This window comes from Acetobacter sp. DmW_125128 (assembly GCF_008704325.1).
Lineage (GTDB): Bacteria > Pseudomonadota > Alphaproteobacteria > Acetobacterales > Acetobacteraceae > Acetobacter > Acetobacter oryzifermentans.
Map to the genome: position 1 here is coordinate 1 of NZ_VHOP01000035.1, position 57671 is coordinate 57671.

The 57671-nt window shown below is 49.1% G+C and carries 45 protein-coding genes and 2 pseudogenes (1 of these 47 running past the window's edge); 18 read left to right on the plus strand and 29 right to left on the minus strand.

The genetic code is table 11. The annotated features are described in order from the left end of the window. Positions 1 to 31: 31 nt before the first annotated feature. From FKW19_RS10770 to FKW19_RS10790, 5 genes are all read right to left on the minus strand, one after another. A complete protein-coding gene (locus tag FKW19_RS10770) occupies positions 32 to 724 on the minus strand; it encodes an efflux RND transporter permease subunit (RefSeq protein ID WP_238331281.1) in 693 nt (230 codons plus the stop codon). Further along, the gene (locus tag FKW19_RS10775; protein ID WP_089179017.1) at positions 721 to 1815 is read right to left on the minus strand and encodes an efflux RND transporter periplasmic adaptor subunit; all 1095 of its coding nucleotides are present in this window, start codon (positions 1813 to 1815) and stop codon (positions 721 to 723) included. Before FKW19_RS10775 ends, FKW19_RS10770 begins: the two co-directional genes overlap by 4 nt. A 47-nt stretch (positions 1816 to 1862) precedes the next feature. Then, complete coding sequence (locus tag FKW19_RS10780) at positions 1863 to 2192, minus strand: multidrug efflux SMR transporter (RefSeq protein ID WP_006115494.1); 330 nt, start codon at positions 2190 to 2192, stop codon at positions 1863 to 1865. Beyond that, complete coding sequence (locus tag FKW19_RS10785) at positions 2189 to 2770, minus strand: TetR/AcrR family transcriptional regulator (protein WP_089179018.1); 582 nt, start codon at positions 2768 to 2770, stop codon at positions 2189 to 2191. The genes FKW19_RS10780 and FKW19_RS10785 overlap by 4 nt, the downstream gene beginning before the upstream one ends. Before the next feature lie 175 nt (positions 2771 to 2945). Beyond that, positions 2946 to 4388, minus strand: coding sequence for a DUF2252 domain-containing protein (locus FKW19_RS10790; protein ID WP_089179019.1), 1443 nt, complete (start codon positions 4386 to 4388; stop codon positions 2946 to 2948). 303 nt (positions 4389 to 4691) lie between these two features. Between FKW19_RS10790 and FKW19_RS10795 the strand changes: the two genes are divergently transcribed. Next, positions 4692 to 6839, plus strand: a complete 2148-nt coding sequence (locus tag FKW19_RS10795; RefSeq protein WP_089179020.1) for an AsmA family protein — start codon at positions 4692 to 4694, stop codon at positions 6837 to 6839. 271 nt (positions 6840 to 7110) lie between these two features. Here the strand turns inward: FKW19_RS10795 and FKW19_RS10800 are convergent, their stop codons facing one another. Then, complete coding sequence (locus tag FKW19_RS10800) at positions 7111 to 7416, minus strand: nuclear transport factor 2 family protein (protein WP_089179021.1); 306 nt, start codon at positions 7414 to 7416, stop codon at positions 7111 to 7113. On the opposite strand from FKW19_RS10800, the pseudogene FKW19_RS10805 reads away from it, so the two are divergent. The 13 genes and pseudogenes from FKW19_RS10805 to FKW19_RS10865 all read left to right on the plus strand — a co-directional run. Next, positions 7370 to 7579: pseudogene (locus FKW19_RS10805) on the plus strand (helix-turn-helix domain-containing protein); the annotation flags it as partial. The gene FKW19_RS10800 and the pseudogene FKW19_RS10805 overlap by 47 nt on opposite strands. A gap of 244 nt (positions 7580 to 7823) precedes the next feature. Continuing rightward, a complete protein-coding gene (locus FKW19_RS10810; RefSeq protein ID WP_089179022.1) occupies positions 7824 to 9008 on the plus strand; it encodes an MFS transporter in 1185 nt (394 codons plus the stop codon). Positions 9009 to 9172: 164 nt separating this feature from the next. Further along, a complete protein-coding gene (locus FKW19_RS10815) occupies positions 9173 to 11062 on the plus strand; it encodes an amidohydrolase family protein (RefSeq protein WP_089179023.1) in 1890 nt (629 codons plus the stop codon). A 223-nt stretch (positions 11063 to 11285) separates the two neighbouring features. After that, positions 11286 to 12275, plus strand: a complete 990-nt coding sequence (locus tag FKW19_RS10820) for an ABC transporter substrate-binding protein (RefSeq protein WP_089179024.1) — start codon at positions 11286 to 11288, stop codon at positions 12273 to 12275. A 20-nt stretch (positions 12276 to 12295) separates the two neighbouring features. Continuing rightward, on the plus strand, positions 12296 to 13258 hold the full coding sequence (locus FKW19_RS10825) for an ABC transporter permease (RefSeq protein WP_006115502.1): 963 nt from the start codon (positions 12296 to 12298) through the stop codon (positions 13256 to 13258). Next, positions 13258 to 14172 (plus strand): ABC transporter ATP-binding protein, encoded by a 915-nt coding sequence (locus FKW19_RS10830; protein ID WP_089179025.1) that lies wholly within the window; start codon positions 13258 to 13260, stop codon positions 14170 to 14172. The genes FKW19_RS10825 and FKW19_RS10830 overlap by 1 nt, the downstream gene beginning before the upstream one ends. A gap of 11 nt (positions 14173 to 14183) precedes the next feature. Then, on the plus strand, positions 14184 to 14663 hold the full coding sequence (locus FKW19_RS10835) for a CopG family ribbon-helix-helix protein (protein ID WP_006115504.1): 480 nt from the start codon (positions 14184 to 14186) through the stop codon (positions 14661 to 14663). Positions 14664 to 14709: 46 nt separating this feature from the next. Further along, positions 14710 to 15513 carry an urea amidolyase associated protein UAAP1 gene (locus FKW19_RS10840; RefSeq protein WP_089179026.1) on the plus strand — a complete coding sequence of 268 codons (804 nt, stop codon included), beginning with the start codon at positions 14710 to 14712 and terminating at the stop codon, positions 15511 to 15513. 16 nt (positions 15514 to 15529) lie between these two features. Then, complete coding sequence (locus FKW19_RS10845; protein WP_063354085.1) at positions 15530 to 16174, plus strand: urea amidolyase associated protein UAAP2; 645 nt, start codon at positions 15530 to 15532, stop codon at positions 16172 to 16174. Between the two features lie 18 nt (positions 16175 to 16192). Next, positions 16193 to 19732 carry a 5-oxoprolinase/urea amidolyase family protein gene (locus FKW19_RS10850; RefSeq protein WP_089179027.1) on the plus strand — a complete coding sequence of 1180 codons (3540 nt, stop codon included), beginning with the start codon at positions 16193 to 16195 and terminating at the stop codon, positions 19730 to 19732. Positions 19733 to 19772: 40 nt separating this feature from the next. Continuing rightward, positions 19773 to 21575, plus strand: coding sequence for an allophanate hydrolase (gene atzF / locus FKW19_RS10855; RefSeq protein WP_089179028.1), 1803 nt, complete (start codon positions 19773 to 19775; stop codon positions 21573 to 21575). Positions 21576 to 21752: 177 nt separating this feature from the next. After that, positions 21753 to 22697: an alpha/beta hydrolase gene (locus FKW19_RS10860; RefSeq protein ID WP_089179029.1), complete on the plus strand. Its 945-nt coding sequence runs from the start codon at positions 21753 to 21755 to the stop codon at positions 22695 to 22697. A 190-nt stretch (positions 22698 to 22887) separates the two neighbouring features. Beyond that, on the plus strand, positions 22888 to 28890 hold the full coding sequence (locus FKW19_RS10865) for a DUF4011 domain-containing protein (protein ID WP_089179030.1): 6003 nt from the start codon (positions 22888 to 22890) through the stop codon (positions 28888 to 28890). Positions 28891 to 28921: 31 nt separating this feature from the next. Here the strand turns inward: FKW19_RS10865 and ssuD are convergent, their stop codons facing one another. Together ssuD and FKW19_RS10875 are read right to left on the minus strand one after the other, a co-directional pair. Further along, positions 28922 to 30085 (minus strand): FMNH2-dependent alkanesulfonate monooxygenase, encoded by a 1164-nt coding sequence (ssuD, locus tag FKW19_RS10870; protein ID WP_089179031.1) that lies wholly within the window; start codon positions 30083 to 30085, stop codon positions 28922 to 28924. Between the two features lie 2 nt (positions 30086 to 30087). Then, positions 30088 to 30255, minus strand: a pseudogene (locus FKW19_RS10875) (LLM class flavin-dependent oxidoreductase); the annotation flags it as partial. Between the two features lie 472 nt (positions 30256 to 30727). On the opposite strand from FKW19_RS10875, the gene FKW19_RS10880 reads away from it, so the two are divergent. Then, complete coding sequence (locus FKW19_RS10880) at positions 30728 to 31879, plus strand: acyl-CoA dehydrogenase family protein (protein ID WP_089179033.1); 1152 nt, start codon at positions 30728 to 30730, stop codon at positions 31877 to 31879. Positions 31880 to 31911: 32 nt separating this feature from the next. Beyond that, complete coding sequence (locus FKW19_RS10885; protein ID WP_089179034.1) at positions 31912 to 32532, plus strand: nitroreductase family protein; 621 nt, start codon at positions 31912 to 31914, stop codon at positions 32530 to 32532. A 132-nt stretch (positions 32533 to 32664) separates the two neighbouring features. Here the strand turns inward: FKW19_RS10885 and FKW19_RS10890 are convergent, their stop codons facing one another. Continuing rightward, positions 32665 to 34986, minus strand: coding sequence for a TonB-dependent hemoglobin/transferrin/lactoferrin family receptor (locus FKW19_RS10890; protein WP_089179035.1), 2322 nt, complete (start codon positions 34984 to 34986; stop codon positions 32665 to 32667). Positions 34987 to 35144: 158 nt separating this feature from the next. Here FKW19_RS10890 and FKW19_RS10895 point away from each other — a divergent pair, with 158 nt between their 5' ends. After that, positions 35145 to 35732: a biliverdin-producing heme oxygenase gene (locus FKW19_RS10895; RefSeq protein WP_089179036.1), complete on the plus strand. Its 588-nt coding sequence runs from the start codon at positions 35145 to 35147 to the stop codon at positions 35730 to 35732. Between the two features lie 81 nt (positions 35733 to 35813). Here FKW19_RS10895 and FKW19_RS10900 read toward each other — a convergent pair whose 3' ends face one another. From FKW19_RS10900 to mntR, 5 genes are all read right to left on the minus strand, one after another. Beyond that, on the minus strand, positions 35814 to 36134 hold the full coding sequence (locus tag FKW19_RS10900) for an antibiotic biosynthesis monooxygenase (protein ID WP_089179037.1): 321 nt from the start codon (positions 36132 to 36134) through the stop codon (positions 35814 to 35816). Positions 36135 to 36157: 23 nt separating this feature from the next. Continuing rightward, complete coding sequence (locus tag FKW19_RS10905; protein ID WP_089179038.1) at positions 36158 to 36967, minus strand: ATP-binding cassette domain-containing protein; 810 nt, start codon at positions 36965 to 36967, stop codon at positions 36158 to 36160. Then, positions 36964 to 38013 (minus strand): iron ABC transporter permease, encoded by a 1050-nt coding sequence (locus FKW19_RS10910; RefSeq protein ID WP_089179039.1) that lies wholly within the window; start codon positions 38011 to 38013, stop codon positions 36964 to 36966. The genes FKW19_RS10905 and FKW19_RS10910 overlap by 4 nt, the downstream gene beginning before the upstream one ends. Beyond that, complete coding sequence (locus tag FKW19_RS10915; RefSeq protein WP_089179921.1) at positions 38010 to 38915, minus strand: hemin ABC transporter substrate-binding protein; 906 nt, start codon at positions 38913 to 38915, stop codon at positions 38010 to 38012. The genes FKW19_RS10910 and FKW19_RS10915 overlap by 4 nt, the downstream gene beginning before the upstream one ends. 668 nt (positions 38916 to 39583) lie before the next feature. Continuing rightward, entirely contained in the window at positions 39584 to 40060 is a 477-nt protein-coding gene (gene mntR / locus FKW19_RS10925; protein ID WP_035353249.1) for a manganese-binding transcriptional regulator MntR, read from the minus strand. Positions 40061 to 40250: 190 nt separating this feature from the next. Here mntR and FKW19_RS10930 point away from each other — a divergent pair, with 190 nt between their 5' ends. Next, positions 40251 to 41624: an Nramp family divalent metal transporter gene (locus FKW19_RS10930; protein WP_089179040.1), complete on the plus strand. Its 1374-nt coding sequence runs from the start codon at positions 40251 to 40253 to the stop codon at positions 41622 to 41624. A gap of 148 nt (positions 41625 to 41772) precedes the next feature. Here FKW19_RS10930 and FKW19_RS10935 read toward each other — a convergent pair whose 3' ends face one another. The 15 genes from FKW19_RS10935 to FKW19_RS11005 all read right to left on the minus strand — a co-directional run. Beyond that, a complete protein-coding gene (locus tag FKW19_RS10935) occupies positions 41773 to 42288 on the minus strand; it encodes a Fur family transcriptional regulator (protein WP_006115521.1) in 516 nt (171 codons plus the stop codon). A 44-nt stretch (positions 42289 to 42332) separates the two neighbouring features. Continuing rightward, positions 42333 to 43190: an energy transducer TonB gene (locus FKW19_RS10940; protein WP_089179041.1), complete on the minus strand. Its 858-nt coding sequence runs from the start codon at positions 43188 to 43190 to the stop codon at positions 42333 to 42335. Beyond that, positions 43187 to 43669 carry a TonB system transport protein ExbD gene (gene exbD, locus FKW19_RS10945; RefSeq protein ID WP_006115523.1) on the minus strand — a complete coding sequence of 161 codons (483 nt, stop codon included), beginning with the start codon at positions 43667 to 43669 and terminating at the stop codon, positions 43187 to 43189. Before exbD ends, FKW19_RS10940 begins: the two co-directional genes overlap by 4 nt. Before the next feature lie 5 nt (positions 43670 to 43674). After that, positions 43675 to 44424, minus strand: a complete 750-nt coding sequence (gene exbB / locus FKW19_RS10950) for a tonB-system energizer ExbB (protein ID WP_006115524.1) — start codon at positions 44422 to 44424, stop codon at positions 43675 to 43677. Further along, positions 44421 to 44672, minus strand: a complete 252-nt coding sequence (locus FKW19_RS10955; RefSeq protein ID WP_089179042.1) for a hypothetical protein — start codon at positions 44670 to 44672, stop codon at positions 44421 to 44423. Before FKW19_RS10955 ends, exbB begins: the two co-directional genes overlap by 4 nt. Continuing rightward, positions 44672 to 45907 carry a PepSY domain-containing protein gene (locus FKW19_RS10960; RefSeq protein WP_089179043.1) on the minus strand — a complete coding sequence of 412 codons (1236 nt, stop codon included), beginning with the start codon at positions 45905 to 45907 and terminating at the stop codon, positions 44672 to 44674. The genes FKW19_RS10955 and FKW19_RS10960 overlap by 1 nt, the downstream gene beginning before the upstream one ends. A 401-nt stretch (positions 45908 to 46308) precedes the next feature. Further along, positions 46309 to 48888 (minus strand): TonB-dependent siderophore receptor, encoded by a 2580-nt coding sequence (locus FKW19_RS10965; RefSeq protein WP_089179044.1) that lies wholly within the window; start codon positions 48886 to 48888, stop codon positions 46309 to 46311. 213 nt (positions 48889 to 49101) lie between these two features. After that, complete coding sequence (locus tag FKW19_RS10970) at positions 49102 to 50076, minus strand: FecR domain-containing protein (RefSeq protein WP_089179045.1); 975 nt, start codon at positions 50074 to 50076, stop codon at positions 49102 to 49104. Between the two features lie 120 nt (positions 50077 to 50196). After that, positions 50197 to 50742 (minus strand): RNA polymerase sigma factor, encoded by a 546-nt coding sequence (locus FKW19_RS10975; RefSeq protein ID WP_089179046.1) that lies wholly within the window; start codon positions 50740 to 50742, stop codon positions 50197 to 50199. A 219-nt stretch (positions 50743 to 50961) separates the two neighbouring features. Continuing rightward, the gene (locus FKW19_RS10980; RefSeq protein ID WP_089179047.1) at positions 50962 to 53421 is read right to left on the minus strand and encodes a TonB-dependent siderophore receptor; all 2460 of its coding nucleotides are present in this window, start codon (positions 53419 to 53421) and stop codon (positions 50962 to 50964) included. Between the two features lie 125 nt (positions 53422 to 53546). Beyond that, a complete protein-coding gene (locus FKW19_RS10985; protein WP_089179048.1) occupies positions 53547 to 54527 on the minus strand; it encodes a FecR domain-containing protein in 981 nt (326 codons plus the stop codon). Positions 54528 to 54661: 134 nt separating this feature from the next. Further along, entirely contained in the window at positions 54662 to 55168 is a 507-nt protein-coding gene (locus FKW19_RS10990) for an RNA polymerase sigma factor (RefSeq protein WP_238331277.1), read from the minus strand. 174 nt (positions 55169 to 55342) lie between these two features. Then, the gene (locus FKW19_RS10995; RefSeq protein WP_089179049.1) at positions 55343 to 56293 is read right to left on the minus strand and encodes an aliphatic sulfonate ABC transporter substrate-binding protein; all 951 of its coding nucleotides are present in this window, start codon (positions 56291 to 56293) and stop codon (positions 55343 to 55345) included. Positions 56294 to 56344: 51 nt separating this feature from the next. Next, on the minus strand, positions 56345 to 57091 hold the full coding sequence (locus FKW19_RS11000; RefSeq protein WP_116100281.1) for an ABC transporter ATP-binding protein: 747 nt from the start codon (positions 57089 to 57091) through the stop codon (positions 56345 to 56347). Beyond that, positions 57088 to 57671 carry the 3' portion of an ABC transporter permease gene (locus FKW19_RS11005; protein WP_063354109.1) on the minus strand. The gene runs 193 nt beyond the window's last position, so the window shows 584 of its 777 coding nt (coding positions 194-777); the start codon falls outside the window, past its right edge — the gene reads right to left on this strand; it ends in the stop codon at positions 57088 to 57090. Before FKW19_RS11005 ends, FKW19_RS11000 begins: the two co-directional genes overlap by 4 nt.

The following is a 57671-nucleotide window of genomic DNA, read 5'->3' on the forward strand; positions in this document are numbered from 1 at the left end:
CATCACCCTCTCCATCAGGAAAAACGGTGAATCACAAGACGCCTTCAGTGTCACCTCTCGATTCAGGATTCAGTGGAACTGCTCTATGTTGCTGTATGGTCTCAGAAAACTGCGCCAGGCCCATACCTACATTTTTTAGCCGAACAGGATCTATATCTATATTAAATGTTGCTGGAATTTCCCCAATAATTTGCACCTTTGCAACATCGGGAATTCTCTGAAAACCAGTTTTTATTTTCTTGGCGATCGGAGAAAGACTGGAGACTTCTGGCCCTGTTAGCGCAAAGGTATAACCATAAACATCTGCAAAATCATCATTTACAGATAATGTTCCTCCTTCTGGTAAAGTAGGAGAAACGTCAGCTACTTTGTTACGAACTTTTTGCCAGATTTGTGGAACCTGCTCTTTGGGCGCATTATCATTTAAAGAAACCTGCGTAACACAAAAAGACTGATTACAGTATGTGGAAAGAGTATCTAAAAAATCTATACCACGTAATTCTTGTTCCAATGGATTTATTATTTGTGCCTGCAATGCATCGGGGCTTGCCCCAGCCCATTGGGCCGAAATTGTCATACTCTTTAATGTAAAATTAGGATCTTCAGCACGCCCCAGATTGATAAACTGCCATCCCCCGGCAATGACGGAGATAATCATCAGAAAACCAATAAGTTGAGGATGTTCCACAGCCCAACGAGATGGATTGAATTTTTGAGACATCATGAATGCTCATCCATCTGCACAATTTTTACGAGGTCTTCATGCTGAAGAAGGTCTGGGCCACTTGAAACCACAAGTTGTTCGGGTAAAAGGCCTGTTACAATAGCATCTTGCCCTTTCAAGCTTACAATTGTGATGTTTTGCTCCTCAATATGCTGTTTATTTTTACTCACCACCCAAACAAGGGGCGTATTTTTTGTGTAAAAAATTGCAGTAAGAGGCACACGAACAAAATTTTTTACTTGTTCTGATAAGAGTATAACAAAAACAGAAGTGTTCAATGGTATTGGTAACGGATTTTTTAATGCTAGCCGTGCATGTCTTACTTTTGTATCAGGATCAAAATATGGGCTGATACGCACAACCTCCCCTTTCACAACAATGGGGTGTGTATCTCCTATAATCGTAATTTTGGCTTGCTCACCAATGTTTACGGACTTTGAATCATATAACTCTACGTCAATTTCGGGGTTGCCTGCTGCCATTACAATAATCTCGCTTCCAACCCCGGCTAATGCACCGGGTTGGGCTGAAACTTTTATGATAATTCCATCCTCTGGAGCCCGCACCATGCTTTGTTGTTCTTGGCTTTCAGCTAGTTTTTCGGCTTCTTTTGCAATTTTTTCCTTTGCACGGGCCATAGAAAGAGCTGATTGTCGATCTTTTATTGTGCTTGTAGATAAAGCGCCAATAGTATCCAAACCGTTACTACGTTTTACAAGATCAGAAAGCTGAAGCGTATTGGCATGCGCTGCTTCAAACTCACTCTGCGCTTGTGCCAGAAGAAGTTTTGAATCTGTATTGTGCATAATAGCTAAAATATCATTTTTATGTACAAATTCTCCTTCGCTGACAGAAATACTTTTAATTTTTCCTTCTCGTAGCGTAGAGACAGATATTATATGCTGAGCAGTATAAAAACCTACATATTGTGATAAATTATTATCAGCAGGGACAACCTGAACGGCCTCAACTGGTTTTGGTTGTGGCGCCACAGGTTTACTGTATTTCTCTTTACAAGCACTCATAGATATAAGAGTGGTAATTAAGAAAGCCTTATAGAGCACTTTTGTTTTTTTGATCTGATACCACATAATACTTACAACTATGCACTTGCGCTATTTTGAGAGTTTCAGAGATTTTACGTATTGTGAACATTGGTGCCGTTTGACAACAAGACGCCAAAAAATATAAGAATAATACCTAATATTTGTGAGTAATCTAAACTTTGATTGAAATAGAACCGGCTAATAAGGCACGAAAAAATAATACCCAACCCAGAAGATACACTATAAACAACACTCATAGGCGTAACTTTTAAGGCAAGGGATAGAAAGAGAAACGATAGCACATACCCAACACTCATTACGCAAATTGGGAGAGGTTTTGTAAAATTCTGTGCTTCTTTAAGTGCAGCCGTGCCTATTACTTCGGAAACCACCGTAAAGAATATGTACAAAAACCCCTTCATTGGTCTATCCGTTTAGAATATGTAATTTTTTCAATAATGCTCTGAATATCTTCGTAATTAATGCCATTCAGTTTGTCAGCACCTAATATTTCCCATAATGACAACCCATCTGCTGCTAAGCAGCATAAAATCATTAACGGCGAACTTTCTTCAAAAAGTCCGGTAGATTTTATTGTTTGCCAATAAATGCGCGTCCATTCTTGAGACAATGTATTGTCTGACAGCATGATAGATAGCAACTGGCGCAGAATAATATAGCTTTTATCCTGCGGGTTAGATGCATTACCCAAGCCAATATAGGCACGCGCTGCCCGCCCTGTTGCAACAGGATCTTTTTCCATAGCAGCCTGTATTTCATCCCGAAAAAAATTGAGTTCTCGATGGAACAACCCATCAAGAAGTTTCTCCTTAGAGGGAAAATGATGGAGCAAGCCGCCTTTGCTAACACCCGCCTTTTGCGCAACCAAATTTAGTGTCAGTTTTTGTGCGCTTTCATGAATCAGTATTTCAGCAGCAGCATCCAAAAGATTGCTTTTTACAGATTCCGGATTGTTTGTACGTGTCTTATGGCTTGTCATGAACAAAACATACCGTCCGGACGGTATCTTGTAAAGCCCAAACCTATGGCCCTAAAAAATGGCTAAAAAGTCGGACTTATGATGTGTTGGGTAAAAGGCGCTCCTATTTAATGTGCTCTTCTTGGTAAGAGATGCACATAAGTCCTACACCCTCTCACCAGAAAACATTGTGAAATTAAGATTTCTTCTTTGAAGATACGTTTTCTTTGGATGATAAGGCAGAAGGGAGAGTAGAAATTCGCCCAGCTTTAATTGCTGCACAGAAGGTTTTCCAATCAGCTTTTGTCTGATCTGCATAAGCAACAGAAAAACCCGCAATGGCATCTGCAAAAGCACGTCCTCCACCCAGATAGCCCGCCAAAGTGGCAACATCACCAGAACGCGCATGAGCGCGTGCAAGCGTGCGACCACATAAAAGCGCATAATCTGGCAGACCAATCTGTGCAAATTCTGCCCCAATTGCAGCCAAACGCTGATCTTTCAGCCGGCGCACATAAAACTGACGCTGCCCAACAGGAAGGCTTCCCGTTTCGCCATCTACTTCATCTGTGCCGCTACTATGCGTCCAGCCTAAAAATGCGTCAGATGCTGTTTGCATAATACGTTGCCCTACCACAACGCGTTCACCCTGATTGTGGAATGTCGAGGGTGGAAGATATGGAGCTAGAACAGAAACCTGAGCTTCCTTGATTTGAAGCAGTAAAACTTCATTATCTGGTGTCGAAAATAGGCCTATGGCGCAAAACGTGCCCACACTGCCTACGCCTACAACCTTAAAAATAACATCCTGCAACGTGTAGCGAGAAAGCAGAATGGCACGTTCAGGCGGTTGTGTTGCAATATATCGGGTAAAGGCTGCGCGTATTGCCTCATCCTGTTCTGGCAGACGCACCACCAAGGGCGGTTTTTCTGTTAGGCGTGGTGTACCGTAATCTTCTGCCACAAGGCCAAAATGTGTACGCGCACTTTCCAGGCGTGCATCTAGCAGGTTCTGGACTTTTTTGCGGGCTTGTTTGTCCTGAAAACCCGCAATGGCGGCCGAAAGATCAATGCGTTCTGCCCAGATTTCCAAAGGGCTCATAGGGGCTAGGCGCACCATTTCCTGCGCATAGCATTGCGCCATGCTACGTGCCAGATTACGTGCAGATGCCTCGGAAAACCCAGATTCTCGCCCCGCCAGCACCAAAGAGGTGCCTAAACGTTTGATGTCCCATTCAAATGGAGCGGAAAGCGTTTCATCAAAATCATTGATATCAAAAACTGCACTTCCTTCCGCAGAGGCATAACTGCCAAAGTTGGCCAGGTGGCAATCTCCACAGCTTTGCACTTTTAGACCAGCGGAAAGTGTTCCGGCCAAATCTGCTGCCATAACAGCAGCCGCGCCGCGTAAAAAGGCAAAGGGAGAAACGGCCATGCGTGCATAACGCACTGCTAATAATGCGCTGATTCGATGCTCCCCTTGCGTAACAAGGATAGACACCGGATCTATCCTTGTTTTTGGGGGATGCCATTCTGCCTGTTGGGTACGTGGCGCAATCTTGCGCAATTTTATGCCATTGGCATGGCGAAGGGCGCGAGGAATAAGGCTGGTGGTCTGTGCTGGAAGAGCTGAGATCATAGAACATTTTTAGGCATAGCTCTTAGAGTAAACCAACAACTCAAACGAAAAGCGTTGCAGGTATGCAGTATTCTCGTATCTCTGGCCATATTTAGAGCCAGTGTCTTTTTTAGGAACATACCTTCTCTTTCTGCCGTTCTCTGACAGGCGCATTGTGCCAGACTGGCAACTGGTAGGAACTTCGCAACCAAACATAACGTTTGCCTTGTTATATAAATGCAATACCGGGATAACCCTTTCTATCCCTGATATATTTTAAGTTTTTATCTGTTTGTGGCCTTATGCCTTCAAGGAGCACGCTTTATGACTGAAACACCCCCTCAGACACCCGCAAAATCGCACCCGGTGCTGATAGGGTTAGGTTGTTTTCTGCTGGCCATTATCCTGTTGATTGTATTCTGGTCATGGGATTGGTTTGTACCTTTGGTCAATTCCCGTGCCACGGCAATACTTCACCGCAAGACCACTATTGAGCATCTGCACGTTGCGCTTGGGCGTGTGACAACTATTCGGGTGGAAAACCTTAGGATAGAACAGCCCAAGACCTTTGATCAGGAAAAAGATCTGTTTGCTCAATCTAAGGAGCTAACCGTTTCAGTTGATGTCTGGTCTTACCTATGGCATCACGCGCTTCATATCCCGCTGATAGCGCTTACTGAGCCCAAAGCAGACATTCTTGCTCGCAAGAATGGTGAAAATAATTACACCTTTACGGAAGACGGAAAACCCGCACCAGCAAATAAGAACAAGACGGAGCAGGCCAGCAGCCTTCCTGATATTGGAGAACTGCGTATTACCAATGGTGCACTGCATGTCCGGCATGATCCGCTACAGGCTGATATGCAGATGGGAGTGGAAACCACGCCTCCGCAAGGCAACAACCGCGGATCTTTGCGTCTTACAGCTAAAGGACGTTATGCGCAGCAACCTATTACAGCCCGCTTTGTAGGGGGCACTGTTCTCTCCTTTGTTGCTGATAAGGAGCCTTATCCGGTTGATTTGTTCGTGCAAAATGGCCCTACCACAGCCACGCTGAAAGGGGATGTTGTGCATCCGCTCACACTCAGTGGGGCGCATCTCAAACTGCACTTTGCCGGGCCTGATATGTCTTTGCTGTATCCGCTTACCGGTGTACCCATTCCACGCACACCTGCGTACAGCGTTACGGGAGCCCTAAACTATACGCGCGAACATGTTGTTTTTAAAGATTTTGAAGGCAAAATGGGCACCAGTGATATTGGTGGCACCATTGAAATCAACCCACATGAAAAGCCCATATTCGTACAGGCAGACCTCCATTCCAAACAAGTAAACCTTGTTGATCTGGGAGGTTTTATTGGTGCAAAACCTGACAAGACAAAGGCAGAAGAAAAAGCGGAAGCCAAAAGCAACACGGTGCTGCCAGATACCCCTATCAACATTCCCAAACTGAATGCTGTAAATGCACATGTTACGTATCATGGTGCGCACATCGAAAATCAGAAAGTACCGCTTGATAATATTGACGCCGAATTTTTTGTGACCGATGGCGCCATTGATCTGAAACGCCTGAATTTTGCAGTGGGGAATGGTACTCTGGCCAGCTCTGCTACCCTCAAGCCAGACGGCAAGTTATTTGATACAACCGCGCGTATCGATTTTGCCCGCATTGACCTTTCACGCATTATGCAGGCTACCGCAAATTCAAAAGCCCAAGGTATTATTGGCGGGCATATGACACTCAAGGCGAAAGGTAATTCCATTGCCTCTCTGATGGCCGCAGGTAATGGGGGTCTTACGCTGGTTCTGGATCAAGGGGGGGATATTACAGCCATCTTGCCGAGTGTATTGGGTCTGCAACTGGCTAATGCTGTTCTCAGTGCGATTGGTCTCCCATCCCATACAGATATTCGCTGCTTTATTGCGGATATGCCGCTCAAGAATGGTATTGTCTCAACCAATACCTTGCTGCTTGAAACGGGCGAAGCCCGCACATTGGGTAAAGGCACTATCAATTTCCGCACAAACAAGCTGGATTATGAACTCACCACGCGTTCACAACATCCCACAATTGCTTCGCTACCAGGTGCATTCCATATTACCGGGCCTATCAAATCCCCCATGGTTCTTCCCGGTGCCGAAATTATTGGCCGCGCAGCCGCAGCTACCGGGCTTGGATTTGTTTTTCCGCCGCTTGCCTTGCTTCCAACCATTCAGTTCGGTGTAGGTGACAAATCTCTGTGCAGCCGCGCTGTTCAGGAAGTGAACAGCAATCCTGCCGCCGGGATTGCACCCGGAGCACTCTCTCATGCACGCGGTTCAGTAGGAAAACAAAAGCCTTCCTCCAAGCAAGCCCGCACAACAAACGGCAAGAAACCTGCGCCTGCTGAAAGGCCAAAAAAGGGACAACAAAAGCAAATGACACCTGCCGAAGTGCGGGCCGCATGGGAGGCAAAACTTAAGAACAAGTAATAGGAAACCGCTGTTGATGCAGGGCTCTTCTTCCTGTAAGAGCAAGCCTTATTGATTTTTATTAGTGGCTACGGATCCAAGCAAGCAGCTTGCCCGTAGCCATCGGCAGCACAATCTGTCTTGCGTTCAAAAATTTTGCAAAATTTTACCTTTTGTTTCTGGTAAGCAAAATACAATCAGTAATGCCGAACCATAAGTAAACCCCTGCCCGTTTGCCCGTAATGCCTTAAGTTCTGTCGGCGATGAAGGCTGTACGAATAGAGCTTGTTTTTCATTGTAATGCTCCAAGGTTTTGGTCTTTCTCGTTGCCTTTCAAAAGATGGGTTAGTTCATCAACAAGACAGATGCGGCCTTCTCTGAACTGATAAAAGGCAACAACTTTGATCAGACTTTCCTCACCAGAGGGGTGTGTAATACGTGCTACGTGCACTGTGGCCGCTTTATTACCCTCACACACTATGTGCTGGATATCGATTTCTAGCCGACTAAGGTTGGCACGCAAAGCACGTGTGTGAGTTTGAAAGGCGCTTACGGGAATGCAGTTTTCAGCATGGCGCCAGCGCTTACGTATTCTCAATGCTCAGGAAAAACTGGCACGAGGTGATCATGTTACCCATGTTGCCGCTGCTGTGGGTTACGAAAGCCTGGGGGCATTTGCCGCAGCCTTTAAAAAGAACACAGGATATAGCCCCAGTGCCTATGCACAACGCTGCCGTGCTAAAGCTACTCCCCCAATGTGAATAGAAGCTGCATGAGATGAAGCACGTCTGGATCTCATTATAGCCCCACCATCATGTTTACAAAACAGTTTGCGTGCGTTCATCACAATATCGCGCAAGGGAAACCGGCTCTTGCGTTTACTCTTTAATTCATAAATCTGTTGTACTGAATAATAGCAATGACACGTCTTAGAACGTGCGCCCAAGGCCCTGTCTGCATGGATATTTTTACGAGGTCGATCATGAACTGTTCCGGGGGCATGTAATGAGGAATGAAACGGGCGCAACCACACAGATTCCTCTTCGTAAAATAATAGCTCTTTTTGCTTTAGGTAGTTGTGCGCTTCTGAATATTTATGCCACTCAGCCTATCCTGCCCGATATTGCACGGCAATTTGGCGTGAGCCTGGGGGCCAGCACCTGGACAATCAGTGCCTCCACGCTAGGCGTTGCAGTTGCTGCCCCGCTGGCGGGTGCTATCTCGGATCGCTTCGGGCGCAAACACATTATGGTAATTGCGCTTATCGGGCTGATTGTCACAACCGCTAGCTGCGCTCTGGCATGGAGCTTTGCTGCTCTTTTTTCCCTACGGTTTGCACAAGGGTTACTGGTTCCGTTTATCTTTACCGCCGCCCTTGCTTACATTGCCGAGGAATGGTCGGGGCGTGCCGCAACCACCATAAACGGTGTGTATGTTGCGGGTACGGCGTTCGGTGGGTTCTGTGGCCGATTTCTTGCAGGTGCAGCCGCTGCATTAACGGGATGGCTTTCTACATTTCTTGTCTTTGCTGTTTTGCTTTCTTTCGTGCTTGCTCTTGCCGTGTTTTGTTTACCTACGGAGCGCCATTTCAAACCCAGCCCTTCCCTTTCTGAAAGTTTAAAAAGTGTCATAAAAGGCACGCAGGACTGGCGGCTACTAGCCACCTGTTTTATCGGCGCCAGCTTGCTGTTTCAGCAGGTCACCTCCTTCACCTATCTGAGCCTACGTTTGGGGGCGCCACCGTTCAGCCTGACCTCTCTAGAGGTTGGCGCCCTATTTGTGGTCTTTCTATTGCCAGTCTTGGTTACACCTTTCTTTGGGCGCCTTATTGGCTGGATTGGACGCACACAGGCTTTTCTGCTCTCACAAATAGCCGGAATTGTAGGAATTGTTCTCACACTTCCCTTCTATCTCCCTTCTATCGTGATTGGGCTGGCTCTTTCCTGCATGGCCGTTTTTGCCGGACAATCCTGTGCTACTGGTTACACGGCGCGTCATGCCAAAACGGGCCGGTCTGCGGCAACTGGCCTCTATCTTACCTGCTATTATCTAGGTGGCAGTGTTGGGGCTGTTGTTCCCGCTCCTTTTTACGCGCGTTATGGATGGCTTGGTTGCGCAGCCCTGATTTGTCTGGTTGCCCTTGCCAGTGCTGCACTCGCACGCGCAGCATGGCAAGAAATGGTTAATTGATTAATATGTAAAATTCACGATTATTTACTCATATATAAATTTATTTATTCAGAAACTAATTTTCTTCAAACCTGTTGTTATTAGATAAATGGTGGCTGGCAAAACGACCATTATACGCAGAGCTCTGTTCTTCATGTCGCCCTGCGCCGCTTTCGGAGATATATATGGTTGATATTATTTGCCGAAACAGCATTTTCTTCGATGGCCGTGGAAAATCTCCCGTCATTGCAGACGTTGCCATAACCGATGGCAAAATTACTGCAATCGGTACCCATCTTGAAGCCATACACGGTGCTATCGAGATAGAATGCCAGGGTTTGTGGTTAATGCCAGGATTACTGGATATTCATACACATCTTGATCTGGAAATCGAACTTGCCCCTGAATTGCCAGAAGTAGTACGCCACGGAACCACAACTGTTGTTATAAGCAATTGCTCCATTGGCGTGACGTATGGTCATCAGCGCCGCAATGGTGAAGACCCTATTGTTGATTGCTTCGCAAGGGTTGAGAATATGCCAAAGTCTGTTCTAAGCCGGGTTGCGGATGCCTGCTCATGGTCAGATTCACAAGGTTATCTTCACCATCTGGAAAGCCTGCCACTGGGGCCTAATGTGGTGCCGCTCATACCTCATTCCATGCTCAGGATTGAAGTTATGGGGTTAACCGCATCTATCAGCAGAGAGCCAACAAAGCAGGAGCTTGCCCAAATGGCACAACTTCTGGAAGCCGGTATGTCTCAAGGTTATGCTGGTTTCTCAACCGATGCACTGCCTTTTCATTTCCTTGCCAACACACCAAACAAAAAGAAAAAAATCCCGACCCAATATGCGCGCTTTCCAGAATTATCCCGGCTTACAAATATTGTAAGACGTTATAATCGCGTTTGGCAGGCCACTCCCCCCAAAGACGATATTTTTGCCGCAGTACGCAGTTTTATGCTGACCAGCGGGCGCCTTTACAAACAACCGCTTAAAACAACAGTATTGGCAGCGATTGACCTACAGACCAATCGTTCCGCCATGTACCTTTGCCTTCTACTATCTTTCATTCTGAATTCCCCAATGCTGAAAGGAAATTTACGTTTTCAGGTTTTATCATCATCATTTCGTATCTGGAGTGATGGTGCCATCAATCCGATAGCGGATGAAGTGCCAGAGTTTCGGGTTCTCAACGAACTGGAACTTGATGACCGTCAAGGACGTGGCCACATTCTCAATGCCCCCGCATGGGTCAAAGCATTCCGAAAAATGTGGCTTAAGGGAAAAAACGGTTGGTCTCTTGCCAGAATGTTGCGGAGGCTCCGTTTGGAGGATGTTGTGCTGACTCGGCAACTCAATGACATGATTGTAGCAGAATGCCCACTGACCGATTGGGTTGGAGAAGCGCTGGAAGCCCCTTATCGCAGGCTTCTCAAGTATCAAGCTTCAAATGGTCAGGATGTTTTTCAGCATGATGAAGAAACGGAATTTTTCGCAAGTTTTCCAAACCCAATCAAAGATGATGCAGCATTTTTCCTCCATTTGCTGCGGGCATGGGATATAGATTTGCGTTGGGAAACAACTTTTGCAAACCGTAATGCCAAAACACTCAGAAAGCTCCTGTTTCACAATCAAACCCTACCGGGTTTTAATGACAGTGGCGCACATCTTGCCAATATTGGTTTTTATGATGGAAATCTGCGTGCATTAAAAATTGCACAGCAAGAAGGATTGCAGCAGGTTTCTTGCATGGTTCATCGCCTAACAGAACTTCCTGCAAAATTTTTCGGAATCAATGCAGGATTGGTGTGCCTCGGTGCACAAGCTGATCTTTGTATTATTGACCCTGTCGCTCTTGCACAATGGAACCCAGAAAAAACCTACCACTTCATGTACCGCCCTGAATTCGGATGCAGGCAAATTGTTAATCGTCCAGATGCCGTTGTACGGAGCGTTATTATCGGCGGAAAAGTAGTATGGGATAACGGCACGTATTCAGAAGAATTCGGGAAAACTGCATACGGACGGGTAATCAGGGCAAAAGACCATGCGCAGGAAGGAGGATCTAGGTAACTATTTGATTATGTAGTATTTATTCAGGAATTTTCTTTCTAGAACTGATACTGACAGCAGTTCTGAGCATGTGGCTAAGAAAAAATAAATAAAATAAAATCAATACGTTAGTGCATATAAAAAAATAGTTCCGGGTTAGGAACATTTTTATGTTGCAACCAAAGCAGATACGCTAGAGAATGAGTAATACGATTTTACATATTCGTATTACTGGAGTTCTCACATGCATCTGCTCTCGCCTCTCCGGAAAGCTCTCTTGGCTGGTGTTTGTGCTGCGGCAACTTTTGTCTCAGCCTCCGCATCTGCTGCAACACTGAAAGTTGGTTATAGCGACTGGCCCGGTTGGGTTGCATGGCAAGTTGCCATTGATAAAGGCTGGCTGAAGGAAGCTGGCGTGGATGCCGACTTCCAGTGGTTTGATTACAGTGCCTCTCTGGATGCCTTTTCTGCACACAAGCTTGATGCTGTTATGGCAACAAATGGTGATGCACTGGTAACAGGCGCAAATGGCCACAAGGGTGAGATGATCCTTGTAACAGACTATTCCGATGGCAATGATATGGTGGTGGCCCAGCCGGGAATTACCGATATGCAGGGCCTTAAGGGCAAATCTGTTGCGGTTGAAGAAGGATTGGTAGATCATCTCCTTTTGCTCAAAGGTTTGGAAAAAGCCGGTATGAGCGAGAAAGATGTCAAGCTAGTTAATACCAAAACCAATGAAACCCCTCAGGTTCTGGCTTCTGGCGAAGTTGCAGCCGTGGCTGCTTGGCAGCCTAATGCAGGCCAAGCCTTACATATGGTGCCCGGAGCGCGCCCGGTGTTTACATCGCATGAAGTGCCCGGATTGATTTATGATACTATCGTTGTTGATCCACAGTCCTTGCATGATAACCGCGATCAATGGCAGCGGTTGGTTGGTGTGTGGGATCGTGTTGTTACTTACATTCAGGATCCCAAAACGCAGCCTGATGCCCTACGCATTATGGCAACCCGCACAGGGGTTTCTCCAAACACTTACAAACGCTTCCTAAAAGGCACGCATCTTCTGACACTTTCAGATGATAAAACTGTCTTTACAAAAAAGGATGGTTTGGACTCTCTCTACGGTTCTTCTGCCATCTCTGATGCCTTCAATGTACGTTACGGCGTGTATAAAACGCCGCAAAATGTGGGCAGCTACATTGATCCATCCTTTGTAAACGCCGTGAAATAAGGCTGAGGTAGGAGACCGCGATGCAAGGCCTTGCCGCCTCATGGAGATTGTATGGCCGGACAGACCGAACGGCACGTGGAGTGTTCGGTATTCTGGCGGTTCTCCTACCTTTACTAACATGGAGTGCTGTAAGCTACCTGCCTTTTATATGGCATCCGCAGGTGCTCATCACTGATCCCGGTGGAGAAGATTATCTTGAATCCGGTATGAGGATGAAGCGCGCAGACTTCAACCGCGCTGTGGATGAGATGCGAGCAAAACAACTGCCCGCTCCACAAGGAATTGCAACAAACCCTGTTTATTTCCCATCCCCTGGAGAGGTGCTGTCAGCCTTCGTGCATGCGTTTACCTCTGCGGCGCCAACTGGTGCAGAGCATTCCATCACGCAGGCTTTCGGGCACAGTATTCGGATTATTTTCTGGGGTTTTGTTATCTCGTCACTCATCGGGGTGCCGTTGGGTGTGTTGTGTGGCGCTTTGCCAGCCATGGCGCGCCTTATTGAGCCATCGGTAGATTTTTTTCGCTACCTGCCTGCCCCTGCCTTTGGCGCACTCGCTGTTGCTATTCTTGGTATTTATGATGCGCCCAAGATTGCTATTATTGTTATTGGCACGCTGTTCCAGCAAATACTTGTTATTGCCAACACAACCCGCAAACTGGATTTTGCCCTTATTGAGGCGGCACGCACACTTGGTGCACGCGGATTAAGACTGCTTTTTCGTGTGGTGATACCGGGGATTCTGCCTGATCTGTACCGTGATCAACGCATCCTGCTAGGTTGGGCTTGGACGTATTTGATCGTAGCGGAGCTGATTGGCACATCATCTGGTATTACGTGGTTTATTACACAACAAGCCCGCTACCAGCATTTTGATAATGTGTACGCGGCTATGGCTCTTATCGGAATTGTCGGGCTGGGTACGGATATGGTTCTGGGCCTGCTGGCACGTAAGTTCTTTACATGGAAAAGGGAGAATGCCTGATGACCCAAAATTCTCTCCCTGACTATCGCATTTTACCGCCAGATGTGGCTGAACGCATGGCGCACATCAAACAGCGTGAATGTGTATTGAAAATTGACCATGTTGGAAAAGTATTCACCCAAAAGCGTAACCAGACCATAGCGCTGGAAGACATCAATTTAGACATCCATCGGCGTGAATTTGTATGTGTTGTTGGCCCATCCGGTTGCGGTAAATCTACACTTATCCGCATTCTTGCCGGGCTGGAAGACACGACCATAGGGGGTATCCTTGTGGATGGAAAACCAGTAAATGGCCCCGGCCCTGATCGCGGCATGGTGTTTCAGAAATACACGCTCTTTCCATGGATGGATGTGTGCCGCAATGTAATGTTTGGCATTGAAATGGGCGGAACTTCCAAGGTGGAAGCGCGCCGAGAAGCCATGCAATGGCTCCAGATTGTGGGGCTGGAACAATTTGCATCTTCTTTCCCGCATCAGCTTTCAGGCGGCATGCAACAACGCGTTGCCATTGTGCGCGCATTAGCTGCACGCCCACGCGTGCTGCTAATGGATGAATCCTTCAGCGCGCTGGATGCCCAGACACGCCTGAAAATGCAGAATTATCTGATGGAGATCTGGCGCAAAATAGACATTACCATTGTGTTTATCACCCATGATCTGGATGAAGCCATTTATCTGGCAGACCGGATACTTGTGCTTAAGCCACGTCCGGGCCGGGTAGAGGAAGTTATCGAAGTACCGCTTTCCCGCCCCCGCCGGGCTACACAGATGACCTCAGACGAATTCCTCGCGACAAAAGCCCATCTGGAGGCACTCATTCGCTCCTTTGGTGATAACACCGAGGAAACGGATGAAGGAGCGGAAGATTTCAACATCCCCCTCCTCACCCTCGTAACAGATAAGGCGGAATAGGACGAACACTCATGAGCAGCCGGGAAACAAAAGAACAGGTCAGCCGTATCAGCGTTTCTCTGCCACCGGGGATCTTGCACGAACTGGATGCCATGGTGGCCGAAAAAGGCTATGCCAGTCGTTCACAAGCCATACAGAACATCCTGCATCAGGAGCTTATGGCATCACGGAAAGACTGCGCTGAGGAGTTGATGGCTGGTGTCATCATTCTCTTTTACAACAACGCCGCAACGGGTCTTTCCCAAAAACTGGCTGAACTGCAATACGAAAATCTGGCTGAGGTTATCAGCTCCCTGCATGTCAACCTCGTGCGCCGTCAGACACTTGAGGTGCTTCTGGTGCAAGGGCAGGTCAAAAAGCTTCAGGAGATTGCAGATCAGTTTATGACGCAATCTGGGGTTATTTCGGGAAAACTCCATCTTATTGCGTCTCTTATTCCGCCTGTTCATGAAAAAGGCCGTCCCCCACAGCTCGACACTGTGCCGTGCTGAATATCATTTTTTCAATTCACTCCACTCCACAATACAGGAGCGTTCCATGCAGATAGATCAACAGACCCCCGAATGGTATCGCGCCCGCTACAACCAACTTCGCGATCAAGCATTGCTCAAGGAAAATAGTGCACGCCCGGCTGCTGCGCCTATTGAAATGGCAGAAGGCAGCGTTCTGCACCGTGAAACCATACCGGGAGGTTGGTACTGGAGCACACTTTTACCACGTGGGCAGGCGCTGCGGCTGATCAATACCCATGGCAATAATGGTGTTTCCGTAGGCATTTGGAACGCAGATGATCATAGTGAACGTTACAACGCGGGTGACACCATCAAACTGCAATGGACCACATGCTTGACAACAGGGCGTGTTCTGTTCTCTGATATGGGGCGTGTACTTGCTTCCATTATCAATGATTCCTGCGGCTTTAGTGATACACTCATGGGTGGCAGCACGCCGCAAAGCAATGCGCGCAATTTTGGTAATGCGGGCTTGCGTAATACCCGGAACAATCTGCGCCTGATTGCTGGCAAGCATGATATGGCCCAGCATGATGTTACATCCTGCATCAGTTTTTTCTCTCATATCAGCACGCAAGCAGATGGCAGCTTCCGCTGGGTTGAAGGCGATGTGCAGCCGGGGGACTATGTAGATCTGCGTGCAGAAATGAATCTGCTTGTTGCTGTCTCCAACTGTCCGCACCCGTTGGCACCAGATAAAACCTTTGCCCCTGCCCCAATTGATGCCGTGCGCTGGCAAGCTCCTGCTTTTAAGTCAGATGATCTTTGCCGGACATTTTGCGAAGAAGCCCGCCGTGGCTTCGAAAACACAGATCCCCTCTTTGCCTGATCCAGGAACCAGACCCATGCCAGAATATGATATCAGCAAAGTTTTCTCTGCCATCACTCTAGATCAGGTTGTGCCTGCCCGCGTGCCGTGGTCTGGCGTTGTGCGCAAGGGGCAGGTTTTGCGCATTATTGACCTTGAAAGCCAGCAGGCGGTGGATGCCCTGTTCTATAATGCACACGCTTATTACGAACGTTACAGTGCGCAAGACACTCTTCTGAATCAGGGATCTGCCTATATTGGTAAAGGTGGACGCCTGTTTTCTAACGAAGGCAATGTGCTCATGACAGTTGTGGAAGATACTTGCGGGCGCCATGATACGCTGGCCGGTGCCTGTAGCTGTGAATCCAATACTGTACGCTTTGGGCACGAAACAAAATATATGCATGCATGCCGTGAAAACTTCCTTCTGGAAGTAGAAAAATACGGCATGGGCAAGCGTGATATCGTCAATAATGTTAATTTCTTCATGAATGTTCCCATTATGCAAAATGGTGAACTGGTTATTGACGATGGGCTTTCCATCCCCGGTGGTTTTGTTGATTTGCGTGCCGAAATGGATACGCTTGTTGTGCTGTCAAACTGCCCACAGGTCAACAATCCCTGCAACGGTTTCACACCCACGCCTATCCGCGTGGTTATTGGTGACCCCGCTTCTATTTGACACACCGAAAGATTAGCTATGTTCACTAAGGTTCTCATTGCCAATCGTGGAGAAATTGTCCGGCGTGTCAGTCGCACACTCCAGCGCATGAACATCGCTTCTGTAGCGGTATGCTCGGAAGCAGATCGCTTTACGCCCCCTGTTCTGGAAGCAGATGAAGCCGTGCTGCTCGGTCCGGCTGCAGTAACAGATAGTTATCTGAACATGGATGCTATTCTGGATGCCTGTTCCAACACGGGCGCACAGGCTGTTCATCCCGGTTATGGGTTCCTTAGCGAACGTGCGGAATTTGCTGAAAAACTGGCCGAACGCGGTATTCGCTTCATGGGGCCACGCCCTGAACATATGCGTATGTTCGGCCTTAAGCATACAGCGCGTGAGCTGGCCAAACAGAACAACGTGCCGCTCCTGCCCGGTTCTGATATCCTGAACTCAGCCGATGAAGCCGCAATTGAAGCCGCGCGTATTGGTTACCCCGTCATGCTTAAAAGTACGGCAGGTGGTGGCGGCATTGGCATGCAAGTGTGCCATAACGAAACAGAATTGCGAGATTGCTTTGCTGCGGTCTCTCGTATGGGCGGCAATAATTTTGGCGACGCACGTGTTTTTCTTGAAAAATTCATTGCCTGCGCCCGCCACGTTGAAGTGCAAATTTTTGGGGATGGAAAAGGCAATATTCTCACGCTAGGTGAGCGCGATTGTTCCCTGCAGCGCCGCAACCAGAAGGTTATTGAAGAAACCCCGGCCCCCGGCCTTTCAGATACAACCCGCCAAGGCCTGCGTGAAGCAGCCCGTGCATTAGGTTCTGCCGTTGCATATGAATCCGCTGGCACGGTGGAGTTTATCTACGACACCGAAAGTAGCGAGTTCTATTTTCTTGAAGTAAACACCCGGCTACAGGTTGAGCACTGCGTTACCGAAGAGGTATTTGGCATAGACCTTGTGGAATGGATGGTACGCCAAGCAGATGGCAGTCTGATCTTACCACCGCAGGACAGCCTTATTCCGCAAGGCGTGGCAGTGGAAGCGCGTGTTTATGCTGAAAATCCTGCCGAAAATTTCCGTCCCTCAACTGGTCGCCTTACCGAGGTAAGTTTTGCACCAAACGTGCGGGTAGATGGATGGATAGAAACCGGCACCGAAGTAACCCCTTACTACGATCCAATGCTGGCAAAAGTTATTGCGCACGGGGCTACGCGAGAAGATGCCTTCCATAAACTTCATGAGGCTCTTTCTCGCTCCCGCATAGGGGGGCTGGAAAGCAACCTAGATTACCTACGTGCCATTACATCGGCTCCTGCCGTGCTTGAGGGACGTGTATTCACAGGTCTTCTCAATAACTTTGCCTATATGCCAACGACTATTGAAGTTATCTCTCCGGGTTTGCAATCTACCGTGCAGGACTGGCCCGGGCGCATTGGATACTGGGATGTAGGTGTGCCCCCCAGCGGCCCTATGGATGATCGCAACTTTCGGCTGGCTAATCGCATTGTTGGCAATGCGGATGGTGTAGCGGCTTTGGAGTTCACCGTTTCTGGCCCGGTTCTTCGCTTTAACGCTCCTGCCGTCATTGGTCTTTCTGGGGCATTTATGCCTGCCACGCTGGATGGCAAAGAGGTGCCTTACTGGGAACCTGTTGCGGTCAAGGCCGGTCAGATTTTAGCTTTGGGGCAGATTAAGGGGGCTGGCCATCGCACTTACCTTGCCATTCGAGGGGGTATTGATGCACCGCTTTATCTGGGGTCTTGCGCCACATTCATGCTTGGGCAGTTTGGTGGCCATGCTACAGGCCAATTGCGTACGGGTGATGTTTTACGCCTTGCAGCCCCACAGGCAGATGCGCGCCCCACAACCACCATTGCGCAGGAAGATCGCCCCGAGCTAACCCGCATGTGGGAACTGGGCGTGCTATACGGCCCACATGGCGCGCCAGATTTCTTCCGAGATGAAGATATTGCAGAGCTATTTTCCAGCGAATATGAAGTGCACTTCAACAGCGCACGCACTGGTGTTCGGCTGATTGGGCCTAAACCACGCTGGGCACGCACAGATGGCGGTGAAGCTGGACTGCACCCCTCCAACATTCATGACAATGCTTATGCCATTGGTGCAATTGATTTTACAGGGGATATGCCCATCCTGCTGGGGCCGGACGGCCCCAGTTTGGGTGGCTTTGTGTGCCCAGCCGTGCTTGTGCGTGATGAATTGTGGAAAATGGGGCAGTTGCATCCCGGAAACAAAGTGCGTTTCCGCCGCGTGCAGCCCCAACCGCTGAACGTGGATTTTCTGCCAGCTCCTATTATGGGTGACAGCCCTATTCTCTTTCGTTCGGAAGGCGAAATCCCAGTTGTGTACCGCCGTGCGGGTGAAAACTATCTGCTGCTCGAATTCGGCCCGCCAGAACTGGACGTTACATTGCGGCTGCGTGCGCAACTCGTGCTGGAACGTCTAAAAGCCGAAGCCATAAAGGGTATTATAGACCTTACGCCCGGTATTCGCTCCCTACAGGTGCATTACAATCCTGATGTCATTCCTCTTTCCACTCTGCTGGAAACCCTGCATGGCATTGAGCAAGCTCTGCCTTCAGGCGATGATGACATTGTGGTGCCAAGCCGTATCGTGCATCTGCCCGTATCATGGGATGATGAGCAGGCACGCTTGGCCATGCAGCGTTATCAGGAGCTTGTACGGCCAAATGCGCCATGGTGCCCTTCTAACATTGAGTTCATACGGCGTATTAACGGCCTTCCTTCCATTGAGTCTGTAAAGAACATCATCTTCAGCGCCTCTTACCTTGTTATGGGGTTAGGCGATGTTTATCTGGGTGCCCCTGTCGCCACCCCTATTGATCCGCGCCATCGGCTTGTAACCACCAAATACAACCCCGCCCGTACATGGACACCAGATAACGTGGTGGGTATTGGCGGAAGCTATATGTGTATCTATGGCATGGAAGGCCCTGGTGGTTATCAGCTATTTGGTCGTACCACGCAGGTTTGGAATACATGGCGCACAACAGATGTGTTTCATGAAGGTACGCCGTGGCTTTTAAGATTTTTTGATCAGATCCGTTTCTATCCTGTTTCGCATGATGAGCTGATGGAAGCGCGTGCTGCTTTTCCGTATGGCCGTTTTTCCGTCAAGATTGAGGAAACACAGTTCAGCCTGAAGGAATATCGCGCTTTTCTTGAAAGCAATAAGGAAGAAATTGCCGCTGCTCAAGCCCGGCAACAAGCCGCCTTTGAAGCCGAACGGCAAGACTGGATTGCGAAGGGCCTTGATACATTCGAGGAAGAAACGAATGATAATCAGGCTGATGAATCTATCCTACCCGAAGGCCATATGGGGGTGGATAGCCCCGTACCCGGCAACGTATGGCAACTGCCTGTAAACGTGGGGGACCACGTTAAGGTAGGCGATACAGTCGCCATTATTGAATCCATGAAAACGGAAATGAAGATTTCCTCCCCAGCCACCGGTATCGTGACTGAAATTCTCTGTCGCAAAGGGCGCGAAGTGCGAGGTGGTGAACGCATTATGGTTGTCCGCACAAGCTGATTTTTTATGCTCCTCCAACGCTGATAGAACAGGAAAAAACATGACCCTGCCCAATATGTTGCAGATCACCCCGCTGCTTTCCGCCTATCGCGCCGGAACGCTTACGCCTACCAACATGGTGCATGAAGTTATTGCACGTATTGATGCCTATACCACCCAAGATCCGGCTGTGTGGATCAGCCGGGTTCCAACAGAAAAGCTCTTGGCCCGCGCTGCTGAATTGGAAAGACAAACTGCCGCTGATCTTCCGCTTTACGGTATTCCGTTTGCTGTAAAAGATAATATTGACGTTGCAGGTTTGCCCACAACCGCTGCATGCCCGGCCTTTGCCTACACGCCCCAAGAAAGCGCTGAGGTTGTACAACGTTTGGAAGCTGCGGGCGCTCTTGTTATCGGCAAAACCAACCTTGACCAGTTTGCAACTGGCCTTGTTGGAATGCGCTCACCTTATGGCCAACCACATTGTGTGTTTAACCCTGACTATGTTTCTGGCGGTTCAAGTTCTGGGTCTGCTGTTGCTGTTTCCGCTAGGTTGGTATCGTTCGCACTTGGCACAGATACGGCGGGTTCGGGCCGCGTGCCGGCCGCATTTAACAATATTGTTGGGCTTAAACCATCACGAGGTGTACTCAGCACATATGGCCTTGTTTCTGCCTGTGAATCTCTAGATTGTATCTCAGTTTTTGCAGGTTCAACGGCTGATGCGTGGGATGTTGAGCAGATTGCCGCTGCACCAGATGCACGCGCACCCTACTCGCGTGTACGAGATATCCGGCCATTACCCCTTACAACCTTTCGGTTCGGGGTGCTGAAACAAGAAGATCGGTTTTTTGATGGTAACGCGGCAAATGCTGCGCTCTATGCCCATGCCATTGATCTGCTTGAACAGATGGGCGGTACGCCCGTTGAATTAGATTTTGCCCCCCTAAAGGAAACCGCAGCCCTACTTTATAGCGGCCCCTTTGTGGTGGAAAGATTAGCCGCGATAAAGGATTTTTACAGCACGCATCGTCAGGATATGGACCCAACAGTTGGCACCATCATTGATGGTGCCCAAAAATATACAGCCACAGATGTGTTTGAGGGCATTTATCGCCAACACAGCCTCCAGCAAACAGCACAACGCATGTGGGCTGACTTTGACATCATGCTGCTGCCAACGGCGCCGCGTATTGTTACAAAGCAGGAGGTTATTGAGCAACCCATTGCAGCCAATAGTTTGCTGGGAACCTATACCAATTTTGTAAATCTGCTTGATATGGCAGCCTGTGCTGTACCTGCCGGTTTTGCGCCAGATGGCCTTCCTTTTGGGGTAACATTTATTGCCCCGGCCTTCACCGATCAGGATTTGGCCAAATTGGCCGGGCGTTTTCATGATGCTTTAAATGAAGCTATTGGGGCAACACGCACGGATAAACCCGTATCAAAAGAAGCCAATGATACTCTAGCCCATGATCGTGTGCTTCTGGCTGTGGTTGGAGCGCATCTCGAAGGCTTTCCCCTTCACTGGCAGCTTGAGCAGGAACATGCTGTTTTACGGAGTACCACACGCACGGCCCCAGATTATCGCCTGTTTGCCCTGCCCGATGCCACGCCCCCCAAGCCGGGCCTTGTGCGCGAACGGGGCTTTAAGGGTAATGGGCTGGAAGTGGAGGTTTACGAGCTTGATGCCGCAGGCTTTGGGCGCTTTGTAGCTTCTGTTCCACAACCCATGTCCATCGGTCGGATTACGTTAGAGAATGGGAAAGAGGTTTGCGGCTTTCTCTGTAGTGAAGCCGTGGCCCGTAGTGGTGTCGATATTACGGAAACAGGTGGCTGGCGGTATTACATGCAGACGCAGTAAACAACACCTAAAGTCTCATCTTCAAGGCAAGTATATTATGAGGTGCTGCCTGCTTTAGTGGAGGGCTTTCGTTATCCAAAAGTCTCGATAATTCACATTATTGTAGGGCCATTGTGATCTTGAGTAACGGCCCTTTATGATGACTGTTGTTCTTGAGAGAAATGGAGAGTTCACCCAATGACTACCCTCGGTTTAGTCGATGCCGAACAGCGCAACATGGTGGCTTCATTTCCGGCCTTCGATCCTGAACAGGATGATTTGATGGCATTCCGCCGCGACTTGGTGGAAGGAACAACAGCTCTTTTAAATTCCAGATCGATTCAATATGAGGAGCAGTTGGTTCCCGGCACTGATGACGCTCCTGATGTTCGTATCATCTTGTTTCACCCACCTAAATCCAAAAGAACAACGTCTGCTATTCTCTATGTTCATGGTGGCGGGATGATTGCAGGTACGCCCGACATGCAGGCTGGCACACTTGGCCGACTGGCATCTGAAACAGGCACCATGATTGTCTCGGTTGATTATCGGCTTGCACCCGAAGCGCCTTTCCCTGGTGGTCTGGAAGACGTTTATGCTGCCCTTATATGGCTGCATGACTGTGCGGAAGAAATGGGGATTGATTCCGATCGTATCATGGTTATGGGCGATAGTGGTGGAGGTTGCCTAGCTGCCGCCACAACCCTTCTGGCGCGTGATCGTGGCAAGGTGAAATTACACGCCCAAGTTTTAATTTACCCAATGCTTGATTTGCGCACAGGTGGTGCAAATGCACCTTCTGATGATCCTACAACTGGAGAATTTGTCTGGACACGCGCCCAAAACCAACACGCATGGTCTGCCGTGCGTGGAAAGCTGGCGGCTGATGATCCGCGGTTTGGCTATTTATCACCCGCCTTCATGCCCGATCTCTCTGGATTGCCAGCAACATTCATTATCACGGGTGCACTGGATCTGTTTCGTGATGAAGATATAACTTTTGCGCATCGCCTATGGAAAGCGGCCGTGCCAACAGAACTTATCGTTTATGCAAACGCAGTGCATGCCTTTGATCTGCTACCTTCTGCCCTTGGCGAACGTGTGCGCCATGATGTGTTAGAAGCTGTGCGTCGCCTGCTCTAATGCGCACATATCTGTTATTTTGGTTTTAGAATTAGGGATAATTTGTAGAAGGAACATTCTTCCATCACTTGCAAATCTGTTACCAATTACGGACACTCCTCTTTCTCATGAAACACGCATAACTTTGTCATAATACGATAGAGAGTTGTGTTATTGAGCGCATGAACATGGCAGATAAAGGGAATTTTCGGTGGATACAGAGCATAAACAGATTTCTGAAGACACCGATCAACCCCAGCCTACCGAAACACCTGTACTGCAAATCGCGCTACAAGAAGCCGTAAATGCAAGCCTTTGGGAAAACAGTGTTCCCATTCTTGAAGAGCTTGCCTTCGACAACAAAACCGATATCGAATATCCTACTGTTGAAATTAGCATCAGCAGTGAACCCCCGTTTCTTACGCCGCGTTCATGGATGTTGCAGCAGGTTCGGCCCCAAGAACTGCGTGTGCTGAATGACCGTGATATCACGCTTGATGGGGCATTGCTCTCTGCCCAAACTGAAGCATCCAAAGCCGTAGTAACTGTTACCGCACATGCCGGAGAGCAGGAATTAACCAGAATCACCCGTGATGTTCGTGTATTGGCACGGAATGAGTGGGGCGGCCTATGTGGTATTCCCGATATTCTTGCCGCATTTGTTTTACCGAATGACCCTGCGATAGCCCGTATTTTGCGCACTGCTTCCGATATTTTACGGCAGGCAGGGCAATCTCCTTCTCTGGAAGGGTATCAGGGCGATAAAGCCAGAGTATGGGCGCAGGCACAGGCGCTTTGGTGTGCCATTTGTGGGTTAAACATCACCTATATCAACCCTCCTGCATCGTTTGTAGAACATGGGCAACGCATTCGCCTCCCCTCTCAGGTGTATGAAGAACGGCTTGCCACCTGTCTGGATACCACTGTTCTATTTGCCGCCTGCCTTGAGGCCATAGGCCTGCGCCCCTTGATTGTCCTTACCAAAGGGCATGCCTTTGCGGGGTTCTGGCTTTCTCAGCAGGATGCGGGGGCATCTATTGTTCAAGACCTTCCGGGCATACGTAACCGGCTGAAACTTGATGACCTGCGGGTTTTCGAAACAACGCTGGTAACGGCGGCCCGCAAACCCGGCTTTGCAACGGCTTGTGAGCGCGGAGAAGCCAACCTGCGTGATATCGGCGATGATGATGAGGACGCATTCCGCGAAATTATCGATGTGCACCGCGCACGTCTTCGCCGCATTCGCCCACTTTCTACGCCGGGTTCTCATACAGATACCAATCTTGATGAAGCCTCGGAAGATGCTTCCGAACAGCCGCTCTTTGAAGCTGCTCCTACCTTGCGGGAAGAACGGGAGGAAGAACAGCTACCAGATCGCCCGGCTGATCGTGTTCAGCGCTGGTGCAATCGCCTTCTTGATATGTCGGCACGCAACCGCCTGCTTAATCTACCAAAGTCTGACCGTCAGCAGATTGAAATTGATTGCCCAGAGCCAGCAGCGCTGGAAGACATGCTGGCAGACATGCGTGCTGGCGGTAACGCCAAACCTTTGCGCTTTATTTCCGCACCAGACCTGATGGATGAAGCAGACCCCCGCAACAAGGCGCTTCATCAAGGGCGCCATCATGAGGATACCGCACGCGCCTATGCTATAGAGGCTCTTACGCGGCGTGAGATTGTTGTTCCGCGCAAGAAAGAGAACCTCCAGAACGCCCTTATCGAGATTTATCGTCAAGCCAGAGCCGCCGAACAGGAAGGTGGCACAAACGTGCTCTTTCTAACCATAGGAGCCTTGGCTTGGACACCACAGGACAAGAGTAAACCTTATCTGGCGCCGCTCATTCTTGTTCCGGTTATTCTGGAACGGGCCAGCATCAAATCTCCCTTTACGCTGCGCGCCCATAGCGATGAAACCCGCATAAACACAACACTGCTGGAAATGCTGCGAGCGGATTATGATATCCGCATCCCCCTACTGGAGCATGAAAATCTTCCCGAAGATGCTTCGGGGCTGGATGTGCCAAAAATTATCGAAGCGTTCCGGCTTCATCTACGCCATATTCCGGGCTGGGAAATTCGTGAACACGTTAGCCTGACAACATTAAGTTTTTCAAAGTTCTTAATGTGGAAAGACCTTCTTGAACGGCGCGACAAGCTCGCTACCAATGATGTTGCAAGCCGCCTGTTAAATGGTGTCAAAGAAACAGAACAGGAGGGTGCAACACCATCCGTCAGATTTGATGATTCTCAGGATCTTGATACAGCATTGGCTGAAGCCGATCTGGTTTGCCCGATGGAAGCAGATTCATCACAACTCAAGGCTGTTGCGCGTGCGGCTGCGGGCGAAAATTTTGTGCTGATTGGGCCGCCCGGAACAGGTAAAAGCCAGACCATTGGCAACATTATTGCCAACACCCTTGCGCAAGGCCGCACCGTGCTGTTTGTGGCCGAAAAACGCACTGCACTAGAAGTTGTGCGTAATCGGCTGGAAAAGCTGGGCATTGCTGAATTCTGTCTGGATCTGTTTTCGCCCAAAGCCAATAAAATGGGTGTGCTCCAGCAATTTCAATCTGCTCAAGCCGCGTTGGAAGATTTTCAGCAAGAAGAATACGCACACACCAAACAAGCGCTTGATGCATTGCGCCTTGAACTGAATGCTTATGTTCATGCGCTCCACACCCCATACCGAAATGGCTGGACGCCTTACCGCGGTATTGGCATGACATTGCGTGCGCAGGAAGAAAAAATCGTACGCGTTCCTCTTGAGTGGCTTAATGCTGATACGCATTCAAAAACAGATTACGACAACCTCGTGCAGGCCGCTGAAGACCTTGCCACACTGTATGCCCGTATTGGTGATATTGTTGTATCGCCCCAATTAGCCGGGCTTGAGCAAACAGAATGGTCTCCGCTATGGGAGGCTCGGTTGCTGGATACAGTCAATGGAACACTGGCAGCCTTGGGAAAGCTTCGCAACGCGGCACATGATGTAGTCAAGGCGCTTGCGTTAGGGGCAGATGATTTATCGTTTGTGCGCCTTGGCCAGATTGATGCGCTATGTGCACATTTATTACAGCCACATGCAGCAGGTTGGGCGTTTGGAGATACCGCTCAGGACATTTGCGATCAGGTGCTTGCTGAAAAAGAACATGTTGCCCAACACAGCGCCTTGACTGAAGACCTGAATACACGTTGGAAAGAAAGCGTTGGCACACTGCCTGTGTCTGACATTCTTGCTGAATGGCAGACAACAAAGGATAAATGGCTCTTAGCCCGTTCCATGGGGCAAAAATCCATCCGCAAGCGGTTGAATGATCATGCCATAGCGATGCCGGAAGATTGCGAAAGCGATCTGGAAAAGCTGGTGGAACGCAAGACTATAGCCAGCAAGCTGGAGGAAGCACCGCACAAGGCACATATTGGTGCTCTATGGCGCGGTCTTGATACAGATTTCGATCAGATAAATCTTGTTTTTGAATGGGGCCAACGCGCCAGAAGCCAGCTTGCCGGGTGTATGACAGATACTGCCGCCCTTCTTTCAGCTCGTGCTCATCTCAAAACCTTATTGACAGAAGGGCAAGACCTGCTGGCACTGGGCGGCAGTGTTCATACTGTAATAACGCAGTATCGGGCTGCCTTTTCATCACTAGAAGCAACCCTAAAAACACTCGCCGAGTGCAGTGCCAGTGATATCAGCACCTTGGTAAACCCTAAAGCTGCTGACTGGCTCAGCGAAATCCAGGAAAAACTACAAAACTGGAAAAACTCTGCGCGTGAATTACGAGATTGGTGTGCATGGCAACGTGCCTGCCACCATGCAGCACAACTGGGCTTAACACCGCTGGTGACAGCAATTGAGCACGGTCTGGTTACGCCAGAAGATGTTCTTTCTGTTTTTGAGGCCAATTACGCCCGCTGGTGGACCATGCATGCCGTAAGTAATTCCGCATTGTTAAGCGGTTTTGTGGCGGCAACTCATGAAGGCCGTATCCTCCGTTTTCGTGAACTTGATGAAAAACTGAAAAACCTTGCCATACGGTTGATACGCGCACGCTTGGCAGGAAAAATTCCGGGGGAAGCTGCGCGGCAGCACGATCCCGAATACAAAGTATTAACCCGCGAAATTGCAAAAAAGACACGTCATCTTCCTGTGCGCCAATTGGCAGAGAAAATGCCCAGCGCCCTGCGAACATTAACCCCATGCCTGATGATGAGCCCGCTTTCAGTTGCCCAATATCTACCAGCAGATGCAGAACCTTTCGATCTGGTAATTTTTGATGAAGCATCCCAGATTGCAACATGGGATGCCATTGGCGCTATTGGCCGGGGGAAACAGGTTATTGTTGTTGGAGACCCCAAGCAGCTTCCACCAACAGACTTTTTTGTGGCAGGCAGAGCTGCTGACGATGTTGCGACATCCGATGAAATGACAGACCTTGATTCCATCCTGGACGAATGTCTTGGGGCTGGTATTCCTGCCATTAGTCTGGAATGGCATTATCGGAGCCGCCATGAAAGCCTGATCGCTTTTTCCAACCAGACATATTATAGCGGCAACCTTGTTACCTTTCCCTCACCTGTTACATCCGATCAGGCTGTGTCGTTCCGTTTTGTGCCCAAAGGTGTTTACGAACCCGGACGCAACGGGTCCCACACCAACCCTGTAGAAGCACGTATGGTCGTTGCGGAAGCAGTAAAGATCATGCGTGATGGGCGTGAACGTTCGGTTGGTATTGTAACCTTTAATGGTGAACAGCAAAAACTTATTGTGGATCTTCTGGAAGCAGAAGTTCGCAAAGATCCCAGCCTTGAAAGATTTACAGGTGATGCGGCACCAGAGCCTCTGCTTGTAAAAAATCTGGAAAATATTCAAGGTGAAGAGCGCGATGTTATGCTGTTCTCTCTAACGTATGGGCCGGATGTTACGGGCAAGATCTCCATGAATTTTGGGCCGCTTAACCGAGATGGTGGTGAACGGCGCCTGAATGTTGCCATCACCCGCGCCAGAGAGCAGTTGATTGTGTTCGGGTCACTCCGTGGCGATCAGATTGCAATTGAGCGGACGCGTGCCGCAGGTGTGCGTGATCTGCGCCGTTTTCTGCTATTTGCTGAACGCGGTGCAACAGCACTGGCAGGTGCACATGAAGGTTCCGTAGGCGGTTATGACAGCGTATTTGAAGTTGAAGTTGCAACCATGCTGCGCACCAAAGGCTGGAATGTTACAACGCAAGTGGGTGTATCCGGCTTCCGTATTGATCTGGGTGTGATTGATCCTGATCTTCCCACCGCATTTCTGGCTGGTATTGAATGTGATGGTGCCACCTACCACCGAAGCGCCACTGCGCGTGATCGGGATAGATTGCGGCAGGCTGTCCTGGAAAACCTTGGTTGGAATATCCTGCGCATTTGGTCTACAGACTGGTGGACCAATGCGCCGCGTGAAGTAGAACGGATTGACCGTGCCTTGAACGGCTTTTTGGAAAAAACCCGCAAAAAACGCGCTGAACAAGCAGAACACGATGCCGCAATGGCTGCTGCAAGCCTGAATGAAATTGTCCCCGAAATAGAGGAAATTTCGGCTCCTCCGTTGGGTACACAACAAATAGAGCCACCCCCACAAACCTCAGCCCCCGAAGTGTTGGCAATATCTGCACCACCAACGGAACCCCTTTACGCCAAGGCTCCGGCTGAGAGTGTTGCACCAACAACTGAGAAACCAGTTATTGATCCCTCACGCTTTAATCAGGAAGATTATCTTCAAACCTTAACACAACTGATTCATCAGAGTGTGGATGAAGCAGGCGTTATACGTGAAGATGTGCTGATCCAGACACTCTCGCGCGATCATGGCTTTGCACGGGTGAACAGAGATATCCGAGAGCGTATTCAGCGCGCTGTTCCTTCATCACTTGGCCGCACAGAAGAAAATGTTGGCGTATTCCTGTGGTCAGAGCGCCTGCCTGTTTCTGCACGCCTGCCTTTGGCGTCATGCGCTTCAGAAAAAAATGTAGATCCTGCCAAGGTACCCCTGCCCGCTCTTGTGGATCTTGCCTGTCGCGCCATTGCGATTGATTGTCCGGATGATGAAGCCATTACGCGTATGCGCGATGCCTGCGGCATGAGCCGAATGGGGCAAGCAACACGCACGCGCTTTGCTGAAGCTTTGCAAGCAGCACGCCAGATAAATACCAATCAAGACGAGCCATCATTCTGAAACAGCATTACTCATGATAGCCGCCCGGCAATCAGGCTGCACGGGTTGGGCGGTGATCACCCGCAACGGTTTCACCAAAAGGCCCCATGTTGTTCAGGTTCGCCTTGCCATGCACAGAGTGTGCGGTTGGCAGATTGGGCAACACGAGTTCACCAAACCGATAAACTTCCTCCAGATGCGGGTAGCCAGAGAAAATGAATGTATCGATACCGAGCCTACGGTATTCATCAATACGCTCGGCTACAGTATCCGGGTCTCCTACCAAGGCAGTTCCTGCCCCACCACGCACAAGCCCCACACCCGCCCATAAGTTGGGGCTGATTTCCAGTTTGTCGCGACGCCCCCCGTGCAGTGCGCTCATACGCGCCTGACCTACGGAATCCATCCGAGCAAAAACTTTCTGAGCTTTTGCAATTGTTGCATCATCCAAATGACTGATCAGGCGGTCAGCCTCGTGCCATGCTTCTTCTGCCGTTTCGCGCACGATAACATGCAAGCGAATACCAAAGGAGACCTCTCGCCCCTGTGCATGCGCTAATTTGCGCACATGGCTGATTTTTTCGGCCACCTGTGCTGGAGGCTCACCCCATGTCAAATATTTGTCGATTGATTTGGCAGCAACATGCGTGGCTGCTTCTGATGATCCGCCAAAATACAAAGATGGACCATTATGCTGATATGCAGGAAACAGCAGACGACCATCTTTTATTGTAAAGTGTTTTCCTCCAAAATTAACATTCTCACCACGCAGCAGCGCACGGAAGATATCAAGAAATTCATCTGTGATTTCATATCGTGTGGCATGATCGGCAAATAGCCCATCCCCCGCATTTTCAGCCGGATTACCACCTGTTACAATATTGATCAGCAACCGTCCGTTAGAAAAACGGTCCAGCGTTGCGGTCATGCGTGCAGCCAAAGTGGGAGATAACAAGCCGGGTCTTACGGCTATCAGGTAACGCAGTTGTTCTGTAATGGGCGCCAAAGCTGAGGCTACAACCCAACTATCTTCGCAACTCTGCCCGGTTGGGATTAAAACACCATAATACCCTAGTGTATCAGCCGCTTTTGCAATTTGCTGTAAGTAGGGCAAATCAACTGGTCTGCCGCCTTTTTGTGTACCCAAATAGCGACTGTCCCCATGAGTGGGCAGGAACCAGAGCACATTGATCTTATCAGGAACTGCGTAGGACATGATTAGGATACCTTGAAAAATGTTTCTTGGGGGAAAAGCGGTTCAGCCGGAACCTTGAGTGCGTAAGATGCGCGATAACGGCCACGCTGCTGCACAGTCGTCGTTATCAGGCCAATAAAGTCACGCGCTGTTTCAAACGTGTGGTAGTGGCGCAGGTTGATGTCATCAATCCGTAGAGAAAAACCCTGAGAGGAACGTACTTGATATGTCATTACGACCTCGTTGCTTATTATATAATAACTACTCCAAATGCGTATTCCGCAGGCCAACACGCTAACGACTACAAAAAATGAGTCAATAAAATTATCACTATTATATATAGTTTTATATGCATTTTTAGGTTTGAAACAATGAATTTTCTACCAGAAATTGCTTTCTAATTTTTGTTATTATATTGTTTTTAAAAAATATATTCTTATATAAACAACAAATTTTTATAGTGCATTATGGAAGAAACACTTTTTGATAACATACGCAAATAAGCGCCTATATAGGTTTTAAAATGCCCTCTTTCTGTGAATCGAAGTTGATCTGATCGGTTTATAACATTTCCGAGCCAAAATTCTCTCATTGACATATATATTCACGTCATAAATGTTGTATCTTATTACCACCTTATAAAAATGGTGAAATATATATTCCATGCCGATTGATCTACAGACCGAGCACGATGCCATTGATGCAGCCACGCATCTCAAACAGCAGTTTGCCGCACGGGCAGCTCATCATGATCGCACTGGAGTTTTTGCTCAGGAAAATATTGATGATCTACGTCAGGCAGGGCTGCTGTCTTTACGTATATCTACACCACAGCGCCCTACTCCATTCACTCTAGGCGTTGTGCAGGATATTGTTGGACAGATTGCTCAGGGTGATGCTTCTACGGCGTTGGTTATGGTCAATCATTACATGGTGCGTGCCGCTATTGCTCATCATGAATTTGGATCTGGCAACACGGCCTGCTGGATAGAAGATGAACAACATGATCAATTACTGAACATCCTGCTAGCGGAACCAGATCTTGGGTCTACATCTCAGGGTGGACTGCCCAGCACAGTTGCCACTCGTACAGCAACCGGGTGGATTTTAACCGGGCGCAAGGCATATGTAACAGGCATTCCCGGTTTATCTTGGCTTTTGGTACGCGCCCGCACGAGTGATGATCCTGCACAGGTTGGCACATTTATTGTGCCTGCCAAGGCAGATGGTATCCATGTTCTTGAAAACTGGGATCACATCGGTATGCGTGCCAGCAATAGCCATGAAATCACGTTTACAGATGTTACCCTGCCTCCTGATGCTGCTCTGGAACTTTATGCGCCTGATACACCCCCCGCAGGGCGCAATACCCTCGTTATATGGAATACTGGCCTCTTGGGTGCTTTGTATAATGGCATCGCAACATCTGCTCTGGCATGGTTTTGTGAGTTCCTGAAAAACCGTGTTCCATCCAATCTAGGAGCGCCGCTGGCAACATTACCTTCAATGCGCGATGCAGTAGGTGGATTTACCATTACATTGCACATGCATGCCATGCTGTTACGGCTTTACGCCACAGATGTAGAATCTGTGCGCCCACCCCACGAACTGAAGGCCCATGCCGCGGTTATAAAGACGCGTGTTGTTGATGCTGCTGCTGATTTCACATCCGCTTTACTTGGCTTGGCAGGTAATGCTGGGTTATCGGCCCATAACCCGTTAGAGCGTGCTCATCGCGATGCGCTATGTGGGCGTATTCATGCTCCACATGCAGAATTACTCAGGCGAATTGCGGGCCAGAAGGCTCTTTCATAAATTCAGAAACATTTCTTGCTACTGGAAAAATCATGACAACAGCGCCCGATCGTGCTCCTAATTCTTCTGTGCTCCCCGCCATTCTTAACCGTTGGTCTCCACGAGCATTCCAGCCAGAAGCTATTAGTCAAGAAGAGTTGCTTTCGCTTATAGATGCTGGACGATGGGCCCCTTCTGCCTATAACATACAGCCTTGGCGCTTTATTTACGCACGACGCGGCACGGCAGAATGGGAGCGCTTTTTATCATGGCTCATACCATTTAATCAGTCATGGGCAGAAAATGCATCGGCCATCATTTATGTGGCATCTCAAACCATAACACTCTCAAACCGCACAGGAGAGCCTTCTCCGCTGCCAACCCATGCATTTGATACAGGTGCCGCCGCTGTTCTGATACAAGTTCAAGCAGCGCATAACGGCTGGGCAACGCACCCCATAAGTGGCTTTGACCACGCTTTGGCCCATGCTGGTTTGGAATTACCAGAAGAATACGAACTGCATGCAGCCATTATTCTTGGTCGACAGGGGAAATTAGAAACTCTACCGCAAGACCTGCAAAAACGTGAGGTTCCCTCTGGCCGGAATTCTCTCAGCACAGTTTCTTTTGAAGGAAGATGGAATTCTTCAAAAGAAACCAATATGGATGAGTAAATGCCATGAGCTGGAAGGTTAGAAAAACCAAGAGGTTTTGAGAACCTTCCATGTTATGGATGAAGGATACCCGCCAATTTTTAACCTCATCTTCCTAAGTAGAATGGTTTTGATTTTTATAATAACAAAATTTTAGAATTCAATTCGGGCCGTTACTTTGAAGGATCGCCCAGGCTGAGTGTAGTAGCGCTCGGAAAGGGAGCTGGATGACTGACCATAAGGAAGTGACGCCGCATTATAATATGCTTTATCAAAAATATTGTACATTCCAGCCTGAATACGCAAAGGTTTGTAAAATGATGGGCTATACCAACCATTCAGATCAAAAATAACATATCCGGGTGTTTTCCACTGGTTGGTTAATGCGCCGGTTGAAGTCAGATACTTGGCATTGTCACGCCCAGAAGCAAACGTGCCCGACAGATCTGCGCCCCAGCGTTGTGTTTTATACCCAAAACCGATAATTCCACGGAAAGGCGAAACCGAGCTTAGGTGGAAGTTCATATTCTGGTCACGGCCATCTGCATAAGCCAGTGACCCCCATACGTGCCAGTGATCATCAAATGCCCAGTTTCCGCTGGCTTCCACCCCATAAATACGTACATGTGCCAAATTGGTATAGCCATAGCAGAGCATATAGCCAGTACAGCCGCTTATACCCATCATATCTATAAAGTTATGGTAGTGGTTATCGTAGAAAGAAAGCTTGGCACCTCGTTCTGAATTTCCATATTTCATGCCAACTTCCCACCCTCGGCTACTTTCAGGCTTAAGATCTGGGTTGCCAACAACCTGATACACTGGTGGAGTGCTGTAGTTTAAATATTCCTCGGTTGCAGAGGGTGCGCGGTATGCCTCGGCATACTGTCCATATAGAATAACATCTTTGGCAATGCGCGCTTCTACTAGAATTTTTGGCGAAAAATGAGACCCATGCGCACCGTGCGGTAGCCCCGCATAACCAGCATTGGCCATATAGGAAGCCGTATTGTGTGTGTCTCGCTGGAAATAATCAAACCGGAAACCCGGCGTAATATGCAGCCACTCACCACGGCCAATGCCAATGCGGTCTTGTACAATCGCCCCCATATCCGTGCCGTGTACTTTAGGCATATCCGAAAAATTATCATGAGTATAAGCATTTGACAGAGCACGCTGGCCAGTTTGGGTCTGGTAGGTATCTGTTAGAAAGACCTCTCCTCCGTAAGTGAGGGCATGATGCAACGGACCGGTGAAGATGTTGTTTGTGGCTGAACCCGTTACGCCGTAGGATTCCACAGGCAATGTGAGATGCTGGTGCACATAGGCTGTCGGTCGGGTTGGATCATTGTTTGTAATATCCGTATCAGTCTGAATACTTTGCCAATACGCCAGAAAATGCGCTTCGCTAAACAGGTCTGTTGGGCTGCTCGCCTGATAATCATAATTGGCAGATACGCGCGAGCGTTGGTTCTCGCTGCGTGTGCGATAGACATTTGTTGCCGTTGTTTCTGATGTTCTGGTGCGTTCATTATAATTTCGGTCAAACCATTCGCCCGTTAGGCCTATTCTATGGCCACCAGCAAAATAGTGCCGGACTTTACCAAGAAAACTACCTTGCTCATACGATGCTGGGTCTTTTGCAGTACGTGTTCGCCCATACCCGTAAGTATCGCCTCGGTTTCCAGTTTCGCTTCCGTCCTGATAGCCACCCTGAAGCAAAAATACTGTGTTTTTATAGCGTGCAGCAAACGCCTGATTAAGCAATGCGGCTTCACTTGCTCCATTATAGGTAAGTTTAGTGAGCCCCCCAAAGGTTTTGCCGGGTTTAAGCAAGTCCTCTGGGTCCAGCGTGCGCAATGCAATAACACCACCCAGCGCGCCCGTACCAAAAAAGCTGGAATCTGCGCTTTTAACAACGTCTATTGCACCAAGGGAATTGAAATCGAAATTGTTAACACCCCCTTGCGCAGAATTGAAAGAACCAGCATAGGCCCCATCGTTTGCCCATGGCATACGCACGCCATCTATGGTGGTGAGAATTCGGTTTTGGTCCAGACCACGAATGTTGATACTGGAATTACCATTACTATAGTTAACCGAGGCATCTATTCGGCGTGCATAGTCTTCCAAGCTATCTATCTGACGGTCACGCAATGTTTTGAGGGTTGTTGTGGTTGTTAGCACACCGGCTTTACCTACCGCGCTGTGATCCTTATCTGGATTAAACTTCATGGAATCCAGAATGTCTGTTGTTCCACTTACCTTTACCGGACCCAGAATGACTGTCTGGGGAGAAACTGCACCAGGTTTATTGGTATTTTTACCAGCATGCGCCTGCGCGGCAGTTTCTGCCTTGGGGGAAGCAGATTCTGTTGTGGCGGCAAAAGCCGGTGTTACACAAGCATATGCCAGAGCTGTTGTTGCCAGCATCTGGTAACGCATAACCCGGTAGAAAAAAGGTTGCGTTATCATTGTACATCCACATTGTTAATAATGAGAATCATTATTATTTTATGATGCACAGGGAGCGGTCTCCCATCAAGCTCTTATTGCGCATGATTATCATTTGCGTTAAATAAGTCACACATGCGCATCTCTCTGCATGCGTTTATGTCATAAAGGCCAATAACATGACCAAAATGTCCGATCCCCTTTCACTTTCTCTTCGCCTTAAAGACGCAACCCACACGCTCCATGAAGATCTGGACAAAAGCATCATGGCGCATGGTCTGTTCTCCAGCGCCGAGAAATACAAAAGTTTTGTGCAACTTCAGTATTTATTCCATCGGGATATCAATGATCTGTACAAGCATGACCAACTGCTAGAGATCATTCCTGATCTGGCTACCAGAAACCGCTTTGCACAAGTTTGTCAGGATATGCGAGATCTTAACCTACCCTTTCCTGAAGCAGGCTCTTCTATATGTATCCAAGATGCTTCAACCGCCGTAGGCTGGCTATACGTGGCAGAAGGTTCGAAACTTGGTGCAAATTTTTTAACAAAACTGGTTGAAAAACTGGGCTTTACCGAAAACTTTGGTGGACGCCACCTTGCCGCAGACCCTGGCGGCCGAGGCCCATCCTGGAATGCATTTAAAAGCGCTATTGACCTTGCAGGGTTTGACCCAGTTCTAGCTACAGCCGGGGCTAAGTCTGGTTTTATGCGCGTGAAAAACTATATGATAACGTCTGACACGCTTATCAGCACATCAAACTGATTTTCTGAAGAAATAAAAATGACCTGAAATCCAAAGGAATTTCAGGTCATAAAGTTACTATAAGATGGCAGATAAAGGATATCAGACTGTCACATCCTGCAATACGCTGAATCCTTCAAACACAGGAGGCCCGGCAGTTAGCGCACGGCCCTGCCCCGCACCTGCATGTGCCTGCCGAAACTGCTCAGACTGCGTCCAGTCTACAAATGCATCGTATGAATCCCATACCGTGTGAGAAGCGTAAAGCCTACCTCCATCCTTTTCTGGACCTTTTAAAAACTGGAAACTAACAAAGCCTGGAACAGTCTTTAATAAAACCTCACGTTCCAGCCAACGCTTCTGGAAGGCATCTTCATTTCCCGGTGTCACCAAAAAACGGTTCATGGCGATATATTGAGACATATCCTGATCCTTTCCTGTAACTATTATTGGTAAATCATATCATGTGGCAAAACGTAGGGCTTGCCGCTACCTACGTGCATGCGCACCCGCCCTTCTTCCAGCCCAAACACATGGCTGGCCAACGCGTTGGTTAAAACCTGCTCCGGTGCCCCCTGCGCAAAAATGCTTCCCTCGTGCATCACCACAATGCGGTCTGCGCAGGCAGCGGCCCAATTCAGATCATGAATAACCAACACCACACCACCGCCACTTGTGGCATGGGCGCGCGCAAGATTAAGAACCAGATGCTGCCGAGACAAATCCTGAGCCGAGATCGGCTCATCCAGCAGCAAAAAACCTGGAGGGCAGTCCGTGCCATGCACGGCAGCCTCCAGTTGCATCAGAACCCGCGCCAGATGAACACGCTGCCGCTCCCCTCCGGACAGATCCATAACATCGCGCTCAGCAAAAGCAGCCAATCCAACCCGTTCAAGCAACTTTCCGGCAAGCTCAAAACGGACTGGAGCGCTCATGAATGGAGCAGAAATTTGCCCGCCCATTGCCACCAACTCACGCAGCGTGAACTGAGCCCGCAACGGAGAGTCCTGCATTAACATAGCCCGGCTGGCCGCCAGCCGAGCAGACGAAAATGTGGTTATAGGAACATCATCAAGCTGCACATCACCACTGGTTGCGGGCAATAAACCGCTAACAAGGCGCAGCAATGTGCTTTTACCAGCGCCATTTGGCCCGATAATAGCCGTTAGCTGACCAGGCGCGAAGTCTAGAGAGGCTCCATGCACAATATCTTTGCCACGAACACGCCAGCCCGCATTACGCAAGGAAAGCTTCATGCCAGTTTTTCCCTGTCATGAGTGCGTGTTAGCAGCCAGACAAAAACTGGTGTACCTAAAACCGCGGTTACAATTCCCACAGGCACATCTGCGGGCATGGCAATAACGCGCGCCAACGTATCTGCCGCTATCAACAGAATTGCCCCTAACAAGGCGCTTCCCGGCAGTACCAGCCGATGATCTGGCCCTGTCATCAACCGCACCAAATGGGGAACCACAACGCCTACAAACCCAATGGCCCCAACAAAAGAAACCGTAGGGCCAACAGCGCAGGCAACCGAGAACATAGCGCACCGTTTGATACGCTCCACAGGATACCCCATCAGCCTTGCATCACTCTCTCCCAGTAACAGGGCGTTCAGAGGCATAGCCAGACGCGCTGTTACCCACGCAGCCACCAACAGGAAAGGACATAACAAGCCTATGCGTGGCCATGTTGCCCCCGCAAAACTGCCCATCGTCCAAAAAGTTAGATCACGTAATGCCGTGTCATTCGCGCGGAAGATAAGGATGCCGGTTAACGCACCAGAAAACGCGCTGAACGCCACTCCTGCTAGCAGGATCATGCTCACAGATGTAGCACCGCCACGCGTTGCAAACATATAAAGCAAACATGCAGCAACAAAACTGCCCAACATACCTGCGGCGGGAACGGCCCATGCCGTGCTCATGATTACCGCATGCACGCCCCCACCCCCTAAATCCAGCCATGCTCCGCCCAATACAATCATGCAGGCCGTAGCCAAAGCCGCCCCTGAGGACACGCCAATCAACCCGGGGTCCGCCAACGGATTTCTAAAAAGCCCTTGCATAACAGCACCGGCCACGGCCAAAGCCGCCCCTGTAAGCCCGGCCATAACAACACGAGGGCCGCGAATCTGAGTCAGAACAACCCGGTCTGCAAAACTATCTGCCTGTGTACCACCAGGCCACAATGCCGTAAGGTGTACGCCTGTTGCCCCAACGTTGAGAGAAACTGCCATAACCAGCATTAATAATGGCAACAAGGCACACAGCAACAGAACAACATGCCGCCGCATCATCATGCAGGGTGACTCACCGCCGCCATCATTCTGGCAAGGTCTAAAGCAGCCTGAGGCGTACGGGGGCCAAAGCCTAGCAGGCGCTCTCCTTCCATGCTCACAAAAGCATTGTTACGCCCTGCTAGAGTAAGCTTGAAGCCGGGATCTGCCTGCAAAGCTGAACGGAGAGTGGTTGCTGTTTGATCCATGAGCAGAATAATGTCTGGCCGAAGGGCTACAAGATTTTCCTGATCCACAATCTTGTAACCTTGCATATCAGCACCGGCGTTAACACCTCCGGCAAGGCGGATCATGGCATCTGCTGCCGTTCCTTTACCTGCTGCCATAGGGCGGTTATTTGTCATGCGCATGACAAATAATACACGCGGCTTTTCTGTATGCACGGTGCGCCATGCATTCAACTGCCCGAACTGCTCGGCAATAGTGCTGCACAACTGCTCACCTGCCGGTTGAGCCCCAACAATATCAGCTAAAAAACGGGTGCGCTGTTCAATAGCTTCAGAAGATGGAGTGGCATCTACAAACACGACAGGAACACCTGATGCCACAAGCTGATCCATAGCTGCGGGCGGCCCTGCATCGTTCATGGTCAACACAAGATTCGGCCGTAGGGACAAAACCCCTTCAGACGAGATGGCACGCATGTAACCCAGATCTTTTTTCTCTTTTCGCGCTACTTCTGGCCATGTGGAAGTTTGATCCACCGCCAAAATCGCACTTGAGCGGCCTAATGCGTACAGTGTTTCGGTTATAGTGCCACCAATGCTGGCTATTCTTGTTGCACCGTGGAGTGTAATGCGTCGGCCTCGGCAATCTGTAACAATACGAGGTGTAACCTCATGCGTTACATCTTGTGCCAACCCGGCCTGCGGCATGCAGGTTGAGGCCATTCCAAAAGCCAGCATGGCGCCCAAAGAACGGCGAGACAGCAATGATGTGGCTGCAATCTGATCACGATGCTTATTTGCTAACCAATGGTTTTTCATCCGGCTGCCTGCTCCATATTTTGATGCACGGCGTTCAACACAGCCTTCCGCTCAAACCTGCGGGCTTTAAAACGGTTCATGGCGATAAACATTGCCCCTCCACACTACAAAATGTCTTCAAATCCAACATTTTTCACAAACGCGGCGCGGTCGTGCGCATCAAATCGTACCCACCCTTTCACAATAGATAATGAGAATCAATATCATTTTCTAGACAAAACCATGAGGCTGCATAGTGATAAAGCCGTCCTTCCCGTGATATGCTCCTACGGGAACTGGCCCGGATCGGTTTCATCCGGCTTGGAGAAACCATAGTGGGTGCCATATCCTTAAACCAATCTTCTGCACGCAAACAATTCGTGGCCGGAGCGCGGGCTTGTATAGAGTTTGCACTCTGCAAGCCCGCTCTTTACCATCTGATGTTCAGTTCCGGCGATGAGTAGCCAACTTCTTGAAGAAAAGGTTGGGGCAGATCCCGTTCAGGCTACGCTTGGCGTGCTCCTAGATGGCATGTGCTGCAATAATTGATCGGGCTCCGGTATGATATCTACTTTATAGGAAAAACATTTCACCAGATTTTTATTGCCTTATTCTTTTCTGGCATTTTGCATAAAATCACCCAAACCAGCATCCATGGCGAGCTGAAACGCTTTTAGTGTTTCAGCTCCCACATAATGTTCCAACCCTTCTGCATCAATGCGTGCATTGCACGGGCTTACACCAAGAGCCAGAAGAAACGCTTCAACAATACGATGTCGTGCGCGGACTTTTTCTGCCATTTCGCGCCCCTCGGGTGTTAGAAAAATACCGCGATAAGGTTTGCGAGCAACCAGCCCTTCATCACCAAGGCGTATCAACATTTTGGCGACTGTTGGCTGAGAAACCCCTAGCCGAGTTGCCAGATCAACCTGCCGGGCCTCCTGCCCTTCATCCAGAAGATCTGCAATAAGTTCTACATAATCTTCAATAAGCGCATGCTGCCGCGCTACACGGCTGATACGGAACCCTTCTGAATGTGTTTGTGCATCAGGGAGAGTATCTGCTGTATCAAAAGTTTGCTGCATTCCCGCTTTCCAACCAATCCGTAGGGCTGTGTTGGCTCCATACCGCTAAGATTATTCCGTTAAGTATAAAGTATTCCAACAGGAATATCTTGCATTAGATATCATGCAAATGCACAGTAACCAAAAGTTTCCTCATGCTTTGTAATATAGCATATTGCATATTTAATCAGGTACAGTTTAGTCTGGATTTATGTCCCAAGACTCGCAAGCCCCTGCCCCACCGTTGTCTGCCCAAAAATCTGCATGGCGTTTTGCTAAAACGACAGAAGCAGGCAGCAAAAGTTTGCCGGAATCTTTTGCCAGCATTAAATTGCCTGCGGCTGGTAAATCGTGGTTCAAGCGTTTTCTGGCTTTTGTGGGGCCGGGTTACATGGTTTCCGTAGGGTATATGGACCCCGGAAACTGGGCGACTGATTTACAAGGTGGCGCCCAGTTTGGTTATACGCTGCTGGCCGTCATCATGCTTTCAAACCTGATGGCTATTCTTCTTCAAGCTCTGTCTGCCAGACTGGGCATTGCAACGGGCCGCGATCTGGCTCAGGCGTGTCGAGATCATTTTCCGCCTGCCATCAATATTGCTCTTTGGCTGGCTTGCGAACTTGCCATTATTGCATGTGATCTGGCTGAGGTAATTGGCACAGCCGTAGCGCTTCAGCTTTTATTTGGTATTCCGCTTTTAGGCGGGGCAATTATTTCGGTTTTTGATGCCTTTCTCGTACTCTTTTTAATGAACCGAGGATTCCGGTATCTAGAAGCGTTTGTTATTGCATTGCTCAGCATTATTGCCATCTGTTTTGGTGTGCAGATTATGGCCGCAGCTCCGCCTGTTGCTGACGTGCTTAAAGGCTTTATTCCCTCTCCCAAAATTATAACCAATAGCCAGATGCTTTACATTGCAATCGGCATTATTGGCGCTACGGTTATGCCGCATAACTTGTATCTGCATTCATCTATCGTGCAGACACGCGCATTCGAGCACACATTATCTGGCCGCAGAGAAGCTATTCGGTGGGCCACATGGGATAGTACAATTGCCCTTGTGTTGGCCCTGTTTATTAATGCTGCCATTCTCATTGTTGCCGCAGCGGCCTTCCACACAACTGGGCACCAGAATGTTGCGGAAATAGAGGATGCCTACCGCCTGCTCTCTCCCGTTCTTGGCTTGGGTATTGCATCAACCCTGTTTGCGGTTGCTCTTTTAGCTGCCGGCACCAATTCAACTGTAACCGGCACATTAGCTGGACAAATTATTATGGAAGGCTTTTTACGGTTAAAAATACCGCATTGGATGCAACGGCTCCTCACTCGCGGCCTTGCCATTATGCCTGTCATAGTAGTGACAGCCCTTTACGGAAATAAAGGTGTGGGGGAACTGCTGATGCTAAGCCAGGTTATCCTGTCCATGCAGCTTCCTTTTGCCGTTATTCCTTTAATTCTATTCGTATCTGACCGCCAGAAAATGGGAGAGCTTGTCATCTCTCGCAAAACAACCATCTTGGCTTGGGTTGTGGCTGCTATTATTCTGGTTCTCAACTTTAAACTTTTGTATGATACTGTTTTGTAATAACGCTACAGAATTTAAATATTACAACGCTAAAAATATACTATAAGCCTGCAAATGGAATCAACCAATGAAAAAACTGGCCAACGCCTTTACCTCGCGCGGCCAGTATTGACTATTGTAGATATGATAAAATCTCTTAAATACATTACTATCGGGCTTCTATGTCATGCCCGACAGAAGGTGTTACGGTGATAGAAGCCCCCTGCACTGCCAACCCGTGTTCAGCCGCTACCCGACGCAGTAAAATAACAACTTCTGGCGCATTACACGGAATTTTCCGCCCTGTTCCGACTTCAATAAAAAGAACAGATGGTAGAACCTTCGGTTCCGGGGCCACGCTGTAGCGCCACAGTCGATCGGGCGTAACATCCCGACGCAGGATATCACGCGCTACCAACAAATTCAGATTACGCTGGATAGAACCCTGAGAAGGCGCGTGACCGTTTGTCATTACGCTAAGCGCTTTCCATATTTCTACCACCGTAGCATGTGGCTCAACCTCTAGCACACCATGTAGAAGCACTCGGCGCAGATCAGTCATCCTAATACCAACATCTTCGCAACGTTCTTCCAAACGCCGCACCGCGCTGCGGCTGGCCCCCATACCGGGGCGGATCTGCTTCAAGGCGGGCGGAGAACGGCGATATGCAGAAAATGCAAGCATGGTTTTGATCCTGTCACGATCTGAAAAAGGAATGATGGAAAACCTTAGTTTTCGCCACTATGGATATAAAATTCGACGGGTACGGTAAGTGTGATGGGGTCTCCCGCCACGCTATCTGGTGGGATAGGCAATGGCTGAGCCCGCTTGGGCAACGCCACGGCCTCCTGATCAAGCAGCGCATGGCCAGAACTACTGGCCAGCGTAACTGACAGCACATGCCCCTTACGATCCATGGAGAACGTTACGGTGGGGACACCCTCCTGATGATCGGCCATGGCATCTGACGGATAGCGCTTAAACTTCTCCAATTGCGCCAATAATGCGCCCTGCCATGTCACCGGATCATGTGATGCCTTGGAAGAAGACGCACCGGGTGCTGGCGCAGCCTGTGCCGGCGCTGGAGGCGCTTCTGATGATGGCGGCGCAGTTGTTGTCTCGGCTGGTGGTGTTTTATCCGGGATCGGTTTTTTGAGATGCGGCACCGGCTTGTGTTTTTTAACGATTTTACGCGGCTTTTCCGGTTTGGGCACTGGCACCGGTGGATTAGGCGCGGGCGATGGCGGAGCCGTAACCTTTGGTGGCTCTACCGGAGCCGGATCAGGAATGGACTGGGTCTGCTGTGGGCCGATGGGGGCATCTGTTGGCGGTGTGGGCGTTGAAACCGGTTCAGGCGCCATATCTATCGCAATGGCCGCCGGAGGAGGCTCAGGCACCGCTACAACCGGTGGCGGCAGGCGCATGATCCACCAGACAGCACCGCCACTTACGGCAAGCACGGCAAGCAACGAAAAACCCCAACGCAGCGCATCATCTCGCTGTGTCCGGCGCAACTGGCTGCGCTGCCAGTCAGCAAAGGAAATAGCTCCTTCTGGTGCCTGCGTTATATCCGCAGTTCCACTCATGGCGCGGCTCCCGCTGCGTTTACACTGCCAGTAGAAACAGCCGCGCTTCCTGCTTCGCTCCCTTCTTCCTGCCCCTGAAGGTTGACGAGCGCTACCTTGAGATAACCAGCCGAACGCAGCTTATCCATCACGCCCATGAGCGTACCGTAATCAACAGTTTTATCTGCACGCAGAAAAATGCGCTGGTCTTTGTTCCCCTTGGTTGCTGTTTCCAGCGCTCCGGGCAAGGCATCGGCAGCAATGTCGTCTTCACCCAATGCCAGACCATGATCGGCCTTTACGGTTAGAAACACCGGGTCATCTGGGCGTGGCGTTGGTTTTTCTGTTGAGGATGGTAGATCTACTGGCACATTCACTGTGGTAAGCGGTGCTGTAACCATAAAAATCACCAGTAGTACCAGCATCACGTCAATAAAGGGCGTAACATTGATCTCGCTGGCCTCATGCGGGCTTTCATCGGTGTGGCGGATACGGATCATGCCGCTTACTCCCCGGCCACCGTGCGGGCATCGCGGTTTTGTTGCCCTAAACGCACTATATTGCCCCGTTCCATCTGCATCTGGCTACGCCCCAGATCACGCGAGACCAGACGCATAACAAGAGATGTCAGATCAGCCACCTGTGCGCGGCAGGATGCTGTCTGGCGGGCAAGGTGATTGTAAATCACCACTGCAGGAATAGCCGCCACCAGACCAAGGGCTGTTGCCAGTAACGCCTCTGCAATGCCGGGTGCTACGACAGCGAGGCTGGTAGCCTTGCTGGCAGCAATGCCGGTGAACGAGGTCATGATCCCCCACACCGTGCCAAACAGGCCAATAAAGGGAGATGTTGCGCCAATGGTGGCCAGTAAGCCAGTGCCGCGCATGAGCCTACGCCCCTCGGCGGCTTCCAACCGTTCAAGGTGCAACACAATCCGTTCTTTCAGGCCCTCGCTATCATCGGGAATATCCTGCGAACGTGTGCGTTCGGTCTCGGCTGCCATGACAAGCGTATGGGCAATACCGTTTTTACGCGTGCCTTCCTCGCCCAAATCCAGCGTACCTGCTTGTTCCAAAGTGTGTTCGGCTTTGGCCAGTTTGACCCGCACACGTAGCAGTTCAACTGACTTGGCAATAAAGATGGTCCATGTCAGTAGAGCTGCTACAGCCAGCAAAACCATCACGCAGCGCACTACGAGGCCAGCATTAAGGAACATCTCCCACGGAGAGAAGGAAATTGGTGCAAGATCGGTCATGAAAGACCTCCTTTGGAAGACGGTCTATTCCAAGCCCGGATCAGGCAAACGACCGTAACAATAAGGGGAATGGAAAGAGCTGCCCAAGACAGGCCAAGCCAGATACCGTGCTGGCCCAAAAGCGCTGACAGCAACCCAAATGTGGTAAGCAGCCCCAGCGCAATTGGCCACGGCCAAACAAACACAGATGGGCGTGGTGCTGTGCCGTGAGAAGAAATGATGGGTACCTGATGAGAAAAGGCGTTCATCACACATCTCCCACAAGGGCAGGCATTCCGTCGGTTTCGTCCAGTTCGTAACCAAGCTTATGCAGGCGGGCATCGGTAGCTATCTTCCGCTTATTGGCCCACAGCACCAGACCACTGACCAACACGCCAATCACCACCACATCCAGTAGCGCCCATAGGATACGCAACGGCATGCCACCGTAATCACCAAAATGCAGAGGACGAGAGATTTCCAGAAAGCGGAGATACCACGGCATTGGATACGCCCCGGTTAATGCACCCGTGCGCGCATCCACCAAAACTGGCGTAAACAAACGTGCACGTAGTGGTGTGCTCCCACGCGTCCACAGCACGTAATGCACTGGGCTACCAAAGGAAGATCCGGGATAGGACAGGCCCGTAACCTCATTGCCGGGTGCCGCTTTGGCTGCCGTATTAAACGCAGCTTGCACAGAGGATAGATGATCCTGCGAGGGCACCGGTAGATTGGCATAGGGTTTGAGTGTCTGCCTTACATCTGTTACGCGCCACAGGCCAAATAGCGGGGTTTGGAGCTCGTTGACCAAGCCTGTAAAACCAACCACCATTGCCCACATCAGCGTAGCCACGCCCAATAGGTTATGCAGGTCTAGCCATGTTAGGCGCGCGGCACGATCCTTCCGCACAGAACCGAATGGCAGGCGCTTCATAAAACGCCCATACAGCACTGTGCCGGAAACTAAAGAGGCAACAAAGATACCCCCCATTGCCCCGAGAAACAGGCGGCCAGTCAACCCGGCAAACAGGCTGGTATGGAGCTGGTTGCAAATACCCATAATAATGCCGGTCCAGGTGCGTGGCTTTTGGGGCGCATCAGCAGGGCGTGATTGCTTCAGTACTTTTGCTGTGCGCGCATCAAACTTGATCCAGTGGCTGGAATTCCGATCTGGGTAGTTTTTATCTTCTTCCAACGCTTGCCAGCTTGGAGCCATGGAGACGAGTACGGCTGGCTCATCATCATCTGGATTAACATTCGTAATGATTTGTTCTGGGTAAAGCGCCCTCGCCTTTTCTACAATAACATCCAGACTGGCGTTTGGCGTATTCGGCGGCAGCACCTCGTAAGGTGGATCATCGTCCCCTACGAACGTATCCCAGATTTGTTCGGAAAAAAGCAGCGGCAGGCCCGTTACGCAGATAATGAGTAGAAACAGCGTACAGACCAGACTGGTCCATTTATGAACCACAAACCAGCGGCGAAGGGCACGGTTGGTCATGAAAACAGCGCACTCACAAATGCGTGTAAGAGTGATTCGCAACTGTATTCTGCGTAAAATTCTACCGTGTCCATCGTGTTACGCGCCCTCGGATGCGTCGGAAAAAAGAGGAAACTGCCTTTTGCTGCCTGATAATCAGCGGCACAGAACAATCCCCTCATCTACAAAGACGATCGAAAGCCCGTTTTTTTCGGGCATTGCTGAAAATTTTTTATATCAGGCGTTAAAATTTTTGCCGTTAGGGCTGCTTTTATGCTCGCAACCACCTTTTATATGTTCGCTTCAGCAAGATTACGCCCCCAAACAGAACAATCATTGCGCCGTCCATCCGGGTTTCTGCCTAGGGCGCATATGCTTTACCTGATATTTTGCAAGAGAACTACGGTGGGTTTGTTCAACAATTACCAACTATACGACAGATTGCCATATACTCGGCGGCCTTGGCCAATGTAACAGGCATAATTGCCGCCGCAGGACGTTACATAATATTTGTTTGTCAGGTTAGAAACAGCAAGCTGTGCCTGTAGCCCCTTAAGCATCGGAATTTTTTGTCCAAAATCGTAATGCATGCCGATATCGAACAAATAATACGCAGGAACCTTAAAGGTATTTACCGCATCATCATAAGTGAACCCGACATAGCGCATGCCACCATTTACAGCCAAGCCCGGAGCAATATTTTGGGGCAGGCTGTAATTTAGAAAAAATGAAAACATGTTACGGGGCACACCCTGAACGTATTTTCCTTTTTCCGATGCCGCAGGGCCATACCCTCCGTTTGGAAGCTGTGCTGCGGCTGTAAGGTTCGTGCTGGCGTAAGTCATGGAGTTATAGGAATAAGACGCAATCAGCCTAAGATCATGCGTAATATTTGCATTGGCCGAAACCTCGAACCCCTTGGCGTTTACCCGGCCCGCATTGGCTGAATAACCCGGATGCAAATAGTCTGTCACCAGATAATTGGTTTCATCAATATCATAAGCTGCACCTGTAATCAGGATATCTCGGCCCGGAACCTTGTATTTAATTCCCACTTCTTTTTGTTGCCCTTTGAGTGGTGGTTGTGGCCTGCCCTGCCAGTCACTCCCACTTTGTGGGATAAAGGATGTGGAGTAACTGAAATAAGGAGATAAACCGAACGCGAAATTATAAATAAGCCCGGCACGCCATGTGAACGCTGTTTGTGGGCGTGGTTCTTGGCTTAATCTTGTTACTGTAATGCTGTGGTCGTCATTTCGGTTAGAGTAAACAGTGCCATGGTAATGTGTGTTCACCCAATCTTGCCGTCCCCCAAGCAGAACAGATAGCCCTTTCCATTTGAGCTGGTCTTGAAAATAAACACCTTCCTGAAAATAGCTGTAATTATAGGTGCCATTCCACGTTTCGCATTTTGATGAATGAAGATCGACACATCGTGAATAATCATTATGAGGATTGAAAATATCTACCAAATAATACCCATCCTCTCCCGGGTATCCGTTATAGCCGGGCGTTTTGTCTGCAACAACGTTCCATTTATAATCGTACTGCCTAAAATCAGAGCCAATAACCCATGTGTTTTCAACCTTGCCTATATTGAACTTTCCATAAAAACGTGAATCCAACCCTGCCACGGTATTTTTATTGCGCATTTCCCATGGATCAAGGGCTGCAATTCTATCTGTGTACATCCCATCAAGAATCATCGTCTGATTGTCTCTGGTAGATTGCTCCCAACGAAAAACCTGGCTGAAGTTTAGAAAACGGTTAAAGCGATGTTGGAATTGGTATTCAAACATTTCATCACGGGTTTCCTGTGTATTGAAATTCTTGTTTCCAACAAAACGATTTCTTGGAATTTGCCCGTAAGGGCTACGATACAGCGTGCCTTCTACCGGAAACTGCATGTAATTCGTACCCATACCAGGCGTGTAAAGATAGCTTCCAAGCAGTGTAAGAGAGGTTTTTTTATCTATATCCCACGTGATGGAAGGCAGAATGCCAATTCTTTTATAGTCGATATTATTGACCTGAGTACCCTGCGTGGTTCCCATAGCGGCAACGCGATAACGCAGGTTTCCAGATTTTGTAATTTTGTCACTATAATCAAATGTCGCCTCATAACGGTTCCAGTTCCCAAAGCCGACACTTACCTGATGCAAGGGGGTATCCGTTGGTTTTTTTAAAGACATGTTGATCATACCGCCCGGTGTGGTTTGCCCATACATTACCGAAGCAGGGCCATTCACAGCTTCAATCCGCTCCAAAAACGCTGTCTCACCCGCGCTGTAGGATTCCGACATCAATCCATCGATAAACTGTGATGTACTGAAGCCGCGCTGTACAATTCCACCACAACTTCCACTACTGGCACACCCATTACTGTAGTTACCGAGCTGTTCCGTATAAATACCTGCTGTATAACGCAAAGCCTCCTGAACATTCTGCGGCTGTAGATCAACCATTTGTTGCTTTGTAATGACATAAATCGAGTTAGGAATTTCCGTAAGTGGGGTATCTGTTTTTGTGCCAGCCATCGTATTTATCGCAACATATCCCACCCCTGGGCCTGTCGGATTTTGATGCACAACAGAGCCCCCAACGCGTACTGGCCCAAGGGTAATATTGGCCGCAGATTTTGTTAAAATTATCGTCCCATTTGCTGACTGCACATAACTCAGGCCAGTACCAGCAAGAAGCTGAGCAAGCGCCTGTCGGGATGTAAGTTGCCCATGCACCCCGGCTGTTTTGACACCGCGCAGAAGCTCACCCCCTGTTGTAACCTGAAGACCAGATTGCTTTCCAAAACTTATCAATGCAGATGCCAAAGGTTGCGCTTGAATATTGTAACCCCGCATGCCCTGCGCAGCTCCATTTCTTGCAACCCTGACTGTATCGGATTGCGCCCACGCCAAGCCGGTAAATATAAAAAAAGAAACGGCTGTTGTTGCCAAAAGCAGGCACGTATGAGTGGTAATTTTGTTATTGTCTTTCCGGCCCATTATTGGCCGGGCGCCTGTCCCTGACGTCACCCTGTTGTGCTCCATCATGTTTATTGCGGGGTATGCGCATCATCTTCCCTTAAAAATGAGAATGAATTGCATTACCATCCTTCTAATCACACAACGATGACAGGAATGTATTTTCTAATAAAAATCGTAATTCAGCGTTTTTTTTGTGGAAGGTGTACGAAAAAGTTGTGGTTTAGCTTGGCCTCAGCGCAAAATTGTTACCCACGGGCTATAGCAGTGTACAGTACGTTGCCGTGCCTGTGCTATTGCCTCCAGGGCTTGCGCAGGATTGGACAAGCTATAAACCCCAGAAACACGTTGCGATGCCAGACGAGACGGCACAATAACCACGCCATGAAGATAAGGCTTGAGCTTGGTAACAACCTTTCCAAGTGGTTCGTCATTAGCAACCAGCAAGCCATCGGCCCATGCGCCTATCTGCTCGGCTGGCAGATTGTCATTATAAATCTCCGTTGCGGATGCGCTCAGCGCCTGCCCAGTTCCGAGTTCCCTACCCTGTGCCGGAATAGCACCACCATTTACCCGCACCCGGCCTGCACGCACCCCCACATCTACCTTACCTTGTGCCCAACGCACATCAAACACAGTGCCGATATCTGTTGTGGTAAAGCCCCCCGCTTTCACGACGAACGGACGTGCAGAATCATGAACAATGGAAAATAGCGCCTCTCCTGCCAAAAGGGTTACGCTACGGTGGTTACCTTGAGTGTTAATGCTTATGGCGCTTCCGGGGGCAAGTGTTATCGAACTGCCGTCAGAAAGATACATAACGCGCGTTTCCGCTGTTCCAGTTATGGCATCTGCCCGCATATGCAGCATAAGATCAGGCCCCACGAAAAACAGCACAAAACACGCCACCAAAGCCAGTGCAGATCCTGCCCATGTTGCCCGCGAGGAAAGCCGTTGGCGCAATCGCATTGGCACTACATTACGCTTTCTGTGCTGCCAGTTTCCCGCATTGCTCGGAGATAGATGCCTAACAAGACCCATAGTTGTTTCTGTATGGGCCCAAGCTTCACGGTTCGTAGGCGTAGCGGCCAGCCACGCATTAAACTCCGCACGCACTTTAGGATCATCAGGTTCTTCTTGCAAAAGAATCAACCACTGCGTGGCCTTTTTGGAAGCCTGTTGCCTAACTAGATCGTCTGTTGCCGTCATAAAAGCCTTCCGACGCAAAGCTGTTGGGCCCCGCGTCTGGCGAGGGAGACATTTGGCACCCTTACTATTACCAGACGCCACACGCCGCGCCTTTTTAAATTTTCTTTGATCTGTTGCGTATCAGGGCCAGTCTACCTGCTGTTTGCAGGCGTCCACAGCTTCGGAAACCAGCACATGCGCCATAGGGGTGGAAATATTCAGATGTGCCGCAATTTCACGCAACTTGCATCCGCCAAACCGGTGCATTTCAAAAGCAATACGCGTTCGTTCGGGCAAGGCCGCCAATACAGCTTGAATAGCCTCTAGTTGCGCCTTGTCCTGCGCGATCTGCTCTGGCCCAGGTTGTGCGTCTGCCTGCTGCTCTATCACACTATCAACGCCAGAGAGTGTAAAAACAGCCCGTTCACGCGTGCCTTTACGGCGTAGATCCAGCGCCAAATTCCGGATAATCCGATAAAGATAACGCAAAGGCTCACTGACTGTTGCTGCTTCAGCGCCCCGGTCTAACCGGAGCCATGCCTCCTGCACTATATCCTCGGCCACCGAGTGATCGGCTACCAGCCCGTTGGCGTATTTCAGCAGATCACGTCTATGGGCTGAATACAGAACCAGTAATGAGCCCTTCTGCTCCAAACTTCCATGCCCCTCCCACGCCCCAGCACGCATAAGCCGCCGCTTACTTAATAGGACGCACTCATATGCAACTCATTCTTAATCTCTCATTGCTGATTTTTCGGCAAGCTGCAAGCAATCTTGCAGGCAAGTCTGCCAGTCCATTAGAAATTTAGAATGTGCCATCGTCTTAGTTATCAGGGAGAGATGTCACAAATGCCCTCATGCCATACAAATACTTGCTATGCCCTGCGTATCTTGCTTTGGGTTTCTTTACCAATGGTAGCCAATTGTTCCGTAAGTAATGCGCTGGTCACCGTAATGGCAGAAAGTAGCGGAACCACATTGAACATATGTTTTGTTGCCAGAATTGGTCATGCTTAGCCGGATATTTAGACCTTTAACTGATGGGAACATTTGCCCTGCATCCCAGCTTAGTCCACTGTCAAAAAGAACATAAGCTGGATTGCGGAAGGAGTTTGCTTGGTCTGCCCAGCTTTTACCCTGATAGCGCACACCAAAATTTATGGACAAACCGGGAGCAATTTCCGAAGGAAAACGATAATCAACAAAACCAGATGCTGCATTAACAGGCTGCTGTGTAAGCTGCTTGCCAACAAGTGATACCGTTTCACCAGCAAGTGTTTTGCCTGTCAGGTTCGTGCGTGAATTGTACACCTTATTCCATGTATAGTTCAGAATAAGATCAAGCCCCGGCGCGAGATTGGCGTGTGCCGAGAGCTCGACACCGCGGGATTTTACCTGCCCGATTTCACTACGATATTGCGGAAGTTCAGGATTGTTAACAAGAACATTATTTTCTGCGAGGTCATAATAAGCAGCGGAGAAAAATGACTGAACATGAGGGATTTGGTATTTCACCCCTACTTCCCACTGATGACCGTTTAAGGGATCAGGCTGCGAGAGAGTTCCTGCATTATAAACTTGCCCTGTCTGGGGCATGAAAGATTTTGCATAGCTAAAGTAAGGCGCCAATCCGATACTGGAAACATAATTTATGCCCGCATTCCATGTGAATGGACGGTTGAAAAGATCATTACCTCCATATCCGTTCCAGTCTTGGCGTCCGGCGAGTGTAACATACACCCGGCGCCAGTTGATTTGATCCTGAAAATAAATACCATCCTGCCAATATGGATATTTCGTCCATGTTAACTGGCCGTTGGTCGCACGTGCATAATCAGTGGATGTGTACTGATTATACGTGGGATGCAGCATATTTGCATCTGGCACAGTGGCAAAATCAAATCCCCAATATCCATCAGCCCACTGCCCTCTATAATCAACCCCCACAAGAAAAGAATGCGAAATCGGGCCTGTACGCAGTTTATAGCTGAAGTTGGCGGTCATTTGTGATGAACGGCCTTTATATTGGCCACTGCAAAATGCAGACCTGCTGATTGTTTGATTTACGGTATCCACGCCATCCAGTGAGAGGCTGCAACTACTGTTGCTCTGTTCATCAAAACGCGCGGTTGCGTTAAACTGAAAATCTTTTGTGAATTCATGGTGGAAAATGGCCTCCACCATATATTGGCGGTCCCAGTTATTATTGAATGCTGGATCACCAAAATATCTGGAAACCGGGATGCGCCCTGATCCTGTTTTAATCAAACTGCCATATGCCGGAACCCCAATCCAAGGATCCCATGTCTCTGGATCATAAGCAAACTGCCCGATAATGGTGATATTGGTGCGATCATCTATTTTCCATTCAATATCACCTTGCGCAGCCACACGCTTATAGTGATTGAAATCTGTTTGTGAACCTTGTGTAATGCCAAGCCCGATAAGCCGGTACAACAAGGTATGGCTTTTGTTCAAAGGCCCGCTTAAATCAATCTGGCCTTCATAACGTCCGTAATTGCCAAAGCCCACATTAACTTGTCGCTGGGCTGTTTCCGTTGGCCGCTTCAATGTCATGTTAATCAGGCCGCCCGGGTTGGATTGCCCATACATGACCGAAGATGGCCCGCTCAGTGCTTCAATGCGATCCAGAAAAAATGGATCACTTACCGAGGTACCGTTAAGCAACCCATCAACAAATGTATAAGACTCAAAACCTCGTTGTCGGACAGGCTGAAATAAGCTTGCCGAAGGTGTGCTATCATTTGCGTTCGCGCTCACAACGCCGGGCGTATAACGTAAAGCTGCACCGATTGTGAGGGGTTGAAGATCATCCATCTGTTTGCGGGTTACAACATACACCGATTTTGGAACCTGAATCAGCGGCGTATCAGTTCGGGTGGCAGATGCACTGCGGGTGGCGACAAACCCGACGCCAGGCCCATAGGCGGATTGCGTATCCTGAGATGCTGTGGCACCAACACGCACTGGGCCCAGCACAATGCTGGAAGCCTTTGTAACTGGAGTAATTTGGTACGCGTGCTCTCCTACCTGCATGTATGACAGGCCACTCCCTTGTAAAAGCTGCCCCAGCCCTTCGGATGGCGTAAACGAACCAGCCAGACCATGCGTTGTATGGCCAGCCAGAGATGACGCCTGAGATGTGACCTGAACATGAGATTGCCTGCTGAAGGTAACGAGTGCATCAGACAGAGAACCCGCAGAAATATGAAACAGAACTTTTTGTTGCGACGGCTCAGCCTGAGCTTCTGCAGGTTTGCACGCCAACGGTGTCAGTGCCGTGGTTGTGACGACTAAAAGGAGCGCCGCCACGCCTCGCCCACACAGATTTCCATTCCGTGCCATTGTTAAAGCACTCTCCTACATACTTAGCAAATGAAAATCATTCGCATATCATCCTGTAAAGAGAGAGAAATGGCGGCGTTGTTTTTTCAAAAATTTATGTCAGAAAATTTTCCTGAAACGGTTTTTTATGGAGAAACAACAAGATTGGCCCACGGTGTAACAGGCACAATTTTTCCTTGGATAGGGCTAACAAGCAGGCGCAAGGCCGCATCCGGCTTGCGCAGATCGTAAACTCCGGTCACCCGCTTACCAAGCAACGTATGGTTCATAACCACAATCCGCTTCCCACTCCATGGCCGAAGCGCTGTGATCATATCACCTACTCTATCGTTACGTGCGATCAACACTCCTTCTTGCCATGCCCCTATAGCTTCAGGAGAGAGTGTTCCGCTTCCAATATCGGTGTCTGAAACCCTTACCCATTCTCCGCCGTGAAGATCGTGCTCGTATGTCTGTGGTGTGGTGGGGGCTGAAACATGCACCACACCATCACGCACCTGCACGGTTGTTTCGTGATGAGCAATCTGGATATCAAAGGCGGTACCGATGTCTTGCGCCCTCACCTTTCCGGCTTGCACGACGAAAGGACGGTTATTGTCATGATGAACAGTAAAAAACGCCTCGCCTTGCATGAGGTTTATATGACGTTCCTGTGCAGAGATCCGGATCGAAATTGCCGAACGCGGCGCAAGCACAACATTACTTCCATCTGCAAGATGAAGTGTCCGGGTTGTACCGGTTGGTGCATACTGATCTGCCAGTAACCGTGTTATCAAATCAGGAACCATCAGCAACAAGGCTGCGCAGAATGCAGCCGCAGCCACCCCACCGCCAGACAGCAACCTCCACCGTTTTTGCAGAAAAAACACTAAAGCCTGAATACGTGCCTGAAACACCATAGGCCTGACCGGATCAATCTGCCGATCAGGCGGGGCCGAACGGATAATATCCGAAATGGCAGACACCTGCTTCCATGCCATTGCATGTGCAGGCTTCTCACTCAGCCACTTTTCAAATTCACGCCGCAATGCCTGATCGTCTGGCTCCTCGTTCAAAAGGAGAGACCAGTCGATAGCTTGTGCCTCAGCCTCCTGATTTTCATCCATGACTTAACAGGCATCCTTCCACACTTAGGTGGTCTCCATACAGCAACCAGTCAAACATTTGTGAGACGTATGCGTTATACTGAATAGATGTGTGAAAGCAGGGCTTTTTCATAAAAAACATGAAGAACACAACTCTACAGTTCTTCCTTACGTATTTGCATGCAGATTTTTACGCCATCGGCAATGAGTTTATGCACAAGAGCAACAGAAATATCGAGTTCTTGAGCTATTTCCCTAAGTTTCATGCCGTCAAAATGATACATCCTGATTGCTTTACGTTGCCTTTCCGGCATGGCGTCAATGGTATCCATTACGCGGCTCATGATCTGACGCGCAGCAACATCCTGCTCGGGAGACGCTGAGGTGACCTCGACATTGCCTATTGCCTGTTCAAACGGCGCATCTGTCGTGCTTTCAAACGTGCTACGCCTCCGCCGATCAAACAGCAAATTACGGATAATTGTTTTAAGGTAACTTAGAGGCGCCAATATTTCCGCATTATTCTGCCGGTGGAACAGAAGCCATGCATCATGCACCAGATCTTCGGCTATCCCTTTATCGCCACACAAACGGCGCGCATATGATACCAGCGTATGTCTGTGTGTTGCATACAGCCTATGCGATAGAGGGTCGGACTCCAACGTCGTTTCCTTCGGCTTGTCCTACCTTGCCTCGTCCATCACGAGTTAAGAACATTTCTCAACCATAGCGCAAAGTGTTTGGGGGGGCAATATGTGCCCCCTCCCCTATAATGTTCACCGCTGGTCTGCTGTTAAAAACATAACCGAAAACGCAAGTAGCTCTTATTTTGCTCATCAGATTTCAGGAGCGGCATCCTGCACATTCGGAGCAGATGGTAACAGGCCTGCTGCTGCAAACGTATCAGCAATATGCTGCTGACTTGCTATAACTGGGCGTGTCATTGGGTGATATCCATAATGTATTTTGGAAATGGAACGCGTTACTACATCCAATTCCAGCCCCGTGCTACGCGCCAGAATAGCGGCGACTTCTGCTTTATGAGATTCCATCCATATGTCACATTGCGCTATGGCATCTGTAATAGCATGCAAAAGCTCTGGATTTTTTTGATAAAACTCCTTTCCTGCAAGATAAAATTCCGTTCCACCCTGAACATCATCTCCAGTTGCTAACACGCGTACCGGACTGCTGACACCTGAGAGATATGGATCCCATATTGCCCATGCATCCACTTTTCCGCCTTCAAACGCCGGGCGTGCAGCAGCAGGCAATAAGTACGAAACTTTCACATCATTTAAGCTCAAACCATTGTTTTTAAGTGCAGCCAATAAAAGCCAATGAGCATCTGAACCACGCGTAACCGCAATGCTTTTACCTTTTAGATCCTTTATAGTGGTAATTGAGCTATCCTGAGGCACAATAATTGCCTCGCTTGCTCCTGCTGGTGTTTCATGCCCGACATATACCAGAGACCCCGGCGAACTGGCCTGAGCAAAAATAGGAGGGAGATCACCTGCGCTCCCAAAATCCAAGGCACCTGCAATGAGAGCCTGTAAAAGAGGAGGCCCGGCAGGAAATAAGGCCCACTGTACAGAAATACCTTTTGGTTCTAGTGCTTTTTCTAAAAATTTCTGATCTTTGAGTAAGACAAGAGTGCCGTATTTCTGATAACCAATACGAACAGTTTGCTGCTGCGCGAAAGCTCTGCGACCAAGTGTAGACGCAAGCGATAGTGCTGCCAACTGAAATAAAGCGTTTTTTCCAAACTTACGTCGTGAAAGCATTGTTTGTTCCTTTTGTAATATTTTTGAAAATTACTACTTATTTTACCTTGCTCAGTCTGGTGTTACGCCCAAAGCGGATAATAAAATGCGCCTAAGATCTTCAAATACAGGGTTTGCATGCTGCCTAGGGCGTTCCAGCGGAACGGATATTTCCGTGTGGATACGACCAGATTCCAACACCACAACGCGATCTGCCAACATTAAGGCTTCATCCACATCATGCGTTACTAATAACACCGCGCTTTTATGCTTTGCCCACAAGCGGGCCACCAGTTGTTGCATACGTATGCGTGTTAAAGCATCCAATGCGGCAAAAGGCTCATCCAGCATAAGAAAACTTGGATGACGCACCAATGCGCGTGCAAGAGCGGCTCGCTGTGCCTCCCCCCCAGAAAGAGTAAGTGGCCATGCCGCTGCACGATGAGAAAGCCCTACTTCTTGCAGCACTTGATGAGCATCTTCCTCACGAACAGCATTTTTGCCCACACCCAACAAAACATTCTGCCAAACACGTTTCCATGGTAGCAAACGACTTTCCTGAAAAACAACAGCAACTTCTTTTGGACGCGTGACTGCACCTTCTGTTACCGCATCCAACCCAGCCAATGTACGCAATAAAGTAGATTTACCCGATCCACTGCGGCCAAGAAGTGCAATAAACTCTCCTGCCCTTATTTCCAAATCAAGATGATCTAGAATAACCGGGCCTTTCCCGTATCTTCGGCTTAAACCACGTACCTGCACCACAGGTGCTGTATTTTTTGTGGAAAGTGTTTGCGCTGGTGCCATAATATTCATGATACTTCTCTATTCTTATCTAGAGACCAGATCAGAAAAAATCTTTCTATATAACGAACAATCTGATCAGACATCAGCCCCAGAAAACCATATACTGCCAGCCCGACAAGAATAACGTCTGTCCTTAAAAAATCCTCTGCATCCATCATCATATGGCCAATTCCGCTTTCAGCATTTACTTGCTCTGCCACCACCAACATCAACCATGAAATGCCAACAGCAAACCGCAATCCCACTATAAAATCTGGCAATGCACTTGGCAGAATGATGTCACGCACCACTTTTGAATGGGAAAGACCAAGCGTTTTACCCATTTCCAATAGGCGTACATCCACGCCGCGAATACCTTTATGCAAATTAAGGTAAATTGGAAAAGCAGCCCCAAACGCCACGAGAAGAATCTTGGGGGTTTCTCCAATACCAAACCAGAGGATAAACAAAGGTACAAGCGCTAGGGCTGGCAAAGTGCGAAAAATTTGCATAGGCCCATCAACAACCTCTTCCCCCATACGGGACAGGCCAGAAACCAGAGCAAGAACAACGCCTATGATAACAGCCAAGGAAAGACCACTGGCTGCTC

What these genes read in the sequence shown, in the direction of transcription:
- FKW19_RS10770 (WP_238331281.1), bottom strand. Translation starts at nt 724, where the DNA reads ATGATGTCTCAAAAATTCAATCCATCTCGTTGGGCTGTGGAACATCCT.
- FKW19_RS10775 (WP_089179017.1), bottom strand. Translation starts at nt 1,815, where the DNA reads ATGTGGTATCAGATCAAAAAAACAAAAGTGCTCTATAAGGCTTTCTTA.
- FKW19_RS10780 (WP_006115494.1), bottom strand. Translation starts at nt 2,192, where the DNA reads ATGAAGGGGTTTTTGTACATATTCTTTACGGTGGTTTCCGAAGTAATA.
- FKW19_RS10785 (WP_089179018.1), bottom strand. Translation starts at nt 2,770, where the DNA reads ATGACAAGCCATAAGACACGTACAAACAATCCGGAATCTGTAAAAAGC.
- FKW19_RS10790 (WP_089179019.1), bottom strand. Translation starts at nt 4,388, where the DNA reads ATGATCTCAGCTCTTCCAGCACAGACCACCAGCCTTATTCCTCGCGCC.
- FKW19_RS10795 (WP_089179020.1), top strand. Translation starts at nt 4,692, where the DNA reads ATGACTGAAACACCCCCTCAGACACCCGCAAAATCGCACCCGGTGCTG.
- FKW19_RS10810 (WP_089179022.1), top strand. Translation starts at nt 7,824, where the DNA reads ATGAGGAATGAAACGGGCGCAACCACACAGATTCCTCTTCGTAAAATA.
- FKW19_RS10815 (WP_089179023.1), top strand. Translation starts at nt 9,173, where the DNA reads ATGGTTGATATTATTTGCCGAAACAGCATTTTCTTCGATGGCCGTGGA.
- FKW19_RS10820 (WP_089179024.1), top strand. Translation starts at nt 11,286, where the DNA reads ATGCATCTGCTCTCGCCTCTCCGGAAAGCTCTCTTGGCTGGTGTTTGT.
- FKW19_RS10825 (WP_006115502.1), top strand. Translation starts at nt 12,296, where the DNA reads ATGCAAGGCCTTGCCGCCTCATGGAGATTGTATGGCCGGACAGACCGA.
- FKW19_RS10830 (WP_089179025.1), top strand. Translation starts at nt 13,258, where the DNA reads ATGACCCAAAATTCTCTCCCTGACTATCGCATTTTACCGCCAGATGTG.
- FKW19_RS10835 (WP_006115504.1), top strand. Translation starts at nt 14,184, where the DNA reads ATGAGCAGCCGGGAAACAAAAGAACAGGTCAGCCGTATCAGCGTTTCT.
- FKW19_RS10840 (WP_089179026.1), top strand. Translation starts at nt 14,710, where the DNA reads ATGCAGATAGATCAACAGACCCCCGAATGGTATCGCGCCCGCTACAAC.
- FKW19_RS10845 (WP_063354085.1), top strand. Translation starts at nt 15,530, where the DNA reads ATGCCAGAATATGATATCAGCAAAGTTTTCTCTGCCATCACTCTAGAT.
- FKW19_RS10850 (WP_089179027.1), top strand. Translation starts at nt 16,193, where the DNA reads ATGTTCACTAAGGTTCTCATTGCCAATCGTGGAGAAATTGTCCGGCGT.
- atzF (WP_089179028.1), top strand. Translation starts at nt 19,773, where the DNA reads ATGACCCTGCCCAATATGTTGCAGATCACCCCGCTGCTTTCCGCCTAT.
- FKW19_RS10860 (WP_089179029.1), top strand. Translation starts at nt 21,753, where the DNA reads ATGACTACCCTCGGTTTAGTCGATGCCGAACAGCGCAACATGGTGGCT.
- ssuD (WP_089179031.1), bottom strand. Translation starts at nt 30,085, where the DNA reads ATGTCCTACGCAGTTCCTGATAAGATCAATGTGCTCTGGTTCCTGCCC.
- FKW19_RS10880 (WP_089179033.1), top strand. Translation starts at nt 30,728, where the DNA reads ATGCCGATTGATCTACAGACCGAGCACGATGCCATTGATGCAGCCACG.
- FKW19_RS10885 (WP_089179034.1), top strand. Translation starts at nt 31,912, where the DNA reads ATGACAACAGCGCCCGATCGTGCTCCTAATTCTTCTGTGCTCCCCGCC.
- FKW19_RS10890 (WP_089179035.1), bottom strand. Translation starts at nt 34,986, where the DNA reads ATGATAACGCAACCTTTTTTCTACCGGGTTATGCGTTACCAGATGCTG.
- FKW19_RS10895 (WP_089179036.1), top strand. Translation starts at nt 35,145, where the DNA reads ATGACCAAAATGTCCGATCCCCTTTCACTTTCTCTTCGCCTTAAAGAC.
- FKW19_RS10900 (WP_089179037.1), bottom strand. Translation starts at nt 36,134, where the DNA reads ATGTCTCAATATATCGCCATGAACCGTTTTTTGGTGACACCGGGAAAT.
- FKW19_RS10905 (WP_089179038.1), bottom strand. Translation starts at nt 36,967, where the DNA reads ATGAAGCTTTCCTTGCGTAATGCGGGCTGGCGTGTTCGTGGCAAAGAT.
- FKW19_RS10910 (WP_089179039.1), bottom strand. Translation starts at nt 38,013, where the DNA reads ATGATGATGCGGCGGCATGTTGTTCTGTTGCTGTGTGCCTTGTTGCCA.
- FKW19_RS10915 (WP_089179921.1), bottom strand. Translation starts at nt 38,915, where the DNA reads ATGCTGGCTTTTGGAATGGCCTCAACCTGCATGCCGCAGGCCGGGTTG.
- mntR (WP_035353249.1), bottom strand. Translation starts at nt 40,060, where the DNA reads ATGCAGCAAACTTTTGATACAGCAGATACTCTCCCTGATGCACAAACA.
- FKW19_RS10930 (WP_089179040.1), top strand. Translation starts at nt 40,251, where the DNA reads ATGTCCCAAGACTCGCAAGCCCCTGCCCCACCGTTGTCTGCCCAAAAA.
- FKW19_RS10935 (WP_006115521.1), bottom strand. Translation starts at nt 42,288, where the DNA reads ATGCTTGCATTTTCTGCATATCGCCGTTCTCCGCCCGCCTTGAAGCAG.
- FKW19_RS10940 (WP_089179041.1), bottom strand. Translation starts at nt 43,190, where the DNA reads ATGAGTGGAACTGCGGATATAACGCAGGCACCAGAAGGAGCTATTTCC.
- exbD (WP_006115523.1), bottom strand. Translation starts at nt 43,669, where the DNA reads ATGATCCGTATCCGCCACACCGATGAAAGCCCGCATGAGGCCAGCGAG.
- exbB (WP_006115524.1), bottom strand. Translation starts at nt 44,424, where the DNA reads ATGACCGATCTTGCACCAATTTCCTTCTCTCCGTGGGAGATGTTCCTT.
- FKW19_RS10955 (WP_089179042.1), bottom strand. Translation starts at nt 44,672, where the DNA reads ATGAACGCCTTTTCTCATCAGGTACCCATCATTTCTTCTCACGGCACA.
- FKW19_RS10960 (WP_089179043.1), bottom strand. Translation starts at nt 45,907, where the DNA reads ATGACCAACCGTGCCCTTCGCCGCTGGTTTGTGGTTCATAAATGGACC.
- FKW19_RS10965 (WP_089179044.1), bottom strand. Translation starts at nt 48,888, where the DNA reads ATGGGCCGGAAAGACAATAACAAAATTACCACTCATACGTGCCTGCTT.
- FKW19_RS10970 (WP_089179045.1), bottom strand. Translation starts at nt 50,076, where the DNA reads ATGACGGCAACAGACGATCTAGTTAGGCAACAGGCTTCCAAAAAGGCC.
- FKW19_RS10975 (WP_089179046.1), bottom strand. Translation starts at nt 50,742, where the DNA reads ATGCGTGCTGGGGCGTGGGAGGGGCATGGAAGTTTGGAGCAGAAGGGC.
- FKW19_RS10980 (WP_089179047.1), bottom strand. Translation starts at nt 53,421, where the DNA reads ATGGCACGGAATGGAAATCTGTGTGGGCGAGGCGTGGCGGCGCTCCTT.
- FKW19_RS10985 (WP_089179048.1), bottom strand. Translation starts at nt 54,527, where the DNA reads ATGGATGAAAATCAGGAGGCTGAGGCACAAGCTATCGACTGGTCTCTC.
- FKW19_RS10995 (WP_089179049.1), bottom strand. Translation starts at nt 56,293, where the DNA reads ATGCTTTCACGACGTAAGTTTGGAAAAAACGCTTTATTTCAGTTGGCA.
- FKW19_RS11000 (WP_116100281.1), bottom strand. Translation starts at nt 57,091, where the DNA reads ATGAATATTATGGCACCAGCGCAAACACTTTCCACAAAAAATACAGCA.